The following is a 56977-nucleotide window of genomic DNA, read 5'->3' as shown; positions in this document are numbered from 1 at the left end:
ATGCATCTGATTTAAATAATTGACGTAAAGTTTCTATGCTATTGTTGAAAATAATATTAGAAAACTTATCTTGTTTTGATGCGTATCTATCTAAACCCATGAGTTTTTGAATAGTTTTAATATTACTGTTAAATAAAGTATTTATAATTTGCTTTCCATCACTAGCAAGTTTTCTACCATAGCCCGATGATTCAAAAGGTATAATATTACAAATAAATATCAAAAACTCTATATTAGCTAAATAATAAATAATTCCTATATTGTTCAAATAAGCTAAATTTCCATGTTTGATGGAAATATTCCAAATTGAGCTAAGTATGAAACATAAAAATAAATTAGCTAAAGGGCCGCCTAGATACATCACTATAAGCTTAGGCTTTATCCATGAATGAGCTAAATTAGATATATAAGTTATTCCACCTCCGGGAATAGGTCTGAACTCGATTGTTGTATTAAACAACTTATAACTTAATAATTTCTTTCCTACTCCTATTGTTACAAAGTATGGATTAAACCCTACTATCTTAGCTGCTATCAAATGACCAAATTCATGAGCAATTATTGAAAAATATAACCAAATACAAATAATAAAAATAATAAAAATTAAATTTAAAATCATATATAATCGCTAAATTGAATATTACTAAACTAAAGCCGAAATATCTTCCTTAAGTTAGTATTCCCATTTGAACGATTATTTATCTCAGTAATATTACTGTAAATAAAAATCAAATTATTACTGGAATTACGGTCTGAGAAACTGACTTTTTTTAATAGTAGAATCCTGCGTACTGTAAAATTAAGGCATTGTAACTTACATCGGCGCCTCAATTTCTGTAAAAGTCCACTCCCACATTGCCATTATGAAGCGCGCGCATGTATAACCACAGTCTTCCCATTCGATTACATCACCATTAGTTCCCTGCCATATGCTTGGATTGGGTGTATATAAGTCAGCTTTTGAAATTGCCCAATAGACAACCCATTGGTTCTCATTCATAAACACAAGCTTATCATCGAACCACTCAAGTTCTTCAAGGGGACGAAGCTGATTATGTTCTTTATTTATCCAATGTAATCCTGCGACTGCATAGTACATCGCAAGTGCTTCAGGAATTTTTAAGTCAAGTTGTTGCAATTTTACTTGAACTAGCTCATCACCAAGACCATCTGAGGTTTTGAGAGGTGAGCTAAAAATTTCCTTAAATCTACTTGCGTAGTATTCTTTAAACACTGGGGTAGTATTACTCCAAAAATATTTTTAAAACTACCATAAACTCGACAACAGCCGTATTAAAAAATTAACTTCGCTACTGCCAGTTATATGCTTCGTCTAGTTCTTTGCGAACCTTTAATAGATCAATAATAGTATCACCCGGAGGAGATACCCAATCTGGAGTCAACGAACCGATTGTCTCACTCATGGTAATCTAAACATGAAAATTATACAAACAGTTCTCAATAGTATGATAAAATAGTATGATATTATAATAATCTAACGAAATGGTTAAAAAAGTTACAATAACCCTTGATGACGATGTTCTTGCTTTTGTAGATAAGCAGGCCTCAGATAGGGAAAACCAAGGAAACCGTAGCGCTTTCATTAATAGTGTATTAAAGGAGTTGAAGAAGCAACGTTTACAAGAAGAACTAAAGGCAGCATATATACAAGATTCACAAGATGAAACTTATCGAAAAGAAGCTGCTGTCTGGGATGTAACTGTAGGTGATGGTATTGAGTGATGCCAAATGGTAATTTAACTTACCGACGTGGAGAAATACGTTGGGTTGATTTGGAACCAACAATAGGTAAAGAAGCAAAGAAAACTCGTGCTTCTTTGATAGTTCAGAATGATGTTGGAAATCGCTACAGTTTTTTAACCGTAGTAATACCATTGCTGCCAGGAATTAAAAATGTACCGTATGTTGTAAATGTAAAAGCTACACCTAGCAATGGTCTAGACCAAGACCGATATCTTGATGTTGGGCAAATACGTGGTCTTGATAATAGTAGAGTTCTTGATTTATTAGGAGTATTGGAAGAAGAGTATTGGGGATTGATACGCACTTGCTTGAATGTAGTGTTGGATTTTTAAATTTTTAACCATACACAATTTAAATCCCCCCTAATCCCCCCTAACCCCCCTTAATAAGGCAGGGCTGATTCATTCTTGAAAGGAAATTAGGTTCAGTTTAAATTTTCTACAAAATTACACGTAACTTTTTCTTTTCTTTGTGCCCTTTGTGCCCTTTGTGGTTTATTTCTTTAAAGAACCACATAATCCGGAGGATTTCCCGCAGGGTAGACACGAAGAACACAAAGGGCAATAGCGATTTTTATTTTTAGAATCAAACAGCCCTGCCCGCGTGGAAGGGGGGAACAAGAGAGGTTAAAGTCCCCCGATTCACGGGGGATTTAGGGGGATCAACTAACGTGTTCTTAGTTGTGCGTTTAGTGCTTGGGTGATACGCGCGCTTGTTTGTTCTAGATGTGCGAGGGTGTACATGTTAAGGTTTTGGTGTTTGAGACTAGCGTTTATTGCTGCTTGAAGTTTGTTTAGTTGGTGCCATGCAATTGTACTAGCGTCTTCGGGTACGTCTACTGTTCGCAGTACCATGTCTAATAAGATGTTGAGATGCTCACGTTGTAATGAGCGACGGATGCTAGATATTAGTTGGGGTTTGCTGTTAGTTAGTACTTCACTCCATATACCGCATTGTAGGGTGTCGAAGAGTTCGGGGATGGTTAGCGCGTTTTCTGGTACAGTTTTTAGTTCAATGTCTAGCAACCTATTTAGACGTTCTCCATCTAATAGTGAGCGCAGTACGTTACTTTGTAAGTTGAATATACGCGCGTGAATAGGATAATCTAGACGAGAGATGGGTATTGCGTGTCCCCAATGTTGCCAACGTGATGGCGCCAGTTGATTTAGTAATTCTGGTGAAAAGTTAAAGGCTTTTTCGGCGAATACATAATTTTGCAAGTTTGTCAATGCTTGCTGCTGTTTTTCTTTTGACATGGGAATAAATGCCCATTGCGTGTTATCACCTGCATGATGGCGCCCAAATGATTGTCCAGCTATATATTGCACAAGTAAATTAGCGTTGCGTCCGTAGTAGTTAAATACACGGTTGAATAGTACGCGCAGGTTGCTGTAACTATCTCCTTTTAAAGGATAACGTTCATCTAAACGTGTCCACATGATGCGAGCATTATCTAGCTGCAACTGCGAATATTGCAGTACATCTCTACTTAAGTCCCAAGCATTTGCCAGAGGGTTTACGTCCCATATGTCCTCATCGGTTGCATAGGATAGTTCTGGTTCGGGAGATGCAGAAGCTATTTGTTCTAAAAATGCTTTTTCGTTCAGTGGAGTTATTTGCTCAACATCATTGGCAAGCTGTTTATATCCATAAACTATTGCCCATTTGTCGTAAGGACCGATGATAGTGGGAAAATAATCGCCTTGCCCGACTCCAGCAGGTGCAATATTAACAGGTAGATAATCCATTACTGAACCTGTTAAACCTAGAGTATGAGTAATTTCTACATTGTTTAATTCAAGAGGCGCCAACATTGTACTGCCATGAAAGTTATGTCGCAATCCCAATGTATGTCCAACTTCGTGAGCAATCAGATAACGTAGATACTCATGCACATACTTATGCATTTGCTCGGAGCTAGGTATTCTATCTGTAAGCAACGACAGTGCTAATGTACCCATTTTAGCTTGAAACGAAGATTCTGCGCCGTAGCAAACATCATTATCAACAAGACAATAATTTTTATTACTAGTCTCTTGACGAGAATGCTTAGTTTTGGGTTCAAATTCTTCTGTTAATGCCGTTGAATTACCTTTTACTAACGCCCGATACTCCCGTTCTAGCGAACGCACCATACTCGCATCGACAATAATATCGGCATCTAAAATTTCACCTGTTAACGGATTCACTCGTGTTGGACCGCGCGCAAATCCTGCATCGAGGGAATTAAACCAGCGAACCGTATTGTAACGTACATCTGCGGGTTGCCAATCAGCATTATCCGGCATTTGTTGTACTTCGATGGCTGAATCAAACCCGGCAATTTTAAATGCTTCATTCCACATCAAAATGCCTTCTTTGATTGCATCGCGATATTCTAACGGTACGGCGTTTTCTATCCAGAATACAATCGGTTTTTTTGGTGCCGATAATGGTAAGTTAGGGTTCAATGGTTCTAAATGCCATCTATTTATATACCGTACAAATACATCATCACTACGATTACGGGAAAAATCCTGAAATGCAGTAATAAAATACCCTACTCGGTCATCAGCGAGTCTTGGTATATAACCATTATTTTCTGGCAACTGCGAAAAGCTATAGTGAACTGACAACGATAGCGCGCGACTATCTGGAACTGTCACCAAGTCGGCGCCTTCTTTTGAAGAAAATCCGTAAACTGAGTTAATTTCTATATTCTGAGGAAAACTATTAATGTCAGCAAAATATGACCTGTGTTCCTCTAAATAATAGTCTGCTTGGAGTGATGATTTTAATAGCGCAGTTAAACCTGGGAAATCTCGCATTAACAAATCGCCTAAATCAATCAGCAAACTTTTGGTATACGGGTCACTACCAGCAATTTCTGCGGCACCGAGTACCGAATCTGTAAACGAACGCTTCAGTGAACGCTCTTCTGGTGCATCAATTTCTGTACGAAACTTTACATTTCGCACAACAAATTGTAAACTATTGTTAACACGTTGAAAGTAAAACAAAAAGTCTTGGAGTGGAAGTCCGCTATAAATGCCACTTTCGCCAATCCCTGACTCAAGTGTTACGGTCGCTAGGTAGTTTTTATTTAGTTGTTCTGGCTTAACTTCGAGATAAGCTTCACCCGTGTCTTTATACTGATAAAGCGTAAATAGACCGTCTAATTTTCGGGCATCGCGAGTTATCTCTCGATAGCGTCGAATCGATTCTTTACGCTCAATTATTCTATTTTCCGAACTAGCAAAACCATCAGCAGTAGCCACTTCAAATTGCTGACCCTCAAAATTTGATATCTGACTGGCAAATGCACTGTTGGCGCCAAATATACAATTCCACAGCAGTAACCCGCAGATTACTACTTTTGCTATCCAATTATTCATTTCTAAAAGCCATTCACGCACGCTTTGTCAGTGTGCATACATACACACTGCTTAGATACTTTATAGAATAGCGTTGTTTGATTGAATAAATATGTAGCGATTTTAGCCAGTAGGCTATATTGTGGCGCCAATATTACATAATTTTAGTATTTGGTTAAAGATATGAATATTAGAGGCGGGCAAGGATGCCCGCTCCACAAGAACTGTGGTTAGAAAGTGAATGTTGTGCGTAATACGCCTACTGTGGTTGTGTCGTTTCTGCTGTTTCCTTCGGGGTTGAATAAGACGAAGGCGCCAGGGGTAATACTAATGTTGTCGCTGACTCTGAATTTGAAGTAACCCTCTAATTGGTAAGGTGTCGCGCGTCTTACACCTGGGTCAGCAAGATTTGCGGCGCCTGAAGCATCTGTACGATACAAGGGTTGACCGAAGAGGATACCGGCAGTGTTACCTTTACCAACTATATCCTTGAAGTGCAAACCAGCCATCCAACTTGTAAAAGTGGTAGATGCATCTACACGACCAGAAGAGGAATCAACAAATATAGCGGCGCCGTATCCTGCTAGTGATAACTTGTCACTAAAGCGGAAGTTGACGGTACCACCCACCGAATTTAGTTTGACTGGAATTCCCAAATTAACACCAGACAATGCACCAATATCACTGCTTGTCAACCCTGTGCCAAGAATATTTATTTCATGATAACTGTTGGCGTAGTTCAAACCAATATCTATAGATTTACTTGGTTTTAGGGTAAGTTGTGCTGCTACAACCGAACTACCACCAAATACCCCTGAACCTAGAGGAGTTCCTGACACACCCGGTAAGATATCTGAAGCATTTGCGGGAAGATTCGCATTGACGCTACCATAGAGCGCGCGTAAGTCGATGGCATCGGAAAGATTTAATATAAAACCTGCCGCTGACGCTAAACCGGCTCCAGAAGTACCACCAGAAACGCGCACTACTGGGTTTAAATTACCAAAGCGCGATATTGATTCTTGCCCTTCTCCATAGAACGGTAAGATGGCTGGGAATGCATCGGATACTTCTGCTGCCGTTCCAGCGAACAAAGTTAACTTACTGGCAACGGGGAATATATACAGTAGCTTGTACAGTTCCAAACTGTTGGCGCCTCGTGCCGATAGAGTTTTTACGTCAAGACCAGGAAATTGAGGTTCAAAGCTTGTCCGCGCACTCGAAGCACTTAGTAAAGGAGAAGCAAGTCCTAATGATTCTTGAAGACTACCACTACCACTTACACCACCTAAGAAATTATGCGCTTGTAGACCTGTAATAAGTAAATCTTTTCCTGTAAAGCTCGTATTCAGATTCAAACGAACTCGGTTCACTAAGATAATATTTGGGTCTTCACGACCAGGCGCCCCACCAGTGGCACCAATAGCAGCAAAAATTGCTTCACCCTGTAACTTGGTTGTTGTGGAAAATTGATTAGCTTCAAGTTGTGCTGTTTTAACTTCAAGAGCATCAACTCGACCTCTCAATGTCGCAAGTTCAGCAGAAAACTCTTCTTGGAGTCTACGAAGTTTTTCTAAATCTTGTTTACGTACTAAATCATTTGTTGCAGTGGCAATGAGTTCATTCACACGCTCCAAACAAGCATTCAAACCTGCCGCAAACTCATAACGAGTCATCGCGCGGTTGCCTCGATAAGTACCGTTAGGATAACCAGCAATACAACCATAGCGTTCAACTAATGACTGCAAAGCTTGAAATGCCCAATCTGTTGGCTGTACGTCAGAAAGCTGCGAGACTGAAGTAACTTGATCGATTTCTCCAGATTCTGCTGAACTGGTTTTGTTTATATCGGTTTGATTTGAGTTTGCCCCATTGAGATTTTCTGCTCTCTGTTTTTGAGCAAGCTTGTTGCTATTTTTTTGTTTGTCCGCAGTGAATGTAATTTGCTTATCGCTGTTTAACAGATTCTGTACGTTCTTCCAATCTGAATTCTCATTATTTATTTTTGTGTCAATGTCATTGACATTTTTTACAATATCTGTTCCACTTACTCCATCACTATCGTTAATACGAAAAGCAAAGTTATTATCAGATACCTGACGTTCTGATTTTTCTTGTAAGTCTTGCGCTATCGTGTTTACGGGCGCCGCTTGTACACAAATTGAACTAGCTATAAGACACAAAAAGCTAGCTCCACCAGCAGAAGCTAGTATAATTTTTTTCATTGTTTGTTACTCCTCACACTTTATTGAACGCGCATTTGCTCAATCGCAAAATTAACCTAAACCCACCCAATAACCAAAGAATATTTAATTAGAATTAATATCATTTTCGACAAATGAAACCTTGCATAAAAATGATACTTGTGATATGGAAACTACCTGAAGTATGTACAAGTTGTTACTTCAAGTGTATTTAATATAGTAAATCGTATTTTGATCAACAATTGGCAGAATCTTGATTTGCAATTCTTATGGTTATTATTAAGTTCCGAGTGCTGAGTGCTAAGTGCTGAGTAATTAGTAGTAACTCAGCACTCAGCACTTTCTACTCAGCACTCTTTGAAGATATTGTAAAATCATAGTCGTAACGACTACACTAGCAGCTAAACAAATCCAGTAAGTGTTTGCCATACCACTGTCTAATACCCAACCTCCCAAAAGGGGGCCAATAAAATATCCACAAGACCAGCAAAGTGAGTTAATTGATAGATATACCCCACACTCTCGAAGTGGTGCCAAATCGCTTACCAAGGCTACTGCATATGGAGTATATGAAACAATCGCAATCGCAAATACACCCAACGCAGCAATTGCTATTTCTTTTGATGCCAAGGCGCCTGTTTGCCAAACTAAACCAAAACCAATTGCCCATACTAATGCACTAACACTCAATGCTTGTGTATAAGAAAAACGATTCAAAATTCGAGCAACTGGTAATTGAGCAATAATGGCAACGACTAAGTGCCAAGCAAATAAACTGCTAATATCAGTTTCACTAAATCCGCCCTTGGCGCCTTGAATATTTACGTAATTCTTGAAATACAACGGTAAAGTACTGTGAAGTTGTGATATGTAAGTTGTAAAAATAATATTGACTACTACAAAAATACAAAGTTTTCGATTTTGTAGCGCTGTTATCCAAGCATGTAAGTGTTGTCTTTTTTCGGGTTTTTGCTCGGAAACTACCAAAGTTTCACTAATTGCAGCCCAGATAACAATGAAAAATGCCAAAAATGAGATAGCATCTGCAGTGAATAGTAAGCGGTAATTATTTGTTGTCGCTACAACAACCCCCGCTAAAACTATTCCGACTCCCAGACCGAGATTATCTGCTAACCGAGTTATCGCAAAAGATAGGTGCCTATTACTATTAACTGTCAAATCGGCAACTACTGCTTCTGTTGAAGGCCAATATAACCCTATCGCAAACCCATAAATTAAATTGCCTATCACCAAGGTAATAAAATCATGAGTCAACGACAGTACTATTGAACCAATTGCTGCGATTCCAGTAGATAATAGTAAAGTGCGTCGGCGCCCCCATTGAGGAGAGTCAGCAAACGTTCCACCCAAGACTCTGCCAAAAATCCCAGCTACAGAGCCACTACCCAAAGCTAGACCAACGGATGTAGCGCTCAAACCGACTTGGTTGACAAAAAATATTGGGGCATAAAATAAAGTAAATCCTGTTCCGACTTCGGATAAAAAGCGACCAATCGCCAAAATCCAGACGATTGGATGAATTGCGGATAACCAATTCGGAAAGTTCGGCTTGGGTAGTAATTTCATTTGCAGAGCGTTAATTAAAATTTAATTTTTTGTAATTCTTATCATTTACTCTCCTTAATCCTCATCAATTCCACAGTTTTTCCACAGTTTTTCCACAAGAAGTAAGAAGTTTTCCACAGCTATTTTACGATTAGATCAGCTCTTGGTTCATTACTGGGGATTTGTCATGCTAGCGACTCTTTTAACTACGATACTGAGTTATTGTAAATAAATGTAAAATTTTTTGGTGCCAAACACTGATTGTTGCGTAAATATTTATTCTTTATAAACTATTCTGTAATATTTCGCAGCATTGACAAACCCACCCCCTCTTAGCGCACAATTATTCGGCTTGCTTTTTTATCAAAGTAAACCGCCAGAGCAAAATTACTACTGCCTGACCCTAAAAATAGAGAATGGAAGTTTTTGCTTCAAGGTGCGACTGTGATATCAAAGTAAATAAAAGATTGCTGGACGAGACATGGAGATTCCGACTTATGAACGCAACAGTTAGCATATTTACGAATATTCCCGAAACCCTTCACGAATCCCTCAAAACCTACTTGGAAACTCATCCTGATTGGGATCAAAATCGGGTGCTGACAGCGGCTTTGTCGTTGTTCCTACTCCAAAATGGTGAAAGTGACCGTCGTGCTGCGCGCGTCTACCTTGAGACGTTATTCCACAACTAAAGAGCGGTATATAAGCGTGCAGGTGCTGCGTGTGTATTTCAGGTGCTGTGTTTCGTGTTCGTTGTGCTTGGTAACTGTAATTAAGTATTTTAGTCAACAGTTAAGAGTCAAACAAACGGCAGGTTCAGGTGTTCTATATAATGAAATACTACATTCTGAGAATTCCAGACTCTTGACTAATGACAGAATATATGTACTGAAAACTGAAGTGAAGATTAACAAAACTTAATATCTGACGTTGAATAACCAAAATAAAGCAATCGCGATTCGAGCGCGCGATTGCTTTATTTATGAAAGACAGCTATGTCCATATTTAAAGGACGTTTTGAGAATTATGTGTTAGTGAGGAAATAAATATTGACTTTATACCTCGATTATTGTATTAAGCAGCATCGAAGGCTGCTTAACATTTGAGATATCGATTTATTAATGTTCAAATCAAACTGTGCAGATTTCAAGCCTGTTAAAACTTGGTTTCTTCAAATCGCAGCTTTTTGCTCTTGTGGATGAGTCGGGCATTCAAATTTGTATCCAACACCACGAACAGTTTGAATTAAAGCGGGCTGACTAGCATCTGCCTCAATTTTCTTGCGAATTTGGCCAATATGAACGTCAACGACCCTTTGGTCGCCTACATATTCATAGTCCCATACCTCCTGAATTAGTTCAGCTCGGCGCCAAACACGACCAGGGTGGCTGGCAAGAAAATGCAATAAGTCAAATTCCAACGCAGTTAACAGCACAGGTTGGCTGTTTAATGTCACCTCGCGTCGCACGGGGTCAATCATCAGCTTTTCAAATACCAGGCGTTTTTGTTCGGCTGTGGTAACTACTCGCTGACGTTTTAAAATAGCAGCGACTCGTACTTCCAATTCTCCCAAACCAAATGGCTTGGTCAAATAGTCATCGGCGCCTTTGGAGAAACCGCGAATCTTATCGGCTTCGTCAGCGCGGCTAGTTAACATCAGTACAAAAACACCATTGCGGCTTTGCATCTCTTGGCAGAGGTTAAACCCGATGACATCTGGTAAATTCACATCTAGAATCACCAAATCGGGGTTAAACTGCTCAAACAATGCTAGGGCTGACTTGCCATCTTCGGCAGCCTCGACCTGGTAGCTTTGCTTGCTGAGAAAGCGCTGGATTAAGTTACGAACCGCAGGGTCGTCATCGACAACAAGAATCTTGGCAGGAGCCATGACCATCTCTTTTTACAAAAATTTATAGGATTAAATGTGTGTAATTGCCACATTTGAAGGGCAATGCAACTGCTTGCTCTTTCATGGGTAATAACAATCTACAAGTGCAAAACACTATTCCCTGATTTTTTCACTCAATATAGTGTAATCAGGATTGTGGAGAATTAAAACCTAGAGCGAGAAGTCGTAATACGACCTTGGAATAAAAATTCCGTGGGAAGGTGTGAAAAGGCTCCAAATTGTATTCGTGCCTGTAGATGCATCAAATCTTAACGCTATCTTCATAGTACTTCAGGATACTTTAGTTATCTTAGTTACTATGTAATTAAATTCGCTCGCCCATTTGAAATCGAACGTAAGCCAAACGTCAAGAATTATTATGACGCTTACTAATTAAAGCAAAATTTACGGCACAGTGAGTAACCAAATTGGAAAAAAAAGTAGTATTCTTTTCATATACGCTACTGTTTAAGTATTCTTAACTTAAATTCTAGAGTAGAGCTTTGTACCCAATAGCGACATGGGGGGATACACTGAGTTATTGCAGTATGTTAAAGTAACTATAGTTAAAATTACCAGCTTTTGACTATAAAACTCGTGCTACCATCCAATTAGAGTATATATATTAGAGATTAGAGCGAAACTGAGTCTTAACTTTCACAGAGCGCGAGACTAGTTTCAACCGATAAAAACCGCATTATTTCCGGTTCCGAAATTTTTAACATTAAGCACCGATGCGACTGAGGCTAAGATAATTTATTCCCATGAGCGACCAAAATCCCTACGAAAAACTTGGGGTATCAGAAGATGCAACCTTCGAGGATATACAAAACGCGCGTACTCGCCTTTTAGACCAATGTAAAGGCGACCAGATGCGTGTAGAGCTAGTCGAAGCTGCTTATGATGCTGTTTTAATGGACCGCTTGCGGATGCGTCAAGAAGGTAAAATTAAGGTTCCCGAACGTATCCGATTTCCAGAACGCCTACAGCAACCACCCCCACAAGAAAGCTTACCACGCCGCGAGCCGTCTCCTGCATGGTTAGATAGAATGCTCGACAAGCCATCTCCAGGTGACATTGTTTTACCCTTGGTTTGGTATTTAGGTTTAGGCGCCATCTCCATCTTTTACAAAACAGCAGGTGAACAAGTTCTACAACTTGCGTTGATATTAGGTGTTGGGATTAGCATTTACTTTCTAAACCGCAAGGAAAACAAACTTGGTAGAGCAGTGCTGTGGACTTTCACCGGACTGATGGTAGGTTTGGTTGGCGGAGGTTTAATTGCTGGCGCCTTAATACAACAAATAACTACACTCCAAATTAACGTAGATCAATTCTCAACAGTATTTACTTTTGTACTGCTGTGGCTAATTAGTAGTTTTCTCCGCTAAGAGTGCTGAGTGCTGAGTGCTGAGTGTTAAAACTATTAACTCCGTAGAGACGGGATTAATCGCGTCTTTACTCAGCACTCAGCACTTTCTACTCAGCACTATTTAAAATGATATCGACAGCAGCGCTCAAGTCTTTGACAATTAAATCTGGTTGAAAACTTTCTAGCTGGTTGCGACTACGAATACCACATTCGACGGCAATTACTTTGATACCATGTTTTTTTGCGGCAGCGATATCAGCTTCTGTATCTCCTACCATCCATGTATCGGTCGCTTCTGGTAACTCTTTTAGCGCACGCTGCATTAATAACGGTTTGTCGTCAACATCACGGGTTTTAACGTAGTCGTTACTGAGACAATAGCAACGATTTTCTGGGAAAAACCTCCTCAAGTCGTGTTGTCCAAACGCGAAGTCGAGTTCTGACACACGTCGCATTGTCATTACCGCTAAATCTATATCAAGCCGATTAATTTTTGATTGTTTGATTTTTGTTAGTGCCTCAACTGAGGAAGGCACCAACGTGTCATGTTCAAAGTATGGCTGGGTATGAACCGTTTTTTTACGTAGAGAAGCAAAGGCAGTAGCTTGTTCTTCACTTAACCCTGAAATAATCCCAATTTGTTTCTCAGGAACCCGGTCACGCTTCAGAAGCCAAAATTCTTGCTTCGGCAGTAACTGCACCTCTTGAGAGGGATATCGAATTTTTTCTAAACAAAGCTCGTATACCCTATAGTAACGCTCTGACACATCGATAATGGGGCCATCAAAGTCTGTAAATATTCTTAACATTTTTTAGTTATTTTTTAATAAATTTATCAATAAACTTAATATTTCGTTATCACAGTACCCCAGTTGAGAACAACTTTTTACAAAAAATAGTTTTAAATAACTTATATAAGATATTGTTAACACTAATATAAATTAATATAAAATCTTGAAATTCCCGATTTTAAGAAAAAGCGGGAATCCAAGATTTAAGTGGTTATTTCGGGAGCGCGTTTGAGTTGTTCGCGTTCGATAGCTTCAAACAACGCGCGGAAATTGCCCTCCCCGAAACCTTTGGCGAGGTTGCGACGTTCGATGAATTCAAAGAAAAATGTTGGTTGTCCGAAAATTGGTTGAGTAAAGATTTGTAACAATAAGGCGCCTGGGTTATCTTCTCGCCAGTCAACTAAAATTTCTTGTTGAGAAATACAGTCAATCTCGGATGGAGAAAGGGGAAAACCAGGTCGAGTTACAAGTTTGGAATAATAGGTCGGGGGAACTACTAAAAAAGGCAGGTTGCGAGAACGAAACAGGGAAATTGTTTCCAGCAGGTTAGACGACCCCAAGGCAATATGCTGAATTCCTGCACCTTGGTTAAAGTCTAGAAACTCTTGAATTTGGGAGTTACCTGTTGCAGGTTGGTTAATTGGTAGCTGTACACCACCACAGCGGGATATCATCACCCGACTGTGTAACCCGGAATTCTCGGTTTGGATGTTAAAGCTTTGCTGTGGCTGAAAATCAAGGATTTTTTCGTACCAAGCTACAGCATTTTCTAATTCCCCTGTTGGTACGTTTAATACAATGTGGTCTATGTTGATTAGTTTCTGAGACTCCTTTGTCGGCGCCTCCAGATGTGTTTCGATTAAGGTATGCGATAGGGAACCCCAAGCTTTGATTTTGCTAAATTGAGTATGAATACCATTGCAACAATATTTGCTGATTGGTTGCAAAATTTTGGCGCCGTAACCATAAGCGCGCTCCTGTATGTCTTGAATATTCTCTACAGCAAATGCCACATCAGCCACACCAGGTGGGTGGTAACGTAGAAACTCAGCTACTGGACTGCTAGGTAATAACGGTGAAGATAGTACAAAGTAGATAGAACCGCTTTTGACTACTTGAGTACAAGTATGATTTTCATTCTCATAGTCAAGTAGATAAGGAGGAAGCATGTAGTAATCTACTGCCTCAAAACCTAAAGCACTTACAAACCAGTCACGCCAAGCTTTGGCATCTTCCACGTAAAAGTGAACGTGTTCAATTCTCATAATTGCTGAAAATCCAGCCTCACAGCTTATCTGTTTGTAAATTTTGCCTTATAAGCGCGAATTTTCTGCTCTTTCTTAGGTAGTAGTTAGCAATAAATCTTTAATAATTTAAAGTTCAGAAGCTTTACATGAGATACATTTAGATTCCCGACTTTTTAAAAAAGTCGGGAATCTGATTGACTCATTGCTCATCTAACATACCACTGTTAGCTACTAATTTTGGGTATACCAACAAGAAAAACCACATCCATGTCAATATAGGTATAGCAACAAGAATAGTTAACCAAATGAGTTTTAATACAATCCAACTGGCGCCGATTATTGTTGTACCAGTTAGTAAAATCGACCAAGGTTGACACCACCAAGGCTTATAATCCCATACATTCACAGATTGTTGTTCTGTCATAATGTGCGCTAATTCTTAATAAGTTATTATATCTAAGTCTACAACATAACATTTTATAATAACTTTAATTATCAGACGTTGTAATTATCGGTTAAAAGTTTATAGACTCTGAAATCCAGTTATCATCTTCCCAATGTTTCGTATTACTTACTATAAACAAATATTATTTTTGTATGTATATACTTGACTATAAATATCACTAATATATCACAAGTAAAGTTATGGGGACAGTTCGCGCCAAAATTAACCTGACAAATGCAATAGATGATGAATTAGTGAATCGAGGTTTGCTTGCTCCTAGACTGCTACGAGTGATTGAAGCAGAAGGATTAGTTGATACAGGCGCCGTTTCTCTAGTAATACCTGAAGGAATGGCTTCCCAACTGGGTTTACGAATAATTGGTCAGCGTATGGCTCAGTGTGCCAACGGTAGTGAAGAATTTATTGGTTTTACTGGTCCTGTAATTGTTGAGTGTTTGGGACGTAAGACTGTTGATGAAGCGTTGGTTGTAGGTAATGATGTGTTGATTGGTCAAGTTATTTTAGAGAAACTGGATTTGCTTGTGGATTGTAGAAAACAGCAATTGATTGCTAATCCACAATCTCCTGATTATCCTTTCGCGATGATTAAGTGATGTGGTTAGGGACGGCTGGGGACAGCCGTTCCACAAGATATTACATTCTACAATATATTAATTAAGTTATTTTTCTACTACTTCGCGTACTAGCTGTGCTAATTTCTCTGCGCTATCTGGTAAGACTACAACTTTGGAGTTTTCTCCCATTTGTCGTAGTTCATCTGGGGATTGTAACAAGCGTAATACTTCTTTTTGCAAAGTTTCTGCTGTTAAATCTGATTGTTTGAATAATAATGCTGCATTTACGGATGTAAACACGTTGGCATTATATGTTTGGTGGTCTTCTGCTGCAAAGGGGTAAGGTATTAATATTGACGGGGTGCCACAGACTGCTAATTCGGTCAAACTTCCGGCGCCTGAGCGGCTTATTGCTAAGTTAGCTCTCCGTAATAATGCTGCCATATGACTATAAAATGGCAAACATATATACTGTGGATGCTGTAAGCTGTTAGCGTCGGGATCACTTTCTCCTGTAAGGTGAACAATGTAGGCGCCTGCTTCAAACCAAGCTGGAGCGCATTGTCGAACTAGTTTATTTACAGCTACGGCGCCTTGACTACCACCGAAGACCACTATTAAAGGTGCCTCAGAAGGAATTGGTAAATCTAAAGTCGCGGCAATTGCTTTATCTAGAAATTCAGAGCGTACAGGAGTACTCGTATAAATGGTTTTAGCCTTGGGTAAATATTTTGCTGCCACCTCAAAACCGACAGCAACAGCATCGCACCAGGGACCAAAAAAGCGGGTAACTTTACCAGGTAAAGCATTTGCTTCATGGAGAATAACGGGTAAACCAAGCGAACGCGCGGCAATAACCGATGGTCCAGCAATATAACCACCTGTGGTAAAAACTCCTTGGAAGTTACCTGAAGAGAGGATTTTGCGAACCTTCAAAATGGAACCGATAAGTTTCCCAAGCGTCAAGAGCGAAGAAATTCCAAAACCTTTTTGAAATCCTTCGACAGATATAGTATTCAGCTTATACTGTTTGGGAACTAGCTGAGTTTCCAGACGATTGGGAACACCCAGCCATTCAATTTGATACTCCGGCAATTTCTCGGCTAGTGCAATTGCGGGGAATAAGTGTCCCCCAGTACCACTAGCAGCAATCAATAATCGTGTTGATGTGTCTACCATCTAAACTTGTACCCGTATCAGCCCTAGCTTAATTAAGATAAAACAAATTCGCAGTTTTCTGTAGTAAATATCTTACGTATCAGCAATGCCTAACTTTATTAAGTTATTACCTTTACGCTCGTATCGTACCAAAGTCAACCACAAGTTAACTTTTTTTCTGCTTGTAATGAGTTTATTCACTGGTTGGCAGTCTGTCCAAGCTAGTACGGCACAAAATGCTCCTACCGAACTTAAAAATTTGTTAACACAAATTGATAGTGCCGCAAGCCAAGGTAATACCAAAGCAGTAATGCAATATTACAGCCCCAACTTCACTCACAGCGATGGTTTAAACCGCCAAAGCATGGAACGCGCTTTAGTATCGCTGTGGCAGCGTTATCCAAGATTACGCTACACAACGCAGTTACAATCGTGGAGAAGACAAGGTAACACAGTTATTGCCGAAACAGTTACACAAATTTCTGGATTACCAAGTGCTAACAGTCAGAATATGGCACTTAATGCCACAATTCGTTCGGAACAGCGTATTAATGGGCAGCAAATAATACAGCAGAATATAATATCCGAACGTACACAGCTCACATCAGGAGCAAAACCGCCACAAATTGATTTTAGGTTGCCTCAACAAGTCAAAGTTGGTCAGCAGTTTAGCTTTGATGCTATTGTTTCTGAACCGCTTGGTGAAGATTATCTCCTCGGCGCCGCCTTAGAAGAGCCAGTCAAAGGTGACACGCTTCTTAAAGCCACTCCTGTAAATCTCGAATTACTTACTTCTGGTGGGTTATTTAAAATTGGTCAGGCGCCTGCAACACCCGGTAGTCGCTGGGTATCAGCAGTAATAATGCGCGGTGAAGGTACAACAATGGTGACACAACGGCTGCAAATTGTGAAATAGTTAATAATTATCCCGTAGGATAGGTGTCCCGCCTGTCCTACACACATATAAACGGACAGGCAAGATGCCTATCCTACACAATTATGAATCAAATAGTTTTCATAACTGGTGCAAGTAGTGGTATCGGTGCCGCTTGCACAAGAATCTTTGCTGAAAATGGCGCCAAATTAATTCTCGCAGCACGTCGAAAAGAGAAATTACAGCAATTAGTCGAGTCACTAAGTATAAACTCGTCGCATGTGCATTTAATAGAACTTGATGTACGTAACCGCGAGGCTGTGGAGTCTGCTATTTCTTCGCTTCCTACTGAATGGTCAAATATAGATATATTAATTAACAACGCTGGTTTAAGTCGCGGTTTAGACAAACTCCACGAAGGCGCCTTTCAAGACTGGGAAGAAATGATTGATACTAATATCAAAGGCTTACTTTACATGACACGCTATATAGTACCAGGAATGGTACAGCGCGCACGGGGTCATGTAATTAATATTGGTTCGATTGCCGGACACCAAACATATCCCAGTGGTAATGTATACTGCGGTACAAAAGCCGCCGTTAAATCTATTTCTGAAGGATTAAAACAAGATTTACTTGGTACTCCTATTCGTGTAACTTCGGTTGACCCAGGTATGGTAGAAACAGAATTTAGCGAAGTGCGCTTTCACGGTGATACTGAACGCGCGGCAAAAGTCTATCAAGGAGTTACACCCCTAACACCTGATGATGTCGCCGATGTCATTTACTTTTGTGCAACCCGACCAGCCCACGTTAACATAAACGAAGTTATTTTAATGCCCGTAGACCAAGCAAGCGCAACTTTAGTGAATCGTAAATAATGTTATTACAATATTAATATTTATTACGATTTGTAAAAATAGTACATTATGCAGGATACAGTCAACACCCCAATAAATAAGGTAACAGCGCCCTTCGGCGATTAATGTTGCAAAAGTTCTTGTGGAGCAGGCATCCCTGCCTGCCGAAAAACCATACCACGCTCCACCCAACCTACTATTTTATGATTTAATTACATTTTAATTTTGCAAATTGCCATGATGTGTGATTGGTATTTGTTTGTACTGTAGTGAACAAGTTGTAGTCCTGCTTGTTCTAGTTCTTGAATGAGTTCAGGAAGTTGGTGTTTGTGATGGCGCCAAATTGTTATTTCTTCATTGTTGTAAATTTCTACCTTTTTATTTATTCCTGCGCTACTAAAATCAATCGTGTAATCAGAAGTAAATTTTAAATTAGCTATAACACTATCTGTTTTTTTATCGTATTTTCTAATTAACTGACAATCTTGGTGTTGGATACCTATATTTTTATTGATGCGTTGATATATTTGTTCGGCATGATAGTAACAACCACCTCTTGGTATTCCATCCCATTGAGAGTTATTACCAATTTCGTTAGTTAAGACTAGTAAGTCATTTTTGCCCATGCTTTGTCTAAAGTTTTTAAGTGCTTTAACTCGATGTTGAAGATTGCCAATAGTGACACCCAAGTGTAAAAATATGTTTATATTATCTTGATGTAACAAGTATTCAGGGATAGAACTATTCTCAATATCAATATAGCTGTTTGTGTATTTGATAAATGGAAACCATTTGGTAAAGTTTCTTTTCGAGACTGCGAGTAATTCTTCACTAATATCTAACGCTGTATATCTATCTACCCTGCCTAATTTATCAAGCTTACGAATATACTCTTTAACAGGATATGAATTTCCGGCGCCTACATCTATTACATTGACTTTTTGACAATTTTGTGTTTTGCTGTTGAGATATTTAAAGTTATCCCTGAGTAGATTTATCTCTACATTTGAGCGATACCAGTTAGGAATAATCAGCTTTCTGTAGAAATTATCCCAAATATTGGCGCCTGCACCTTTGTAAGAATATTTTAAAGGTATTTCGCGTCGAGTTTTCAGTGCTTCAATTAGATGTAAAATTTCCTGTTGGGAAAAAACTTTATAGAACTCAGAACTTGGCTGTGCGATACGGTTGTTTGTTATGCTAAAATTCTGATTTTGTAAATTGCTACTAATTTTTTCAGCCACTATTCTTGTTCTTTTTTAACGGTATAATAACTATACCAGCTTTCAAATATAAACTCTCACAAACTCCAGTTAGGTGGAGCGAAGCTTTTTAAATTCTTCAAGTAAGTAGCGGAGTTCCTCACCCAACATTACAATAGGGTTGGCTTCATAGCACAAGCCTACTGCACAAATAACCCAAACTTCATTATTAATGACATCTATTTCCGAAGAGTACATATATTCAGGAAGGTCTTCTTTTTGCCTAGCTCTAGCTACTAATATTCCTTTGAATAAACCGCAAACAACGCACTTGTAAGAAGTCGCGTGCTACAAAATTAATCGCAATATGTCATCAACCATTCCATAAGGATGGTCAAACATTGAAGCGTTACAAAAAATAGCTAATGTTAAATTACGACCTTTAAAATTTGGTAGATGCATTGCCCAAGTACTGTAACCAGGCCCACCACCACCGTGACCGTACAAGATACCATATTTAGATTCAGGGTCAATCATTACTCCTAAACCATAACAAGGGTTTTTGTACCAAGGGTGACGAGTCGGTGTTGGTACTGGGGTTAGCATTTCTTGTAGAAATTGAGAATTAAGTAGTTTTCCAGTAAAGAGATTTTCAAAGAATTTCACAACGTCTTCTGGTGTTGAAACAATTAACCCAGTTGCACACCAGTCTGGATGATAACGAGGAATTACGTTTTCGATGCGGTTTTCTTCATTTAATTCTCTACTATAACCCGGTGCCAATTCTCCTTTAATATCAACTTCATGTGCTACATATGTATTATTCAAATTTAATACATCGAAAATATTGCTTTTTAACGCTTCGGCAAAAGTTTCACCCGTCACTGCTTCAATAACTTCATACAGCAACATATATCCAGTATTCGAGTAACGAAATTTTTCCCCTGGTTCAAAATCAAGTTTTCCTTGACACGTTAACTCCATAACTTGCTGATGTGTCCAAGGTACTGAAGGATTTGCTCTTACCGCAGGTAAATAATTATCTAAGCTTGTATAATTAGGCACCCCACTTCTATGATTAAGCAGGCGCCGTAAAGTTACTGTTTCTGGAAATGGTAGTTTAGGAAGCCATTTGGTAACAGGTTCATCCAAGTCTATCAACCCTTCTTGCATTAATAGCAACAAGCAAGCGGCGACAAAAGTCTTAGTAATACTATATATATAGAAGCGACGGGCGCCATTTTTTCGCGCGCGTCTAAATCTGAGTACCCAGCGCTTGCCGTCGAAATATCCTTCTCGTCACTTATTGCTACATTCACACCAATGCACGCTTCAAAGCGAAGCGACTGGTTTAGGGCAACGGATACAACGGATGTAACGGATGGTTTATTCATCAAACGGCGCCTCTGTTTATCTCTTAATAACTCTTTCTTTGTGCCCTTTGTGTCTACCCTGCGGGAAATCCTCCGGATTATGTGGTTTATTTTTCTTTTCTCTGTGAACTCTCGTGGTCTCCGTGGTTAAAAAATGTACTGCACAGGCGGGATGCCTATGCTACAATCGTGGAGGTCTATGCTACAATCATTAGACTATCCGTTACATCAGTTTTATCCGTTGCCAAACATTTTTCTAATAACGTCTTGATAACGTTCTGTTACAACATTTCTACGAATTTTTAGAGTTTGGGTTAATAAACCATTTTCAATTGTAAAAGGCTCTGGAATTAAATCAAATACGAGAATTTCATCATCACGACGATAACCGGGACGGTCGCGCGTTTCACGGTTAATTTCTTCTCTAAATAAGTCTCGTACTACTTTACTGTTTAAATCAATTGGACTACCCAACTTTGCTTCTAAAGCTTCCATGTTGGGTACAATTAAGGCGCCTAGATATTTTTCATCTTGACCTACAAGCATTATTTGGTCGATATAGTCACTTCGTAAACAAGCGTCTTCAATTGGTTGAGGTTCGATATTTTCCCCATTAGTTAGTACTATTGTATCTTTAGCTCGACCAGTTAAAACGATTTGATTATCTGGAGTTAACCAACCAATATCACCAGTGTCAAACCATCCTTCGCTATCAATAGCTTTGCGTGTTGCTTCGGGGTTTAGATAATATCCTTTCATGACTTGCGGACCTTTTGCCATTACCAAACCTTTTTTCTGTGGTGGTAAAGTTTGACGGGTTTCTAGGTCTACAATTTTGAATTCTGTACCAGCAATGGGTATACCGGAAGACCCACGCAGGTTTTTGTAGTAACGACGCGCGGAGAGTACAGGAGATGTTTCGGTCAGTCCGTAACCAACTAGTATATTAATGCCAATGATTTCAAAGAAGTCTTCTAAGTGTTGTGCTAACGAACCACCACCGCAAATTAGCTGTTTAACGTTACCACCTGTTGCTTGCTGAATTTTCTTGTAAACTATCATCTCACCTAGGAAGTGTAGTGGCGCCAGTAAGATGGTAGTTTTCCAAGCGTTGATAATCTGTGCGCGCGTTGGATTTAAGTTTTGTAAGTCTAAACCTTTCCAAGTTCTGACTGCTTTAATAAATCTACCACTGACAGCAAGGAAATTATTGATGAGCTTTTGCATACGTGGAGACTTTTCGCGGAAGGATTTTTGAATTCCTTCGTATATAGATTCCCATAAACGCGGTACACCAACAACGTACTGCGGTTTATACTCTTGGAAGTCTTGCTTTAAATAACGACGGTTTGTATAAACTTGAGTACAACCCTGAGAAAGTGTGAAATATTCTCCAACACGTCCAAAGCTATGCCAAGTCGGCAATATACTCAATGTTTTATCACCAACGACAGGTTGAATAACTGCTGTGAGAGTATTTAGTTGATGAATTAGATTTCCGTGCGTTAACATTACACCTTTGGGTTTGCCAGTTGTCCCGGAAGTGTAAATTAAAGTTGCTAGGTCTTGACGATTTAGCTTTACTTCTTTAAGAGTGTTACTCGATGCCAACTCCATGAGTTGGTTAAAGTTAATTATTTTGATGTTTTGATTTATTGGTGCTTCTTCGTCAGACAGTAAAACTATCCACTGTATATTTGCACTATAAACTTCTGGTTCAAGCTTTTTGAGAGTTTTGATATTTTCGACGACTAAACCTGTGCTACCGCTATGTTCCAATATATATAGTAACTCTTCTTTCTCTGCTGCTGAAGACCTGACTGCATTCGCGGCGCCTGCCATCATAATACCTTGGTCGGCAATCATCCAGCGTGCGCTATTATCGGCAAATAATGCAATACGTGGTAATACTGAATCTTCTGTCTCTTGAGTAAAGCCTAGTACTTGAATTGCAGTGGCAAACTGTTGAATTTTATAGTATAGCTGTTCGTAAGTGAGAGTAACTTGGGGTTTGACATGAGGGTCTATTAACGCAGTGACATCTTTAAACTGTGTAGCAGCTATTTTCCACATGTCAGGTAGAGACTGTAACTCAGCATAGCTGACTAGACCAGTCATTTGATATTGCTCGGTTTGAGAAAAAGAATATTTATCTGTAATTTGAGTAGTCATATATAAATATTGCCTCTTATTATCCAGTTACTATATGGTCATCTTTAACTACTATTTATGCAAGTAAAGTTCAAAAAATGATGGAGATATAGACAGTTTAGCAACAATCACGATGGCAAATACTATGGTAACTATAAACTAATGGCAATATGAATATTCTCTCCCTCCATGATTAAATAGGTATTTCACCACAGAGATGTACAGACGCGATATATCGCGTCTGTAGGTCGAGTTTTGGCTCAAACGCGCGAAAGCTTCATAATAAACAAACCTTGTAGCATAGGCGTCTCGCCTGTGCAAAGACCACCTTGGCAAATAACCGACGAATCCCATTTGCCTGTAGGATAATATATATGTATAGTAATGTTTTAAGGAGCAATGATGACACCAACTGAACTTCTGAAAAGCTCAAAACGAACAACTTGAGTATATTGTTCATTCCCAAAATCTGGATGAATCAATTAATACAATACTTGGTAAAATTGAAGTTTTAATAAAAAATACTATTGAATCAAGTAACTTTACTCAGAAGAATGATAGTTTTTTTAGATTCAGGAGTGCTAGGCTTATTGTCATCTCCTAGGGAGACCGGAGAAGCTGCTGATTGTAAAGAATGGCAGTTTCGTTTACTTTCTATAAGTGTATATTTTGTAACTATTTACAACGTTTTACTGACGCTGAGACGTGGAGAAATATTAAGTAGTACAGAGAAAAAGGTGTTTTAGTTGAAACGCGCGCAAGCTTGATACAAACCGGGTTTTTTGCTCAAATTAGTTTTTGGCGTTGAGTTTTGGGAATTATAAATTTAGTACTTCTACCGCACGTAAAACCAAGACAGCCCAAAAATCTATGACTGAGCATCGTCAATTGAATTCCGTTTCTGACTCTAATGCTAAAACTGACACCGAAAGTAATACACCTATTCATGATGAAGTTGTAATACTTCGGCAACGAGTGGTGCAGCTAGAGCAGGAATTAAAAGAATTACGGCAGATAAACGCCAATTTACAAGCTGGTTCACAGGCAGTTTGCTCTAATTTTAGTCAAAATACGTAGGATGTTATGCTGGACAATTAAATCAGGCCTTTATGAATATATTAGTTAATGCTATTGATGCTATAGAACAAAATTATAATGGCAGAAGCACGCATCAAAAAGAATCAAGTAAAATTCATATTTATACAGAATTTATTGAATCAAAACAAATTGTACTTATCAAAATTAAAAACAACGGCAGTAGTATACCAGATGAGATTAAACACCGTATTTTCGACCCCTTTTTTACAACAAAACCAGTCGGTAAAGGAACAGGTTTAGGAATGTCAGTTAGCTATCAAATTATTACCGAAAAGCACAAAGGTACTTTAGAATTTACTTCTAACTTGCAAGATGGTACTTTCTTTATAATTGGTATTCCTATTAAACAAGAGGTCAATTAGGAAATTTTAATTATCCTTGTCTTATACAGACGTTACATATACCCCATGTAGAGACGTGACATGTCACGTCTCTACAAAAATTTACAGTTCAGCCAGTAAATACCTAAATACTTTGCGACAATATATATATACAGTATATTTGAAGGAATAACTATGACTGTAAATAGTATCCTGACTAGCTCAAATATATTAGGTAACAAAATTAACCATGACCTACTTGCTCTTAAGGAAAAACTACAGCATACTCTTCATTCCCAAAAATTTAATGTATCAGTTACTACAGCTGATGCTGAAATTAAAATTTTACTGAAAAATACTATAGATAGCGAAATCGTAGAAAAATCTCGAAAATTAGAACAAGTCAGCAATTTGTGTTCTCGAAAAGTAAAACTTATTAAAACACAATATGAAAATGAGTTTGTAGAATTTGTCGAACAAATAGATTATTTAAGGAAACTAGCAGCATTTTATGCGAAGATTTATGAAGCAACAAACTTTATTCTTGCCGCAGAAAATGAGAGTTATTTAATTGACAAATTTCATCGGTACACTTTAGGGTATGAAATTTTTGCTATAATTGCAGAAAAAGGAAAATATCTATCTCCTGATATATGTAGGGGAATTGAAACAGCAGTTAACGCAACATTGCAAATCGAATTAGAAGAAAGAAACAAAGAGGAAAATATTCAGATTCCAGATTTTTCAAGAACTGCTCTTATATTGCGGTCTACTTTAATGTCTATATTATGGTCATTAGAAAAGCTAAAAGAAGAGGGAAAAAATGACGGTTCTGAAGCTAGAGGAAATTCTTCGGCGCCATCTTCAAAGCCCATAAAACGCACATCAGAAGACCGATTACGAAAAAATCTAGCTGAAATGAGAAGATTGAGAAATTTTATAGATGACGATATTATAACAGAGAACGCAATAGAAAGAGAAACTCATTTTGAAATTCTTAAGCGATTAGAGGATAAAGAAAGACAGTCATGGTATAAAATTTACTCAGAAGAATAATAGTTTTTAGATGTAGGAGTTAAAACCCATGTCTCCGAAGCGTGCTTATTGTAGAGAAGTTGCAGATTTTAAAGACTGACTATGAATCGTTTATTTCTCAGAAGTGTTGATAGCATTTTTCAACCAAGTAAGGTACAAATTAAGTTAGTAAAACAATGAGTGGAACGGGCAGGGATGCCCGTTATTGCGTACTTTATTTGAATAGGAACCGCCATATTTTGCAACATATGACGTTAATTAACTTGAAAGATAAAATTGAGATAACAGTTGAGTTTTCGTCAAGTATTAGGAAAAGCTGAATGGCTAGTGCAACAAGGCAAAAGGCAAAAGTCAAAAGTCAAAAGAAAAAAACCTTATTTTACAGGCTTTCCGCGCTTTTCGCTCCTGGTAAGTTATTTTAGCCACGCTGTACTAGAGATAAATTTCATGGTGCAGTTAGAGCAGCTTTAGAGAAAGAAGGATGGACAATTACTGCCGACCCTTACGAGGTAAGCGTTGGAGATGTTGACTTTGAAATTGATTTAGCGGCAGAAATGATAGCTGCACAACGTGCGGGAGAAAAAATTGCGGTTGAAATCAAAAGTTTTCTTGGTAGTTCAAAAGTATTAAATTTCCACACCGCGCTTGGCGTTTCGTTTAAAGTCGGTGAGAGTTTGAATATTTTCGAGATTGATTCTAATTACCATAGCATTTAGTAAAGCATTTTATTAGATGCTATGGCTCATATCTATCGTTGTAAAGCAGGGAATTTTTGTGGAATCCTTTCTAAGATTCCAGAACCAAAGACTTTATCTAGTTCTAAATACTCTAAATGAACGTAGCCAATATGACAATGGCAAGTGTGATTTGTACAGGTTCTATCAACTAAATAATCTTCCCAATTAGCATCATATATATTACCAATCGGCGCCTTAATAAAATGGCAGCGTCGCATAGTACCATGACCATCAACAGTTAGGGCTGACTTACCCGCGCGGCAAGAACGTCCAAAACTTGGATAATGTTGCGTGTTCAATTCATACAAAGGGTCGATAGACTTAAAAAACTCCCTGTCTTCAGACGATAAACTTGGCAACTCTGCCTTTACTGCATTAATCCATAAATACACATGTTCTGGCAACTCTTGACGCAAAGCAGCAATTTCATGTTTAAACTGCGGGAAACCTACCACACCAGCACTAAAACGGGCGCCTCGTTTATCCAGTTCCAGACACTTAGCAACATAACTTTCTCTTTCTACCCATTCTGGGTGAAAAGTAGCCCAAAGCGCAAGCTTATCCTTATTACAATCCTCCACCCAATCTAAATTACAAGAAAGATTAGTTTGAATAGCAGCCTTACGCACATGAGACATCTGAGTCAACCTTACCAAAGCTTGCTGATAACAGCGATGAATTAACGCTTCACCCCAAGGAGTAAAAAGAATCGAAAACTTATGCTGCGGATGTTGAGAAACCCAATTAACAAACCGTTCCAAATCTTGTTTATCAACAGCTAACTCAGCAGCAGTTTGCTGACGTTTAGCAAAAGGACAATATTCACAACCATAATTACAACTAACCAAAGAACCCCGATAAAGAATATTCAAATGCATATAAACTCCCATTATTATCAAACTATAATATATCAGTATTATAAACATACCTCTTGTGGAGCGGGCATCCCTGCCCGCCCCTACATGTCCAACTTTATTATTCACATGCAGACCAATACCTATATGGGTCTTGTTTCTCAGCAATAACTTCAATATTCAATTTATTCATTTCTTTAACCATTTCATCAGTTAAACAATTATAAGAAAGATTAAGAGTATCTAGTTGATGAACTTCTGAACAATTAAGTAAAGCTTTAGCACCATCATCTTGTATTTGTCCCATTGAAAGGTCTAGCTCAATTAAATTTTCAATTTTCAGAGAATCTTTGATTGTAAAAGCAATGTTACCTGGGTCGATGTGGTAATATTTCCTTAGCCCTAAATACTTAAGTTTGGGAAACACTATATGAAGTTTATGCATGTATTCATAAATCTCACAACGGTCTGTATCAAACCAAACCTCTAAATATTCTAAGTTCGGTAATTCTAGTTTAAAAATTTCTTCAACGATATCACTTGAAATATTACAGCCTTCAATAGTAAGAGCTTTTAATTTTGTATGCATAATAGGACTAAATTCTAGTCCAAATGCTTGATTATTCTTTTTGTAAAAATAAGATGTGCGAATTTTTAATATTTCTAATTGTGGATAAGCTAATAAAATATAACTAAGATTGGTATAAGCTAAGTGAATATTTATCCATTCAGCATTATTTATGTATCCAAAAAATAAAGCTTTAAGATTAGTAAGTTTTTCATAAGCTTGAAGTAGTGTATCTATAACAGGACAGAAATTATGGTATTCAAAATAAGTTGTATCCCAAAAACCGAAGACCAAAGCTTCAACCTGATTAGCAAAAGGGTTTTGCAATAATAATTGCAGTTTATCTACACTACTTATAACTGAATTTATATAATAGTCCTCTCCTGGGATGACTCTTAAAGCATACGCAGTATCAACTGTATCCCTAATGCCGATAGTAGGGTCAAACTCAATAACTTTTCGGTTAGCGAATGTAGTTGCATGACTGCTAGGAATATCATAATATTTTTCAAAGGTAGTCCAAAATTTATAGGCACGGAGGCGCCACAGCTATGACACAAGCAGTTCCCAAACTCCTGACATTTGATGATTTTATAACTCGGTATGGGGATGATGAGCGTTACGAATTAATTGACGGGGAACTCATTGATATGGAACCAACTGGACTTCACGAAGAAGTGGTTGCTTTTCTGCTGCGGAAAGTTAATGTCTTGATAGACCAAATGGGTGTCCGTTGGTTTACACCTGCCCGTTGTTTAATTAAACCTCTAGTAGTTTCAACAGGTTTTCGTCCTGACGTAGTTGTACTAGATAAAACCAACCTGGTTAATGAACCTTTATGGCAAAGTGAGCCTATTATCACGTTGGGGACTTCCGTCAAGCTTGTTATAGAAGTAGTTAGCACAAACTGGCAAAATGATTACGCGCGAAAAGTAGAAGACTACAGCGCATTAGGTATACCAGAATACTGGGTTGTGGATTACTTAGGCTTAGGTGGTCGTGATTATATTGGTAATCCTAAGCAACCGACAATATCCATTTACTTATTATCAACGAGTGGTAATCAATACCAAAAGCCTGTTCAATTTCGTGGTAATGACCGCATTGTTTCCTCTACATTCCACTCATTGCAGCTAACGGCTGAAGAAGTATTTGCAGCAGTTCTACCTTAAAACTAGCTGTTGTGGAATTTTTTATAAAATCCCATCACTAAAGACTCCTTCATCGGGAAGTAATGCCTTCCCACATTTGAGACAATAGTAAACGTTGCCCAGATGAAGCTTGTTGTAAGGTAAGTAGTTTCTCGAATCAGCTCATCTAAAACTAAATTTCCTTGAGCATCAATTTTACCAGTTACTTCAATCGCTTTCATTTGTTGTCCACCTTGTTGTGTTAAAAATTTTAACATCGGGTAGTAAAGTGTTATCGGGTTGTGCTACTCAGAAATAGAGCAGTAGCGGTATTGGTCTTTAAAATATTTTTGTCCGTCTGCAATAACTTGAATGCCTAGTTGAGTTAATTTTGTAATTATTTCATCTGATAGGTAGTTCTCATATACATTAAGAATATCAAGTTGCTTCACTGCTGGACAGTTTAGTAATGCTTCTCCTCCTTCGTCTCCAAGTGTTCCCATTGATAGGTCTAGGACTTGAAGATAATTAATAATAGGGGCATTAACTACAGTTTTAGCAATTTCATCTGATATCTCACTATTACGAAGACCCAGATAAGTTAAATTTGGAAATAAATTGCCTTCGAGAATAGGCGCCAAATCATCAATTCGAGAGTCTGCGCCATAAAGCCCACTTCCTAACCAAAGCTCTAAATGCTCAAGCAAAGGCAAATTTAAAGCACATACCTGAGCTATTGTTCTACGATATAATACCCCAGCTTCAATAATTAGTGCCTTTAAATTATTATGTTGTATTTTAGTAAACTCTAAACCTCTTCCACCTCGAACTTGTAAAACTTCTAGTTTTGGGTAAGCTACCAAAATAGGACTTAAATCGCACTGTTCAATATAAGAAATCATCCATTCCCTTTCTTCTATATCACCAATCAAAACTGCTTTGAGATTTTCTAATTTTTCTTTAGCAGCTACTAAAAGGTCAACAACAACACGACTAGATTCATCTTCAGTTAGCCAATTTGTCCATAAACCAAACACTAAAGCTTCAACTTCTTTAGCTTTTGGGTGTTGAATTAACGTTTCAAACCACTGTTTTAGTTCTTCTCCGCTTTCTCCATGTGGTATACATCTCAAAGCATAAGCAACTCCTACAGTTTCTGTTAAACCTTTTTCTGGGTCAAACTCCTCTACTTTTCGATTAGCAAATTGGCTTAAGCTTCCTCTGGTGTTCCGATATAAATGCTCCCAGCATAAACGCTCAGATAAGTTCCAAGTTTTATACTCTCTTAATGCCTGTTTTACTCTTGCCTCTGCTTTATCTCGCAATAATAAGTAAGCTGAACGTCTAACCTGCATGTTCACATCTTGTAAAGCATTAATTACCAAATCTAAACCAGCGTCTCCATAATTTAGTGCCTCACTTAATGCTGCAACGCGCGTTTCAACAAGAGAACTAGCTAAACGCAGTTGTACACCCTCAAGTCCACCTAATACGGCGCTTTGCAATGGTAGTGGTTTTTCTCCTCCTAGTACAATATTAAATTCGCTGGGTTCATTTTGATTGTTTGTCATATTCAATTATTATCACTCACCTACAGTACAGTAACGATTATGTACACCTTTTTGATTTCCTATTATAATTTCCATATCTAATTCCATAAGTTGAGAAGTTATATTACGAGTTAAACAATTATCTGAAAGATTAAGAGTATCTAGCTGATGCACTGATGGACAGTTAAGTAAAGCTTCGGCAGCTTCATCTCCCAAATTTCCCATCGAGAGGTCTAACTCTACAATTTTCTCAATTATTGGTGACTTAACTATTGCAAAAGCAATATCATCGGTATATTCACTGTTGCGTAATCCTAAATATTTAAGTTTTGGAAATATGCCAGAAAGGATAGGCATTAAATTATCGATAGACGAAGTTCCACCATATTCATGTCTACCTAACCATAATTCCAAATATTCTAAAGCAGGAAGTTCAAGTTTACAAATTTGCTTAACTACCTCACGTCTAAGTCCACCAGATTCAATAATAAGTGCTTTTAGTTTATCATGTCTTTGATGCTCAAAAATTAATCCTTCTCCAACCGAATAAATAATTATTTTGCCACCATCACCACGAACCTTTAAAACTTCTAAGTTCGGGTAAGCCACTAAAATCAGGCTTAAATTACTCTGGACAATTGAAGATATCATACATTCTGGGTCTTCAATATCTCCAATAAATAAAGCTTTAATATTAGTAAGAAATTCATGGGCATCAATTAATGCATTTACAGTATTAGGTAAACCATTATAATAAGGTGGAGCATCTGAATACCAAAATCCGATAACCAATGCTTCTAACTGACTAGCGAGAGGATGTTGTATCAAAATTTGAAGTTTTTCTGGAATACTTGTATAATATTCATACCTATAACCCTCAACCCATTTACGTTTAACTCTTAAAGCATACGCGGTATCATCTGTAACACTAATGCCGATTTCAGTATCAAATTCTATAACTTTACGGTTAGCAAATGTTTTTGCGTATCCATATGGATTACCATTTAGTCTTTCAAAGTTGCTCCAAAACTTGTAATTTACCAGCGCTAATTTAACTCGCTTTTCTGTTCTGTTTTCTAATAATTTAGCCGCCGTTTGTCGTACTTTTCCATATTTATCTTCTAATGCCTGAATTATTAAATCTAAACCTGTGTCACCATAATTTAGTGCTTCCCTCAATGCAGCAACGCGCGCTTCAACAGCAGAACTAGCTAAACGCTGCTTTACTCCCTCAAGTCCACCTAATACGGCGCCTTGTAATGGTGGTTTTTCTCCTCCCAGTATAATGTCAAACTCTCTAGGATTATTTTGATTGTTTGTCATACTTGATTATAATTACTCTGCTTTAAAATAATAACGACAATGTACACCTTTACAACACTAGGTAAGCCATTAACTAAACTTTGATTGCTTTAAAGTAATAAAAATTGCAAAAATTCCTACGAGCGTAAGTCCAAGTAATATTAAATCTTGTGTCAACTGGTAAATAATAATTGTTGCAATTGTCCAAAGAAAAGCAATAATCAAAGTTGATGTGCCAGTAACTAATCTACCTAGGTCGCCAAAGAAAGGAATAAAATCTAAGAACACATTGATTGGTTCACTCAAAAATCTTAAACCAGCCCACATAGCTATAAAACCGAGGAATCTAAAACCCCAAGTTGCACGGTCTTCTTGTTTAACTCTAGCTTTTGCTTCTGTACCTGGAAAAATACGATAAAGACGGCGATTGTTTTTATGAATATAGGGAACAATATGGTTTCCACTTTCCAATTTACCAATAACTGTTACATTTGTATTGGCATTTAATGTTGCGTATCTAAAACGTAAATCACCAATGTTTAGATTACTAGAAGAACTTTTGTATATATAATTACCTACATTGGTAAATCTTGTTCCCTTAACTGTATTTGCCTGAGAAGCTTGAAAAGGAGTAGGTGTTGGTAATTCAACAGCAAAAGTGTTTGCTTCATTAAAAGCTTCCTTAACACTTACACTAGATGGAAGTTGAAAGCTTTGCATATCTAAATCGTAAATACCTATTTTTGCCGTGCTAACTTTATAAGTTGCATTGTTTACAGAAGCAGATGGATTTTGATGATTTTGTGGCTGAAGAAAAGAACTAGATTTTGTACTACTTATAACTGAAGTATCGTTTCCGAGTAATGAGCGCCACTCACCATTTAAATCTTCTACTGGAATCCACTGCTTTTTATAAGTAGCAGTTATTTTTTGCTGTTGAGAACCACCCAATTTTGTCTTAGCTTCTTTGTCTCGTGTTTCTACCCAAGCATACATTTCTACACTTCTTGCAAGCGCAATATAATTCCCAGGCGCCACAAATAAGTTATCACCCAATACATTATTACTTGTAATGAGTCCAGAAGTAGAAACTAATTTTCCTATATATTTTGTACTATTAACTGTTGATGTAATAGGTACTGCTTCTTGGGCAACTTGGTTAACTATTGTTTGCCCTTCATTCCAAATCAGTATGACAAACGAGAAAACAACTACAAGTAATCCTATACCCATTCCTTGGATTGATTCAGATATTCGTGTGAACCAATCAACTTCCCTGTCTTCTATATATTGGTCGTAATCATCATCTCTATATTCAGTCATTTGTATTATTCCAATTCTCTAGTCTTATATTTCCCAGAGACAGGTTTTTAATAACTATAAGTTCATGGAGAGAAACGCAAGATTTGATTAATATTTATTATACAGTTCAAATATATTATAAAAATAACCTCAAAGTTCAATCCCCAATACGACATAGGTTTTAGGGAAAAGGGGAAGCGGGAAGGGGTTAAAAGGCTTTATGTATCGTTCCCTTTACATTCACATCTTGCAAAGCATTAATTACCGAATCTAAACCAGCATCTCTATAATTTAATGTCTCACTTAATGCCGAAACGCGCGCTTCAACAACAGAACTAACCAAACGCTGTTTAACTCCTTCAACTCCACCTAATACGGCGCCTTGTAATGGTAGTGGTTTTTCTCCTCCCAGTACAATATCAAGTTCTCTAGGTTTATTATGATTGTTTGCCATACTCAATTTTTATTACTCAGCTACAGAACAGTAACGTCCGTCAGAATTTTGTTCACCGATAATAACTTCAATATCTAATTTGTTTAACCTTTCTATCATCCAATCAGTTAAGCCATTATCCGATACGTTAAGTGTATCTAAGTAGTTGATCGCTGGACAGTTCAATAAAGCTTCGGCGCCATCATCTCCTAAAGTCCCCATAGAAAAATCTAGCTCTACTAAATTCTCAATGATAGGAGAATTGACAATTGCAAAAGCTATATCATCAGAATATTCGCTATTACGCAGTCCAAGATATTTAAGTTTAGGAAATACACCAGAAATGATTGGCATTAAATCATTGATAGATGAATCGCCACCATAGTTATCACTTCCTAGCCACAACTCAAGATATTCTAATGCAGGTAGTTCAAGTTCACAAATCTGGTTTATCGATAAACAGCTAAGTCCTCCAGACTCAACAATGAGAGCTTTTAGATTTTCGTGTCTTAGCGCAGGGCTAAATTGTAGCCCAGTATACCCTAACCATCGTGGATTACTACCACGAACTTGCAAAACCTCAAGATTAGGGTAAGCTTCTAAAATAGGAGAAAGATTACTTTGTACAATTGAGGAAATCATAGCTTCAGAATCCTCAATGTCTCCTATAAAAACAGCTTTAAGATTTGTAAGCTTTTCGCTAGCTGCAACTAAAGCATTAACAATAGAGGCAGAAGTGCTATCATCAGTCCACAAACCAAACACTAAAGCTTCAACCTTACTGGCACGAGAATCTTGTAGAAGTTTGTTAAGCTTTTCTTGTGTCTTCATCTGAGGTTCTTGCATGGTATATGTAGAATTCCATCTGTAGGCTGTTCTTAATGCATATGCAGCATTAACCGTGTCAGTAAGGCTAGTAGTAGTTTGAGTATCAAATTCGATAACTGTTCTATTTGCAAATTTCTTTGCATATCCGTTTGGAAGTCCGTTTAATCTTTCAAATTCAGTCCAGAACTTAAAATTATGCAGAGCTATTTTAGCCTGATTTTCTTCTCTTCTCTTTAATAAAGTTGTTGCAGTCTTCTGCACTTTTCTAGATTTATCTTCTAAAGCTTTAATCACTAAATCTAAACCTATCTCACTATAATTTAGCGCTTCACTCAATGCAGCAACGCGCGTTTCAAAAACAGAACTAGCCAAACGCTGTTTAACTCCTTCAACTCCACCTAATACGGCGCCTTGTACAGGTGGGGGTGCTTCTCCTCCACGAACAGTGTCAAATTCTCTAGGATGGTTTTGATTATGTATCATATTTTATTAAAAAAGTAAATAAATCCTTTATAAACTAATTATTTCAATCACTACATCCGTTTTAATACTGACTAAGATACAATCCAAGCGAATATTGCGACATCGCTTTGAAAGGTTACGTAGATATCGACAAGTCTTTAACCATTGTAAATCAATTAAAATTTTTGTTAAACCTTCACCAACGTGAACAGAAATGTCAAATTATTTACCGTAATTTTGTACATCTTCTACGTAGATATCAAAATTAAACGTGAGTTGTTGATAAATACTTCAAAATAGCGTTTAACAAAAATTTCATTGTTTATATTTTTTTATGAATCTAGAAAAATAAAGCATGACATAATGTACTATAGAAGTAGTGATTATGTAAAATTTACATGGAGTGAAGCTATGGGAATTGAAGAATTATTGTTACCGTTACGAGAAGAAATACTGCAAGTCGCAGCCAAACATGGTGCGTATAATGTGCGAGTATTCGGTTCTGTATCTAGAGGTGAAGCTTCTGCAAATAGTGATGTAGATTTTTTAGTAGAAATGGAACCCAAACGAAGTTTCTTTGACTATATCGCTTTAATACAAGATTTCACAAAGTTACTAGGACGTAAGGTTGATGTAGCTGAACCAAAAACTCTACATGATTTAATTAAAGAGAAAGTTTTGAAAGAAGCTGTAATATTATGAGAGATGAACTAGCGTGCTAAATTTTAATTACTCAGCGACAGCGCAATAACGTTCTTCTGGATGTTTTTGAACCTCAGCTATAACTTCAACATTCAACTGCTTCAAGCGTTCAACCATTTCTTCTGTTAAACAGTTATTGGAGAGGTTAAGCAAAGTCAACTTGTCTACAGCAGGACAGTTTAGTAAGGCTTCGGCGCCTTCATCTCCTAAAGTTCCCATTGAAAGGTCTAAAACTTGAAGCTGATTTATAATTGGAGAGTTAATAATAGCATTTGCGATATTATCAGAGTACTCGCTATTACGAAGTCCTAAGTATTTTAAGTTTTGAAAAAGTTGACCTGAGAAAATTTGCATTAAATCATTTATTGAAGAATCACCACCATACTCTTCAGAGCCTAACCATAGTTCTAAATGTTCTAATGCAGGTAATTCTAAAGATAAAATTTGCTTAATCTTTTCACGACGTAATCCTCCTGTTTCTACAATTAATACCTTTAACGATTTATGACGTAAAGAGATAAAATCATCCCAGTAACGATTAGCTTCATAGGAGCGACTACGTTTTACTTGATATATGTAGTAACCATCACCACCCCGAACTTGTAAAAATTCTAGCTTAGGGTAAGCTTTTAAAATCAGGCTAACGTTTGTGACACAAGTCCAAGATATATGATAATCAACATCATATGGTCCAAAAAAAATAGCTTTTAAGCTTTTAAAAACACTTTGTGACGAAATTCTCGGCTCATCATCATAACCTCTAATAATTAAGGCTTCTATTTTGCTATTTAAATCTTCATGAAAAAGGTCTGTGAAAGATTCATCGTCAATTACATAAGCTTTTCCATCAGGATTTTTAATGCCTATCTTCGGGTCATAACTTTCTACTTCATAATTATAAAATTGCTGGAATGGATAATAGATGTAAGCTTCGTCTATTGTTTCATTGATACGTTCCAGCCAAAAGCAGTAAGTATATAAAGCTTCATGAAACTGAGTTTTATTTTTATCGAGTAAGAATTTACAGACAGACCGTCTCACAGTTAATGAATCATCTCGCAAAGCTTTAATCACTAAATCTAAACCTATCTCACCATAATTTAGCGCTTCACTCAATGCAGCAACGCGCGTTTCAAAAACAGAACTAGCTAAACGCTGTTTCACTCCCTCAAGTCCACCTAAAACGGCGCCACCTGCAGGTGGGGGTGTTTCTCCTCCATGAACAGCATCGAATTCTCTTGGTTGATTTTGGTTATTTGCCATATTTGGTTTGCTAAAAGTGTTTTGTAAATTGGAAATATCTAAGTTTAGTTGCTGGATGTAGTTTTCTACATCTTGTACACTTATTATTCCCCTACTTTCTTCTAAAATAAACTTTGCATAGGAAACCGTCCACACTACAGCATGGTTGAATCAATGAGCAATAATTTTGATGGTAAAGATTTTTACCACAAAGACGCAGAGGCACAGAGAAGAGAGTAAGAGGAGGTTAAAATTGGCGCCAACTTCCTAGAATTAATTACACGCGCTGACCGTTCATGAAAAGCCTTTATTCCAACCCAGCAAACGGCTGAGATGAAGTGTTACATCCGTTGCCAATTTACTTCACCTCATAACCATCCATCAAACCTTGTACCTTCTCAGAAAACAACCAGGCGCCAATAACATCAGAAAGTTCAACACCAGCTTCATTCAACCGCAATATTTCTCCATCTTCCATTCCCAAATTTAACTCTTTCACTTCCCTAAGTTTAGGAAAATCTACATAAACACTGCTACCAAACCTCTGTTCATAGCTATAAAAATTCAAACCCTCATCAGAAAGTAGAGACAGCAAAATAAAACGGCGCCGTTGTTCATTTGCATCTAACTTAAAACCATAGCTAGCAAAATCAAACACTTCATCACTATTTTGTATATACGCTTGTAAGATATCCTTAATTTCTTTAACACCAACTGCGTAATCATTAGAATAGTGTAAAGTATCAGTGTAAGAACGGGCGCCGCATCCTAAACCAACCATACCATCAGCTTGACAGCAGTAAACAGGTAACGCAGGATTATTTTCGCGTCGTTGAAACATCCGCATTGAAACCTGAGAATATCCTTTACTATGCAACAACTGGCGCCCTGCACGGTAACAAGCGAGACGAATATCATCCCATTCTTTATCAGTACGTCCTAAACCTGTGAGTGGTCGCACGTACAAAGGATATAGATATATTTCCTCTGGTTGAAACCGCAATGCTGCGCGTATTGAATGTAAAAAGGTTTCTACTGTTTGTTCGGGAAGTCCGTAAATTAAGTCAATATTTAACGTGGGAAAACCTGCTTCTTTTATTCTTCCTAAAGCTGCTTCGACTTGAGGAGTAGTTTGGCGCCGTTGGGTTGCGAGAACTTCTGACTCAATAAAACTTTGGACACCTATACTAATTCTATCGGCGCCTCTTTCTCGTAATAGCTTTAATTTATCTTGGGTTGCTGTCTCTGGGGAAACTTCTACAGAAATGGGGATGGACTGTAAATTGGCGCCCATCGAAAGTTCAGCAATATTAAGGATTGTTTCAAGGTGCTGGATGGGTAGCTGTGTGGGTGTACCTCCACCGATAGCAAAGCGCGCGAATGATGATTTTCCTAAAGCTGATTTTACTCTTTGTGCTTGTCGTTGTAGCGCGCGGACGTATTGAGTTACAAAATCTTCGTTGTGGGTGACGGTAGTAAATAAGTTGCAGAACCCGCAACGCATTTCGCAGAAGGGGATGTGAATGTAGAGGAATAATGCGCTTTTATTTTGGTTTGACCATAAGTTGGCAAGGTTTACGGGTGGAGTTAGGGGACGGTATGCTGTTTTGTGGGGGTAGGAGTAGACGTATGTTTGGTAAGGAGATTGAGAGATTTTAGATTTTAGGTTTGAAATTTGGGTTGTAATCATTTGGTTGTAAATATATTAATTTATATGGTTTTTCTGATTTATTCGCTTCGTTTTTAACCGCCTCGGATTGAAAATCCAAGGCTAATAGCTGAAGTGTGTTGAAACACACTGGGACAAGGAATACAGTAATTTTCCTTTTTCTACGATTTTTCTTGTCAGCGAAGCTAAAACTGTTTTAAAAGTTTCAACATCAGAGCGAGTTTTGACTAAAACATCAACATCAACTGCAAGGTCATTTAAAGCGTTTATAGCCTTCACACCATACTCTATACGGTTGAATTCAGGAATTCCATCTGGCATAATTACGCATAAGTCTATGTCGCTATATTTATTTGGAGTTCCCCAGGCATAAGAACCGAAGAGTATAATTTCTTCAGGGTTTAACTCAGCTACTAAACGTCGAGTTATTTCGTCAATTACTTCCTTTGTAATTAGTGCCATACGTTTATTGCTACTGGTTGTTGGGTTTCGTTCTCTACATTTTTTAAATCTATGCCCTCACTACCTTCTAAGATAAACTCAGCATAAGGAACCGTCCACACTACAGGATGGCTCAATCTATGTCCAGTGTATCCGTCATCACCATAAGTTGTCCCGTGGTCGGAGCAAAGAATGCAAAATGTTGAAGCTCTTTGCCGGAATATATCCCAGAGTTTACCTAACTGACTATCAACATATTCCAAAGCGGCGCCGTGAGATTCGATAGTGTCGGTTTTAGCACCTGGTAGGTAAAAGTAATTCGGTTGATGTAGTGCGGAGATGTTAATAAATAAGAATACGCGCTGACTTTTTGGTGTTCTTTCCAAAATTTCTTGCGCTAGTGCTATTTGCTTTTCTGTCGAGTCAGGGTTAGTAACTCCTAACTCTCGACTCCAGTGGCTTTCAGCAAACATTGATGGAAAGACGTTTCCTAAAGGATTGAGTTTATTAAAAAATCCAACACCACCTATACAAACGGTATGATAGCCCCTAACGGCTAAACCTTCGACAATATTGGCGCCTTCTAACACGCATGTATTTTCTGTAGTCGTAGCGCTACCTTCAAAACCTAAAGCAAAAGCGCGCGGGTGAACACCTGGAGTTACAGGAGTAGGAAAAAAGCCTGCAAAAAACGCATGATGGGCAGCGTAGGTAAAATTTCCAGGGGAGTGACGTTGTTCCCAGCCTAAGTTTGGAAGTACTGCCGCTAAGTTAGGAAGGCGCCTTTGGGTAAGTAAGTCTTTCGCTACGTCATAGCGCAAAGTGTCCAGGGTAATAAATAATATGTCGTGAGTCCCAACAATTTGATTCATGTTAAACATAATGAATTAATATAAAGGAGTAAAAAATGGCTAAGCTGGTTGCTGGAGTGAAATTCCAGGTGAGGCATTTGCTGATTTCAACGAAGAAATAATTACATGGCGCCAGCAGTCATTTTTGAAGAGGAGAGGTAATGAAACCAGTATTAATTGATACAAATATATTGTCGCTGTTTTTCCGTAATCAACCTCTTGTTGTTGAGTGACAAGCAATCGATAGGTAAAACTGCTGCATTGACTATGTAGCTGCTTTAACAGTTCAATTGGGCGAAGCCGAGTTTAAGGGGGTACTTGTAATGCAAAGTTTCCATCCTGACCAATTTTTTGGTGTCGAACAGCAAAAACGCTTATCTGAATTAATGGAATTATGGCGTAAAGCGCGCGACGAGGAAAAGTTGTTGCCAAAAGAACTACAAGCAGAATTAGATAGCTTGGTAGAGGCTGAACTAAACGCAACTGCAAAAAGAGCAAAGTTTTTAATACAACAACAAAGTGAGTGAATCCAAATTATACATTGCAATAATTAACCATTTGAATTAGCCTAATAAACGTTGAAGTTGCTTGTATACTTCGTCATCGTTACGCTTTCCTACTAAAATTACCTCAACTAAATCCTCATCAACATTAAAGCGGTAAACAATTCGGTATTCTCCACAATCCACACGATAATATCCTGCATAACCAGCTAATTCTTTATAATCAGCAGGCAAAGGGTCAACATTTAACGACATTACCTTTTTAGCAATTTGAGCAGCAATTTTAGGTTGTAAGCCTTTAAGAAAATCAAGAACTGTCTCAAGACCATCAAGTTTTGCCATATTATAAGGTAGTATCATCAAGCGCAGCCAGACGCTTGAGTTCTGCTGTAAAAGTTTCCGTACCAACCATTTGCGAATTAGAGAGCGCTGTTTGAGCTTGCTGACCTATAATCAAGTCTTCTAACAAGGCAAGTCGGTTTATTAACTGCTCGTAGTTCTCAACGGACATAATTACATAGCTAGGTTGCGATTCGTCTGTTAGTAAAACAGGTTCAACAGCAGCCTGATTTAAAACCTCATTATGAGTATTTTGCATTTCTTTGACTGAAAAACGCTGCATTTTTCAAATTTATAATGATTGTTAACTATATTTTACCCCACGTTTGGGCTGATATTTGCTATCTTATACCCAAAGAAGAAAGATAATCAAACCTAACTTGTTTTAATGGCATATGGTTGAATCAGCACATCGGCAGAAATTCCCAATCGTTGATTTAAACGTCTAATCATGTCCAAAGTCAAAGGCTGTTTGCGCTCTAAAATGTCAATAACTTCTTCTTTACTACCAATTATTGGTTCTAAGTCACCCTGTGAGAGTCCACGAGATTCTAAATAATATAAAATTGCTTCAATTGGTTCTGGTGGCTCAATTGGGTAATGCTGCTGTTCATATGCTTCTACCAGCGTCGTTAAAATGTCTAAACGGTCAAACTCCGGAGTATCTGGTTCTGCATCAAATAACTTTTCAATCTCTTTCAGTGCCGCACGATAATCAATTTCATTTTTGATTGGGCGAAGTTCAATCATCATAATAAATCCTCAAATTGTTGTTGCATCTTATAATAGAGTTAAAGTTTTTGCTCTTTTATTATTTAGCTTGTACTGTAAGTGCCGTCATGTTCTATGTATGAGGTTTGAGATGAATACCAAACTTGTTGACTCGCTTGTACAAATTATCGAATCTCTTAGCTCTGAAGAAATTGCTCTTCTTCAAGAAAAACTAAGTGCTATCCAAAAAACTCCTGGTGTTTGTGGGGGTCATGCGCGCGTTCGTAATACTCGAATACCCGTCTGGACATTAGTATCGTATCATCAACAAGGAGCAGATAATACAGAGTTACTGCGTAATTTTCCTGGTTTGACACTTCAAGATTTAAACAGTGCTTGGGCTTATTATAATCGTCACCAAGATGAGATTAACAATATTTTAGCTTCCTACCAAGAAGATGATGTCTAATGGCTGACCTTTACTCGAACGAAAACTTCCCCTCGGATATTGTCATAATCCTTCGTCAAAAAGGGCACAATGTTTTAACTTCTTATGAAGCGGGACAAGCAAATCAGGGTATTCCTGATGATGAAGTATTAATTTTTGCAACCCAACAAAATCGTATTGTCATAACGCTTAACCGAGATGACTTTATTAACTTACACCGCAGTAATGTTAACCACGCTGGTATTATTATTTGTAAGGATGATAGAGACTACCTTGGACAAGCAAATACTGTTGATATTTGTCTTAAAGAGGAAACCAATCTCTCGAACCGCCTTATTAGAATTAAAAAACAGAATCAGCCTAAATCTAGCCAGCAAATTTATGTTATTCAAGAATATCGGAGATAAACTTATAACTACAAATTGTAACTCATAAGGTTTTACTGAAACATAAGCATTTCTATTATTTTAATTGTTTTGCTAAAAATCTAATTAAGAGTTAGCACTAATCTTGTGGGATGGGCATCCTGCCCGTCTCTTCCAATATTGCCTTAACCTCGCTTGTATAAGTATCCATACCATTCCATAAAATACCTGGTAACAAATCACCGAAAGCGTTTATTTCTAAAATCGCGTGTTGTTTCCAATCGGGTAAAATTAATAAGTCCACTCCGCAATATAAGCTGTTTGGAAATAAACCTGCTGCTTGCTCACAAGTGTACTTCATTGCTTCCCAATTTTCGGCGCCTACTTGGGTTAATAATTCCTCACTATCACCTCTCTCATTACCCAAGTGTAAATTCGTCATCGGACTTTTGCCCAACCTGACAACTATATGTTGCGCTTCACCGTTGATAACTACTATGCGCGCGTCAAAACCACATCCTTGTAAACGCGCTTTAGGTAGCCATTCTTCAACCTGCACACCTTCTGCTGTTAAAATATTAATAATATCGGCGATTTCTTCTTTACGTGTGTAGTTACGAATTTTACGCGAGTTATAAAGTAATGTTTCCCCGTCTTCTCGCACTCGTTCGACAGTAGTTATAGCTGACTCATATCGTGCGTTTGCTTGATATGCCACAACTCCAGATGCAGCAGAACCGTGAGAAAGTTTGACAAATACTCTGTCTATTTCCTGTTGTTGCATTTGTTCGCGTAAGTGGTCGTAGCTATGAATTTTACCAAGCGAACGAGGAACGGGAATGTTATGGCGCCGGAATAGTTCGTGACAAGCTGGTTTATCAAACATTGTTGCGATATCTTCGGGATGGTTCATGAAACCTACACACCCGGAGAGGTTCCATTGTTGTAATAGATGGCGCCAGCCTAAATACCATTGCCGAGGGTATAATATGCGTCCTTTGTCAAATTCTAATAAAGCAACTTCAGCAGGACTTATACGCTGGTGTTGTCCGTCATCAGCTACGGCAAAACCTGCGGCAATAATGGCTTTATCCACATCAAAGTTCCTTTCTGGAGAGTCAAAGCGGATAATAGTGTTTAGTGTGTTAAATTGTTCGAGGGTTTGTTTGCCTGCTATTAAGTCTTCGTAAGGAATGATTGTGGCAGGTGGTAAATTGAAATGAGAGAGCGCTTGTTGTAGGAAACCTGGGCGCCTGTTTTCGAGGTTAGCGATGACAATAAAGTTTAGCATTTTGTTATTTCCATTTTTATTCATATAGTGCCCAGTAAGGAAAAGCGATTGTCCCTTCAGCCATCTCTTCTTGAGAATCTGCTACAACTCGACATTTAAGTTGAGACATCTTCTCAATCATTTCTGATGATATACAATTATTATAAATATTTAAGGTATGAAGGTTATTGACACCCGGACAATTGAGTAGAAGGGATGCTCCTTCATCTGTTAAGCTGCCCATTGATAAATCAAGAACCTGAAGTTTTTCAAAAATTTGAGACTTTGTAATATAATAAGCAATTTCATTTGCATAATCGCACCTACGTAACCCTAGATAAATTAAACTTGGAGTGAAATTACTGTTCAACACTGTAAGCAAACTTTCAAGAACTGTATCTACACAACTTTTTGAACTTCTGCCAAACCATAATTTAATGCGTCAGATAGCGCTGCAATCCTTGCCTCTACGTTTGAACTTTTAAGCCGATTATTTAATCCTTAACCTTACTCATGTAAAGCGTAGTAACGTGAATATCCTCCTCTTCTTGGGTCACTCATTTTTTCTTGAGAATGTGTTATTAGCAAGTAATCGAGTTGTGACATTTGTTTGATCTGCATAATGAATTCTTCCGATATGCAGCTACTAGAAATATTTAGAGTGTGTAAATTACTTAATTCTTGACACTCAATTAAAGTTTCTAATCCTTCATCTGTTAAACTACCCATTGATAAATCAAGTACTTCAAGTTCTTCAATAATAGGAAATTCAGCCATGAAAGATGATTGAGCAATAGCTGAAGCTATTGCATCAGCATATTCGCTACTACGTAAACCTAAATATTTTAAGTTTGGAAATGATTCGCTGAAAAGAATTGGTTTAAGGCTATCAATAGTTTGCTCAGAATTATGCTCGCTACCTTTACCCATCCATAGCTCAAAATACTCTAAAGCTGGTAATTTAAGTGAACAAAGACGATATATTGCAACATCACTGATGTTTGCTGTCTCTACAATCAAAGTTTTTAAATTGTCATGCTGTAGTTTTTCACAATCCAATTCGTTACAGTAACCGCGAATGTGGAATACCTCTAAATTAGAATAAGCTTTTAAAATTAGACTAATATCACCAAGCTTAAGGTAAGACTTTTTATATTTGTTTTCTTTACTGTCACCAATAAACAATGCTTTAAGATTTTTTAATTTACTACGAGCTTCAAACAGTATATCTACTAAACTATCAAATTCTTCATTTATACCATCACCATATGGGTCATAGTCATTCGAGAAATAATATATTAAAGCTTCAACTTTAGTAGCTTCTTTACCTTGTAAAAGTAACTGTAATTGTTCATTATTAACAATATAGGCTGTGTTATCTAGATGACTAGTTTCAATTTGATGATTAAATTTATTTACATTCCAATCTTTTAGAGTCTTAAAAAACAACCAAGGCTCGCAACCTAATAAAGCTCCTATTCCTTCCTCATCTTTCTTTTCTAACAGTAGTTCTGAAGCAGCTTTATAAATTTCTAACGAAGAATCTTGTAATGCTTCAATAATTAAATCGAAACCCGCATCTCCATAATTTAGCGCATCAGATAGAGCTGTTAGTTTTACTTTTATATCTGAACTTTTCCAGCGTTTTTTTACCCCTTCCAGTCCTCCTAATACTGCTCCTGTAGTTGAAAGCACTGCCTCTCCACCTAGTACTACATCAAAATCTCTTGGTTGCTTATCTGCCATTGCTACCTACCACTGCACAACTGTATGCTTAGGATGCCCAAAAACTGGAAGATTATATAAGACGACAAAACAGACAATACTGCTATGGAATGTTTCTGTCAGGCGCCACTTATCCCCATAAATGTATATTACCTCATTAGTTATTATGTATTGTAAAAATTAGTCAAAGTTTTGTGACTAAATGATGTAGCTTATACAGTAGGTGCCCTAATATTATCGACTCAGCGGCATTATCATTTCACCCAGATGATGTTTAATGGATGACCTTGTTACTCATGTACATCATCATAGTAGTCAGCTTCCAAAGCCAATACTGCTCGGTTAAGGAAATAAAGCAGGCTGTAACCCTTGATTTATCATTGTTTTTCATGCGAAAAAAGGCTTAACCGAGGAGTATTGCTTCCAAAGCTTCTTCTCGATAAGACTTTTCAAACTGTGGTTCTGCGATAACTCGACAATTTAGTTTAGATAAACTTTGAATCATCTTTGTGGATAGAACATTCCCAGAAATATCTAAGGTATGCAGTTTATCTACCGAAGGACTATTTAATAAAAGTTTTGCACCTTCGTCAGTTAAAGTACCCATAGATAGATTAAGTACTCTCAATTGTTTAGGATTCTGGAACTATTTAAGCAATTTTTAACTCCTTCTAGTCTTCCTAATACAACATCAAAATTTGTAGGTTGATTATCTGCCATCGTTATTTACCGTTAACTTCATTGGTACTCAAGTTTTATATTGAAGATTTATAGTTGGGTTCCGCAAAGCCTTCACCTAACCTACATTACTGCACAGGCGCTTTGGCCTATGCTACGAACTTATGTTTATTTTACGCAGGTAATGTAGGTAATGTATGTAATGTTTTAATTGTTGTAGTTCAGGTTCTGTTAGTTCTGTAAGCGAGGATGTTAATTCTTGGCGTAATTGCTCGATATTTATGTTAGAGGCGCCTTCGTTAGATGTTGGGGTTAACTTTGAAGTAGATAATGGTAGTGTTGGTATATCGAGTGATATTTCTTGCAGATTGATATTCCAGTTTGTTGCAGAATTATTGCGATTTTGCCTTTGACGTTTTGCATCTTCGTTTCTACCTGTATTTTCTGAAAAATCAGCTTGTTTTCCTTTGATAACTAGCCACCTTTCTCTAGCAAATTTTTGTATATTAGCTGGAGTTTGTTGAGTCTCTGTAAATTTCTCAAGTATTTTGAGGGCTGGAACAAATTCACCAATTTTTTCAATGGCAACACAAACTTCTAAAATTCTTGCTGCTGTAGGTGCCCATGTAGGTAAGGAAATAGTTTGAGCTACAAATTCACTTAGTATACTACGCTGTCCGCTTTCCATTCTTTTAACAATTTCAGGCGTTAATTTGGCATCATGAGCCATATGAGCTACTATCTTGATGTGTTCGTTATCCCCTAATTGTTGTTGGCGATACAATGCTATTGCTTCCGACCATCGACTAGTTTTTATTTCAATGTCTAAAAGATTTGAGAAGTCTTGTGTTTGTTTTAGCGCTTCACGTATTAAAGGTAAGAATGATTCCCATCCTGTAATTGGAGAATTGTTGTTTTTCCACACTTTTACAACGCACGTAAACATTTTGGCTTGACTAAACCAGTGTAAATTCTCAGGAGGTTCTACTGTTTGGGCTTTCGCTACTGCATATTCAATATGGTCAATACGTTGCTGTTGCTCCCACAGGTTGATAGCTTGCTGAAATTCCTTAGCACGATAGAGGCATTGTCCTGCAAGATATATTGTATCTTCTGGAGTGGCGCCATAAGTAGGGGCAATTTTTTTAAGTGCTTCGCTCCATAGTTTCCAATCTTGGATTTCTATCTTTTGTTGGTTGCTGATAAAGTAGTTAAGAGTCTTGAAATAGCGCTCTATTACAGATTGCCAAGTAAAATCACTACGTTGCTGGCGCCAATAAGCTTCTTGGTTACATAAAAAAGTAGAAAATTGACTAATTGAAGTTGGTGAGAACGTTTTGCCCTCAGTATCTAGCATGAATCTAACTATCGGCAGCCAAGCGGTTTCTAAGGAATTGGGGTTTTTGGTAGTCCAGTCAAAAACTTCTTGCCAGCATTTACCTTCCCAAAAACATTGCCATGCTTCTTGTTGAGGATTTAACTCTAAATCTACAAGCGCGCTTAATTCCATAAATACGCAACCTGCTTCCTTAAGTTTACCTTTAATACGCAAAATCCAAGCTTCGCAGTAGCGAACTTCGGCAGACATTTTGTCTTTATTATAGTAATAGATAGCCGTCTTCAAGTTGCGGATGCTTTGATTTTCAATTCCACTCAATAACCATTGTTTAGCGTTGGTCTGATGATTATCTTGATTTGTACCTGGCATTGTAAAGTACGTTTCAAGAGAATTTATTTTGTGTTTCCATCTTTCCAGGTAGAGCTTACCCTGTTGATTTTGAGAGCTTGTTAGACGTATTCTCTGTAACCAAGATGCTAACTGTGTTTTTGTTGCTGCTTGCCATAAAAGGTTATCGCCATTTTCGGTATCAATAATTGCTAAGTAGTCTGTTGAGCGGCTGACAGCTACATAAAGCTTGTTAAGAAAATATTCTAACTGAAGATTTTCTTTAGTGTTTCCAAGGGATTGTAAGGAATGACCAAAGTGCTTGCTGTAGTATTCACCAAAAAAGCAAACGACGATAGATGAGAGTTCCAAACCTTTAAGACTTATAGATGTATATACTGTAGGAGGAATTTGTCCGTTATCTTCAAATGTAAAGACCTGTTTTAATATTTCCGAACTTTGTAAAAATTCTAGTTCCCCTCCTTCATCACATGGTAAGAGGAAAATAGCTCCACTCTCAACAAGTTTTCTAAGTTCCTGAACTAAAAGGTTAGTACCCATAACACCTTTTTGAGGAGGTCTACCATGCTGTGTCCACCAAGGTTCTTGTGGTTCAAGGTTACTAATATCAAATAAAACGCGGCGCCATAAGTGTATGAAATTTGTAAACTTGACAATAGAGCTAGGAGAACGGTAATTTTGCCGTAGTTCATGCAGTGCTAATTTATCAGGAAACCGCAAAGAACGCGAGTTGTCAGGGTCGAGAGGAGTCAAAATTTTCTCGTAAAAGTTCGCGCGAAAACTTGACCAGCTAAAACCTGTTGGGTTAAGTGTTTGTAGTGGGTCTCCTGCAAAGGCAAAAGGTAAACTGTTAACAACACCACACGGCAGAAGGTATTTAGACCAAATAGATAGTCTTAAAATTAGTTGAAGTTCAACGCGCGTAAAGTCTTGAGCTTCATCACAAAAAATAGCCGCATAGCGCGCGGATAATATCTGTCCATCAGCAATTCCTTTTAGTACAGTTCTCGCCAAATCTTGGTCATCCCATAACTGCTCGTCTTTACATAAATTGCAATACCATTTCCAAATATGGTTATATATTTCTTTAAAATCATCATCAGAAACTTTCTTGTGTTCTGTTGGAATTTCTTCTATATATTCCTCAATACTTAGGTAATTATGAGACTCATCGACAAAATAATAGCCTTTTATATAAGTACGAATAACGTGCCAGCAAACTTCTGCACTATAGCGTTGTGAAGTAAAAGCTTTGTTATATCGCTTCTTAAATTCATGAAACGAAATATATTTACTACGGCTGAATTGAGTATTTATTATTCCTAGAGGTAAACACAAGAGCAAAAAAGATTGAAAAGGTTGAAAACATTCTTTCAATGAATCAATTTTTCCTGTAAGGTGATATGATTTTCCGATGTAGCGCGCGTAGCTTTTGAGAATTCGCTCTACTGTGTCACAAGCTCTTTCTGTCAAGCGCTCACTGTAAGTCAAAAATAAAGGTTTTGGCTGAATAAAACCCTCTGTTAGCGTACTATCAGTCATTTCCGCTAAATAAAGGTCGCAATAGTAAGCAAAGGCATAATGCAACATGGTAGACTTTCCGCTTCCAGCCCTACCATTAATAAACGCAGGAAAATTTATATTATGTAATAATTCTTCTTCTTCTCCTGACAAAGCTAGATTTGTATTCGGTTCTAACTCCATAACCTGCCAGTATTCTTGGTCGTAAACAATAAAGTCAGGGTAAGAACGACGAGCATAACGTGCAATATCACTTGCACTTAAATTACTATTACTTAACTGCTCACAGGCTGCTTGGCTTCCAAACAAGTTCAATTTATTACCAATATTAGCAATTTCTACATTTGTTGGTATCTTATCAAAGGCGCCGAGTAAAAAGAGAATTTCTCGACTTTGAGCATCTTGAGGACAAATGCGACTAAACAGCACAGAGTATCCAGTTTGCGCGTCGCTATATAGCTGAACTTTTGTATAGGGTGTATTTTGAATTTTATACTTTAGCGGCTCTGCTCCAACTAGTTGAGCAACAATATCATGAAAAATTGGTAATTGCTCAAAGCTAGAGGAGTTACGCTTCTGAAAATACTCAACCCAAACACTGCTCTCGTAAATTACCTTATCTTCCTGTTGCATCAAGGTCGGACGTTCTAGCCAACGACATAAATAATCTGGAATAAGAACTTCTTTAGAAGTAGCTTTGTCATGTGAGTCAAGCCATTCTTGTATATGACTCCGGTTTATATGTTGCTCACCCCATAACCTAGGATTATTCAAAAAATCGCGATATTCATTACCACCTCGCGATAAAATATGAGAGAAGTATAAAACTCGATTTTCCCCGAATAACTCCAAGCTCGCAATCAGACGTAAATTACCGATTCGCCTTATCCAATAAGGAAAGCGACTACTAAAAAGTAGACTGAATAATGAAGGGTCTGACTCAATTCGCTGTTTTAATGTTTCAATTAATGTTATTTGATGCGTTTGTGCATCCTTTGCTACTTGTGCTGATATGTAAATATACATAGACTTGATTCTCTCAAACAATCTACCTGAGCTTCTTTATCACTAAAGTTAGGTAGCATTGCCAAGCCTATAGAACTGACGCACCCAAACTTAAGCTGTATCCACCTAGACACAGTATTCCCTGTTCTAACTGAGAATTAACTCTGAGAGGAATATAAAAATTGTTGCATCGTATTGTGATTTTTGATAGTGCTTTAAGGGCGGGCAAGGATGCCCGCTCCACAAGAGTTAAGATGAATTTAATAGTATTTATGTTTTAATTGTTTTTTGCTACTGATTTTGCGGCACATTCAACTAAGGATATGTCATGTTGGCGATTTGCAGGCGCCTCTATATTATTTTCTGGTTGAACTGTTTTGAGTACTTCAGATGCACGTTGATACTGTCCGGCTTCTGCGTACCCTTGGGCAAGTGCTTGAATTGCTTTGTTTTTGGCAGGTTGAGATGTGAGGGTGTTAATTATGGCTTGTGCTTTATCGTACTGTTTGTTACGTGCGTATTCTAAAATAATGCTTGCGCGCGCTGTATCTTGCCAAGAGTTACCTGGCATTTGATTAACGAGTTTAATTGCGTCGTCAAATCTTTGTTTACTGGCATAGGCGCCTGGTAATTCATAATATGCAGAGCCACCTGGGTCAATTGCGACGATTGTTTTTTCAAGGTTTTTGGCTGGCTCTATTTGTCTATCGTTAATATATCTTTTTGCAATGGCAGCTAAAGCAGGCGCCTTGTAAACGTCATCTTTTATTGTAAGGACAAGTTTTTGGAGTTGAGGAAGTTGGCTTGTAGTTGCCTGTGATGCGATAGACTCTAGTGCTTTGCTTTGTTCGTACTCTTTTTTAATAGTTTGCGCTAACTGAATACCTTTATTAAAGTTACCTAGCCTTACATATTCAACAGCAATCCCCGATAATGCTGTTGCTTTGCTATCCTCATCTTTAATGCGATTTGCTATTTGCAACGCTTCTGTGAAACGATTTGCCGCTGCATACTCAATCGCAATATCTGCTAGTAGATAACCTTGCAGTTCTTGTGAACGCGAACGTGCATACTTCAAAGCTTGCGAGAATAAGCGGTCTGCCTGTTGTTTGTTTCCAGCTTTGGCATACTGGCGCCCAATTATTGCTAATCCCCGTGCTTTCTCAGTACTTCCTGCTTCGTTATTTATACTTTGGACAAGTTGGATAGCTCGGTTATATTGCTTTTTCTCTGCTAAGAGAGTTGCAATTGCTACTTTGGTTTGCTGTGGTATTAAATCATGATCCATCCGTTTGACTAATTGAATAGCTTGGTCAAATTGTCCTGCGTCTGCATATTTTAGTGATACATCCGCCCAATATTGTGATGTAAACTCCGCAGCTAAAATAAGTGGTCCTTCCCCTGCGCTAGGTTCACCAACACTTATATAGCAAGCAAGTGGAATACCTTTTAACTTAAGCTGTGTGTTTTGAGATTGATTATTATTTGCATATGTAATCTTTGTCTCAATTGGGATGGCGCCTACTCCAAGACACACTATGGTCAATGTAAATAAGATTGATTTGAATTTCACTGGTTTTAATTGATACCCTTGATTACTTACTGTTATAACATACTGGGCAAATTGCTTAAACAAGAATAATTAACCGTTTAGTAGAGAAGAACCCTCTTTTATCAACTTACAGTAAACACAATGTTATTAAACCAAAATTTTCAAAACAGCTTGAAAAGCTTAACTCTTGCAGGTTTACTGCTTTCCAGTTCTGCCTGCACTAACCTAATGACGCGCGCGGAATCATCTCAAAAAACTCTTATTAAAGAGGAATTATACTTTGGCTTATCCAGAGCAGGAGGAAAAACAGTCTCCGAGGTTGAATGGCAGCAGTTTCTTAACCGCGTTATTACACCACGGTTTAAAGATGGGTTAACTGTTGTGGATGCTAATGGTCAGTATCTTAACAGTTCCGGGGTACTAGTAAAAGAAAAGAGTAAGCTAATTATTTTGATTTACGAGGAAAATTCGACCAAAAATAAAATGGTTAAAGATACGATATCTAACTATAAACAAACATTCCGGCAAGAAGCTGTGTTGAGAGTGACCAGTGATGTGAAGGTGTCTTTTTGATTTGGACTAGGGGCAGGCAGGGATGCCTGCTCCACAAAAATATTTCAATCAACTATCCGTTACATCCGTTATATCCGTTGCTAATTACTATCAACAATGGGTTTATTTATTTCCTTACACTTATCTTCGGCAGCTTTGTAAGCATCAAGGTAAGGCTTATCACCCAGCATTACATCACCATAATACTCATATGGTGCATTCCCATATATAGGTAAAGGGTCATCTTCAGGATAATCTTCTTGCGACTCTTCAATAATCTCCTTTAAGTTCTCTATCGTAATTCGCTGTGCTGCAAAATACAATAACTTCTCAGCAGATTTATTGAGATGCTGTAAATTTGGGTCAATAATAGTATCTCCCACTTCAATCCACGCATGTTCAATGGGGCGATATGGTTGTCCCGGAAAAACCAAAAATCCTTGTACGTAAATCGCTCCCTCCGTCTCTAATGCTGCCTTATAAGCATTATCGAACGGCTTCTTCGACTTACTCTTTATACTTTTAGCGACCTCTAAAGACAGCGCCTTATCCAATTGTTTACTCATCCACAGCTTGAAAAACGAGCAGCAACAACATCCTAACACTCACCATCCGGCGCCGGACATTGGACATTGGACATAAATCTAAAATTATTCGTTATTTTTTCTCCACACAACTTTAATAGTACTAAAGTATTTTTATCTTACCTCTGTGTTCTCCGTGCCTCTGTGGTGAAATAATTTTTTTACCACAGAGTCGCAGAGAGCGCAGAGAGGTAGGTTGGGTGGAGGAACGGAACCCAACATATAAGGAAGGAGATAGAAAAGCATAGGGGGTAAAACTACAATGACCAATAACTCTGAAGAACCGAGAAAATTTGATGCAGTCAAAGGTGGACAAGTACCATCACCAGTTAACGGCGCCGTTTTAGGTGGTATAAAAAGACTACATCAACGCTTTACTTCCCTTGACGAACAAGTACGTCTTGAAGCTATTGCAAATGCTTCAATGTACGGTAATGAAGGAATAAATATTTTAGTTAAAGCGCTTAAAGACTCATCGCTGCAAGTCAGAGTCAACGCTTATCTAACTTTAAAACAATTAAATCAAGCAGAATTAGAAATTCGACGAGGAGTACATTTAAATATAGGTGACAAAATTTACTGTGTATACCGTACTGCACTTAGCTACGGTGATGACTGGTATTACTTTATTGACTCAATAGATGACGACGAGGATGAAGAAGAATATGATGAAGAGGATAAGTATGAAGAAAAGTTCCAGTTTTATAAACCGCTTTTAGATGAAGATGAGGACGGCTACTTACACTATATTACCGATGCAAGAGAGAAGTGTGAAATGGACGGGATTTTATATCATCTAGTACATAGCTACGATAAACCAGATTTAAACTCTCTTCACATTTCCATAGATAGAGCGGAGACCACAGCAAAGTGTTTACATCGTCAGCAACTTTTGCAACTAGATGAAGAATTAGGACATATTTACATTCAATATGACCATGAAAATGAGGTATTAAGCCAGTGGTGTCAAGAAAACAATGTATCTATAAAATGTAATGAAAATGAATATGCATGGGACTTTCAAGCTAGAATATTCAAAAAATTACAAAAATTTTCAGATATTGACCTTCTAAATAGATACTGGGAATTTATTCTACCCAAGTCCAGGCGCCTTGCATTTGTCCACGAATGCATTATTGACAGAAAATGCTACTTACAAGGTAGCTTATTAAATATACAACAACCCTAAATTATCTATCCCTCTTCTTCTCTTCCTTTGTGTACGAGCGTGTACTTTGTGGTTCGTCATAAAAATATTGTTTTCACAAATCAATACAAATAAACTTAGCATGGCTGAATACTTTTGCTTATTATGTGGGAACCATATATATAAATATCATTATATATTATGCAAAAAAACTCTCAAGAACCAGGAAAATTCGATGCAGTCAAAGGCAGACAAGTACCACCACCAGTTAGTGGCGCCGTTTTAGGTGGAATAGAAGGATTGCGTCAACGCTTTGCAACAGGGAATGAACAAATACGTCTCGACGCTGTGGCAAATGCCTCTATATATGGCGATGAAGCATTAGATATTTTAGTAAAAGCCCTTAAAGACACATCATTACAAGTTAGAGTCAAAGCTTACAAAATATTGAAAGAGTCAAATCAAGCAGAATCAGAAACTGCTAAAGGGATACTTTTAAGAGTTGGTGATATTAGTTATAAAGTTTATATCTCAGCAATTGATTACGATGATGATTACTATACAATTCTCGATTCAATGCAAGCAATTCAAGAACATCGTTTCGAGTATGATGAATCACCATCATTCATCAAAACCTTTTTTCTGAAAGAAGATGCAGAAATTTTTGCAAACGAAATCCATATGAAAATTTTAGAAGGTGAAAATTTAACTGATGCTAATTGGAAAAACTTCTTAAAATCTAAAGCTGCTTTTTTATTAAGTCATAGCGATTTATCTGGTTTTTATCGGAACTTTGAACTACAAATAACTGATTGGTGTAAAATGCACAAAATTAATTTATTGAGTGAGATAGATGAAGATGACTTTGAATTTCAAGAGAAAGTTATACAATATCTTGGACAAAGCGGACAGTATCAATTACTTGATGAGCTTAGGGAATTACTTGGAATAAGAAAATTCGCTTTTGTCCACGAAGAAACAATTTTAGAGGACAGCTACTTGAAAATAAAGGATAACATCTAATGCTTGGACTCAGTATTACAGCTATCGGACTTCGCACAACTAATCAGTGCATGGAAATTTTTCAAACACTCCAACAACCAATGCAGCTTGATTTTATTGAACTTGCTATCGGTAGTCCTTGTGATATTAACTTTGATTACCCCGATGTCCCAATTATTCTACACGATTCCTGTCTTTACAAAGACGGCATTCGCAAACGGCTTAGTTTACAACATCCTCAAACCTGGCCCCCATATGCCGAGTTTATCAAAAACCATGATGTACGCGCACTCTCACTTCATGCACCTTTACAACGTGATATTACAAAGCATGAATTAGAAGTTGCTTTATCTAAGCTGGAAGATACTCTTGGTGTTCCAGTATATGTTGAGGTTATGCCGACAGAAGAATACTGGTGTTCTAGCTTCGATACTTTAGTAAATCATCCTTTATTGCTTGATGTATCTCATATTCTGATTTGGCGCCAGGGTAACTTAGATTTAACCAAAGAAACTTGCCTAAGACTTTTAGACTCTGTACAGGTTGGAGAAATACACCTTAGCCATAACAAAGGTAAAGCTGATACCCATGATTTGATACCAGCTGATGTTTGGTTTGCTGGATGCATTCAAGAATGGGGCGCCAGCTATTTTGTCACTTTCGAGAGTTTGCCAAAACAGTATGCAGAATATGAAAGATTAGACAAACGCAAATTTTAGAAAAACAATTAACCTACCCAGACAAGTAATCTGTTTGGTACAAATCTACTATAAATAAATGCTTCTGCTTGTTGTGTGGGAACTATATATAAAACAGTATCGTTAAGTGCTATGGTAAAAGACTCTGAGGAACCAAGAGAATTTGATGCAGTTATTGGTGGACAAGCTTCTCCACCAATTAGCAGCGCCGTTTTGGGTGGTATAAAAGGTTTACGCCAACGCTTTGCTTCCCTGAACGAACAAGTACGTCTTGATGCTATGTCAAATGCCCCACATTACGGTAATGAAGGAATAAATATTTTAGTTAAAGCACTAAATGACACATCGCTACAAGTCAGAGTCCATGCTTATAAAATTTTAAAAGAGTTAAATCAAGCAGAGTCAGAAATACGATTAGGCATTCGCTTAAACGTAGGTGACAAAATTTACTGCGTTTATTATTCGTCATTTTACTACAATGATGAATTTTACAGCCTAAAAGATTTAATTGATAAAAATGATAAAGATGAAGATCGACTGTTCTATCAACAACAATCAGGAAAAAGAATTAGAATCTTTTCATGTTAATGAAAGTCAAGCAAGGGAAGCTGCTAAGTATTTACATAGTCAGCGGCTTCTAGAACTCGATGAAGAAATAGGAAATATCGATTGTCAATTATCCTATGATACAAAGCAACTAAACCAGTGGTGCCAAAATAAAAATTTATTTCTAAAGTGTAAGAAATCAGAATCGTTTTTGGAGTTTCAAAATCGAATATTTAGAACTTTGCAAAAGCATTTAGACATTGAGCTTCTCAACAGATTTTGGGGATATACCGTAGGTGTGAAACGCCTTGCATTTATCCACCAACTTATTATTGATAGAAAATCTTACTTGCAGAGCCGTTTTCTAAACACACAGCAGCCATAATAAGAATTGTCAACTCTTCTTCTCTCACTTTGCGTTCTTAGCCCAACCTTTTTATAACAAAGACCAACTGAGCCAGTGGTGTAAGTTTTCAACCATTGGGGGTATGAGCGTAATAAATAAACCGACACAGTTCGTTGCATCGGTTTTTATAATTTAATATTAGGTTCAGGCGCCTTTATGCAAAAGCAGATGCTTGAGGTTTGGCGAAAATCATTCTTCCTGCGGATGTTTGTAGTGCGCTGGTAACGGTGACGCGAACTTCGCCACCTACATAAGGACTACCTTCTTCAACGACGACCATTGTGCCATCGTCGAGATAACCTATACCTTGACTTGGTTCTTTTCCTTCTTTGAGAATCTTAATATCGATGTTGTCTCCGGGCAAGTAACTCGGACGAACTGCGTTAACTAAGTCGTTGACGTTGAGTACTGGTACTTTCTGAACGCTGGCAACTTTAGATAGATTGTAGTCGTTCGTTAACAATGTTCCGTTGATTTCTTGCGCGAACTTGACTAACTTGGCATCGACGGTTGCTATATCGTCATAGTCTGAGGAATTTATAATTATACGTTCGGGATAAGTTTCTCGAATACGGTTGAGAATTTCTAGTCCGCGTCTTCCTCGTACTCGCTTTTGGTCTTTGCTTGCGTCGGCGACTTGCTGTAATTCCTGTAGTACGAATTGTGGTACTATTATAGAACCCTCTAAAAACCCTGTTTCTAAGAGTGCTTCAATACGACCATCAATAATACAGCTTGTGTCTAAAACTTTTGTACCAGCGGGTTTTAGTGTCCCTTCCACTACCAACGCTCCGACGTTGCTAGGATTAATAAACCTCATTAATCCTCGTCCGTGGGTGTCGGCTAAGTTCATACCACTATAAGCTAGTACAATACTACCGACTACTG

The 56977-nt window shown here is 37.7% G+C and carries 60 protein-coding genes and 1 pseudogene (1 of these 61 cut by a window edge); 23 read left to right on the top strand and 38 right to left on the bottom strand.

Translation table 11 applies throughout. The features are described from left to right. Both AC2JBO_RS07990 and AC2JBO_RS07985 read right to left on the bottom strand, forming a co-directional pair. On the bottom strand, window positions 1-619 hold the 5' portion of the coding sequence (locus tag AC2JBO_RS07990; protein ID WP_496953096.1) for a site-2 protease family protein. It extends 470 nt beyond the left edge of the window; the window shows 619 of its 1089 coding nt (coding positions 1-619); its start codon is at window positions 617-619; its stop codon lies beyond the left edge, outside the window. A gap of 195 nt (window positions 620-814) precedes the next feature. Then, window positions 815-1234 carry a hypothetical protein gene (locus AC2JBO_RS07985; RefSeq protein ID WP_496953095.1) on the bottom strand — a complete coding sequence of 140 codons (420 nt, stop codon included), beginning with the start codon at window positions 1232-1234 and terminating at the stop codon, window positions 815-817. 269 nt (window positions 1235-1503) lie between these two features. On the opposite strand from AC2JBO_RS07985, the gene mazE reads away from it, so the two are divergent. Then, complete coding sequence (mazE, locus tag AC2JBO_RS07980) at window positions 1504-1743, top strand: type II toxin-antitoxin system MazE family antitoxin (protein WP_496953094.1); 240 nt, start codon at window positions 1504-1506, stop codon at window positions 1741-1743. Then, entirely contained in the window at window positions 1743-2096 is a 354-nt protein-coding gene (locus AC2JBO_RS07975; RefSeq protein ID WP_496953105.1) for a type II toxin-antitoxin system PemK/MazF family toxin, read from the top strand. Before mazE ends, AC2JBO_RS07975 begins: the two co-directional genes overlap by 1 nt. Window positions 2097-2429: 333 nt before the next feature. On the opposite strand, the gene AC2JBO_RS07970 is transcribed toward AC2JBO_RS07975, so the two are convergent. The 3 genes from AC2JBO_RS07970 to AC2JBO_RS07960 form a co-directional block, all read right to left on the bottom strand. After that, window positions 2430-5138 carry a zinc-dependent metalloprotease gene (locus tag AC2JBO_RS07970; RefSeq protein ID WP_496953093.1) on the bottom strand — a complete coding sequence of 903 codons (2709 nt, stop codon included), beginning with the start codon at window positions 5136-5138 and terminating at the stop codon, window positions 2430-2432. 209 nt (window positions 5139-5347) lie between these two features. Beyond that, the gene (locus tag AC2JBO_RS07965; RefSeq protein WP_496953092.1) at window positions 5348-7342 is read right to left on the bottom strand and encodes an iron uptake porin; all 1995 of its coding nucleotides are present in this window, start codon (window positions 7340-7342) and stop codon (window positions 5348-5350) included. Window positions 7343-7654: 312 nt separating this feature from the next. Further along, window positions 7655-8908 carry an MDR family MFS transporter gene (locus AC2JBO_RS07960; protein WP_496953091.1) on the bottom strand — a complete coding sequence of 418 codons (1254 nt, stop codon included), beginning with the start codon at window positions 8906-8908 and terminating at the stop codon, window positions 7655-7657. A 476-nt stretch (window positions 8909-9384) separates the two neighbouring features. On the opposite strand from AC2JBO_RS07960, the gene AC2JBO_RS07955 reads away from it, so the two are divergent. Beyond that, the gene (locus AC2JBO_RS07955) at window positions 9385-9579 is read left to right on the top strand and encodes a DUF2811 domain-containing protein (protein ID WP_496953090.1); all 195 of its coding nucleotides are present in this window, start codon (window positions 9385-9387) and stop codon (window positions 9577-9579) included. A gap of 479 nt (window positions 9580-10058) precedes the next feature. Here AC2JBO_RS07955 and AC2JBO_RS07950 read toward each other — a convergent pair whose 3' ends face one another. Continuing rightward, complete coding sequence (locus AC2JBO_RS07950) at window positions 10059-10778, bottom strand: response regulator transcription factor (RefSeq protein WP_019495168.1); 720 nt, start codon at window positions 10776-10778, stop codon at window positions 10059-10061. A gap of 764 nt (window positions 10779-11542) precedes the next feature. Between AC2JBO_RS07950 and AC2JBO_RS07945 the strand changes: the two genes are divergently transcribed. Then, window positions 11543-12169 (top strand): CPP1-like family protein, encoded by a 627-nt coding sequence (locus AC2JBO_RS07945; RefSeq protein WP_496953089.1) that lies wholly within the window; start codon window positions 11543-11545, stop codon window positions 12167-12169. Between the two features lie 88 nt (window positions 12170-12257). On the opposite strand, the gene AC2JBO_RS07940 is transcribed toward AC2JBO_RS07945, so the two are convergent. The 3 genes from AC2JBO_RS07940 to AC2JBO_RS07930 form a co-directional block, all read right to left on the bottom strand. After that, entirely contained in the window at window positions 12258-12959 is a 702-nt protein-coding gene (locus AC2JBO_RS07940; protein ID WP_496953088.1) for an HAD family hydrolase, read from the bottom strand. Between the two features lie 185 nt (window positions 12960-13144). Beyond that, a complete protein-coding gene (gene hppD, locus AC2JBO_RS07935; protein WP_496953087.1) occupies window positions 13145-14206 on the bottom strand; it encodes a 4-hydroxyphenylpyruvate dioxygenase in 1062 nt (353 codons plus the stop codon). Between the two features lie 181 nt (window positions 14207-14387). Then, complete coding sequence (locus AC2JBO_RS07930; protein ID WP_496953086.1) at window positions 14388-14612, bottom strand: DUF6737 family protein; 225 nt, start codon at window positions 14610-14612, stop codon at window positions 14388-14390. A gap of 221 nt (window positions 14613-14833) precedes the next feature. Between AC2JBO_RS07930 and AC2JBO_RS07925 the strand changes: the two genes are divergently transcribed. Continuing rightward, the gene (locus AC2JBO_RS07925) at window positions 14834-15247 is read left to right on the top strand and encodes an aspartyl protease family protein (RefSeq protein WP_496953085.1); all 414 of its coding nucleotides are present in this window, start codon (window positions 14834-14836) and stop codon (window positions 15245-15247) included. Window positions 15248-15313: 66 nt separating this feature from the next. Here the strand turns inward: AC2JBO_RS07925 and murG are convergent, their stop codons facing one another. Next, window positions 15314-16387 carry an undecaprenyldiphospho-muramoylpentapeptide beta-N-acetylglucosaminyltransferase gene (gene murG / locus AC2JBO_RS07920; RefSeq protein WP_496953084.1) on the bottom strand — a complete coding sequence of 358 codons (1074 nt, stop codon included), beginning with the start codon at window positions 16385-16387 and terminating at the stop codon, window positions 15314-15316. A gap of 85 nt (window positions 16388-16472) precedes the next feature. On the opposite strand from murG, the gene AC2JBO_RS07915 reads away from it, so the two are divergent. Both AC2JBO_RS07915 and AC2JBO_RS07910 read left to right on the top strand, forming a co-directional pair. Beyond that, window positions 16473-17282 (top strand): DUF8623 domain-containing protein, encoded by an 810-nt coding sequence (locus tag AC2JBO_RS07915; protein ID WP_496953083.1) that lies wholly within the window; start codon window positions 16473-16475, stop codon window positions 17280-17282. Window positions 17283-17365: 83 nt separating this feature from the next. Next, window positions 17366-18121 carry an SDR family oxidoreductase gene (locus tag AC2JBO_RS07910; RefSeq protein WP_496953082.1) on the top strand — a complete coding sequence of 252 codons (756 nt, stop codon included), beginning with the start codon at window positions 17366-17368 and terminating at the stop codon, window positions 18119-18121. 191 nt (window positions 18122-18312) lie between these two features. Here the strand turns inward: AC2JBO_RS07910 and AC2JBO_RS07905 are convergent, their stop codons facing one another. The 5 genes from AC2JBO_RS07905 to AC2JBO_RS07885 all read right to left on the bottom strand — a co-directional run bounded on the left by AC2JBO_RS07905 (window position 18313) and on the right by AC2JBO_RS07885 (window position 22847). Then, entirely contained in the window at window positions 18313-19344 is a 1032-nt protein-coding gene (locus AC2JBO_RS07905; protein ID WP_496953081.1) for an L-histidine N(alpha)-methyltransferase, read from the bottom strand. A 69-nt stretch (window positions 19345-19413) separates the two neighbouring features. Further along, window positions 19414-19560 (bottom strand): hypothetical protein, encoded by a 147-nt coding sequence (locus tag AC2JBO_RS07900; RefSeq protein WP_496953080.1) that lies wholly within the window; start codon window positions 19558-19560, stop codon window positions 19414-19416. 90 nt (window positions 19561-19650) lie between these two features. Beyond that, entirely contained in the window at window positions 19651-20475 is an 825-nt protein-coding gene (locus tag AC2JBO_RS07895; protein ID WP_496953079.1) for a serine hydrolase domain-containing protein, read from the bottom strand. Beyond that, window positions 20475-20696 carry a hypothetical protein gene (locus tag AC2JBO_RS07890; protein WP_496953078.1) on the bottom strand — a complete coding sequence of 74 codons (222 nt, stop codon included), beginning with the start codon at window positions 20694-20696 and terminating at the stop codon, window positions 20475-20477. Before AC2JBO_RS07890 ends, AC2JBO_RS07895 begins: the two co-directional genes overlap by 1 nt. 213 nt (window positions 20697-20909) lie before the next feature. After that, window positions 20910-22847, bottom strand: coding sequence for an AMP-binding protein (locus tag AC2JBO_RS07885; RefSeq protein ID WP_496953077.1), 1938 nt, complete (start codon window positions 22845-22847; stop codon window positions 20910-20912). A 533-nt stretch (window positions 22848-23380) separates the two neighbouring features. Between AC2JBO_RS07885 and AC2JBO_RS07880 the strand changes: the two genes are divergently transcribed. The 5 genes and pseudogenes from AC2JBO_RS07880 (at window position 23381) to AC2JBO_RS07860 (ending at window position 25995) form a co-directional block, all read left to right on the top strand. Continuing rightward, window positions 23381-23572 (top strand): hypothetical protein, encoded by a 192-nt coding sequence (locus AC2JBO_RS07880; RefSeq protein WP_496953076.1) that lies wholly within the window; start codon window positions 23381-23383, stop codon window positions 23570-23572. Between the two features lie 124 nt (window positions 23573-23696). Then, window positions 23697-23903 carry a hypothetical protein gene (locus AC2JBO_RS07875; RefSeq protein WP_496953075.1) on the top strand — a complete coding sequence of 69 codons (207 nt, stop codon included), beginning with the start codon at window positions 23697-23699 and terminating at the stop codon, window positions 23901-23903. A 26-nt stretch (window positions 23904-23929) separates the two neighbouring features. Further along, window positions 23930-24286: pseudogene (locus tag AC2JBO_RS07870) on the top strand (sensor histidine kinase); the annotation flags it as partial. A 153-nt stretch (window positions 24287-24439) separates the two neighbouring features. Further along, window positions 24440-25300: a hypothetical protein gene (locus tag AC2JBO_RS07865; RefSeq protein WP_496953074.1), complete on the top strand. Its 861-nt coding sequence runs from the start codon at window positions 24440-24442 to the stop codon at window positions 25298-25300. Between the two features lie 467 nt (window positions 25301-25767). After that, window positions 25768-25995: an element excision factor XisH family protein gene (locus tag AC2JBO_RS07860; RefSeq protein ID WP_496953104.1), complete on the top strand. Its 228-nt coding sequence runs from the start codon at window positions 25768-25770 to the stop codon at window positions 25993-25995. Between the two features lie 32 nt (window positions 25996-26027). Here AC2JBO_RS07860 and AC2JBO_RS07855 read toward each other — a convergent pair whose 3' ends face one another. Both AC2JBO_RS07855 and AC2JBO_RS07850 read right to left on the bottom strand, forming a co-directional pair. Then, window positions 26028-26894 carry an STM4011 family radical SAM protein gene (locus AC2JBO_RS07855; protein WP_496953073.1) on the bottom strand — a complete coding sequence of 289 codons (867 nt, stop codon included), beginning with the start codon at window positions 26892-26894 and terminating at the stop codon, window positions 26028-26030. Between the two features lie 97 nt (window positions 26895-26991). Next, a complete protein-coding gene (locus AC2JBO_RS07850; protein ID WP_496953072.1) occupies window positions 26992-27765 on the bottom strand; it encodes a hypothetical protein in 774 nt (257 codons plus the stop codon). 224 nt (window positions 27766-27989) lie between these two features. Between AC2JBO_RS07850 and AC2JBO_RS07845 the strand changes: the two genes are divergently transcribed. Beyond that, a complete protein-coding gene (locus AC2JBO_RS07845) occupies window positions 27990-28610 on the top strand; it encodes a Uma2 family endonuclease (RefSeq protein WP_496953071.1) in 621 nt (206 codons plus the stop codon). 2 nt (window positions 28611-28612) lie between these two features. On the opposite strand, the gene AC2JBO_RS07840 is transcribed toward AC2JBO_RS07845, so the two are convergent. From AC2JBO_RS07840 to AC2JBO_RS07815, 6 genes are all read right to left on the bottom strand, one after another. Further along, entirely contained in the window at window positions 28613-28810 is a 198-nt protein-coding gene (locus AC2JBO_RS07840; RefSeq protein WP_496953070.1) for a hypothetical protein, read from the bottom strand. 63 nt (window positions 28811-28873) lie between these two features. Continuing rightward, the gene (locus AC2JBO_RS07835) at window positions 28874-30139 is read right to left on the bottom strand and encodes an STM4015 family protein (protein ID WP_496953069.1); all 1266 of its coding nucleotides are present in this window, start codon (window positions 30137-30139) and stop codon (window positions 28874-28876) included. 12 nt (window positions 30140-30151) lie between these two features. After that, a complete protein-coding gene (locus AC2JBO_RS07830) occupies window positions 30152-31441 on the bottom strand; it encodes an STM4015 family protein (RefSeq protein ID WP_496953068.1) in 1290 nt (429 codons plus the stop codon). A gap of 69 nt (window positions 31442-31510) precedes the next feature. Next, entirely contained in the window at window positions 31511-32743 is a 1233-nt protein-coding gene (locus AC2JBO_RS07825; protein WP_496953067.1) for a TMEM43 family protein, read from the bottom strand. A gap of 187 nt (window positions 32744-32930) precedes the next feature. Next, the gene (locus AC2JBO_RS07820; protein WP_496953066.1) at window positions 32931-33176 is read right to left on the bottom strand and encodes a hypothetical protein; all 246 of its coding nucleotides are present in this window, start codon (window positions 33174-33176) and stop codon (window positions 32931-32933) included. Window positions 33177-33188: 12 nt separating this feature from the next. Further along, window positions 33189-34466, bottom strand: coding sequence for an STM4015 family protein (locus AC2JBO_RS07815; RefSeq protein ID WP_496953065.1), 1278 nt, complete (start codon window positions 34464-34466; stop codon window positions 33189-33191). 390 nt (window positions 34467-34856) lie between these two features. Between AC2JBO_RS07815 and AC2JBO_RS07810 the strand changes: the two genes are divergently transcribed. Then, the gene (locus AC2JBO_RS07810) at window positions 34857-35147 is read left to right on the top strand and encodes a nucleotidyltransferase family protein (RefSeq protein WP_496953103.1); all 291 of its coding nucleotides are present in this window, start codon (window positions 34857-34859) and stop codon (window positions 35145-35147) included. Between the two features lie 27 nt (window positions 35148-35174). On the opposite strand, the gene AC2JBO_RS07805 is transcribed toward AC2JBO_RS07810, so the two are convergent. The 4 genes from AC2JBO_RS07805 to AC2JBO_RS07790 form a co-directional block, all read right to left on the bottom strand. Beyond that, window positions 35175-36410: an STM4015 family protein gene (locus AC2JBO_RS07805; RefSeq protein WP_496953064.1), complete on the bottom strand. Its 1236-nt coding sequence runs from the start codon at window positions 36408-36410 to the stop codon at window positions 35175-35177. A gap of 337 nt (window positions 36411-36747) precedes the next feature. Next, the gene (locus AC2JBO_RS07800) at window positions 36748-38079 is read right to left on the bottom strand and encodes an STM4012 family radical SAM protein (RefSeq protein ID WP_496953063.1); all 1332 of its coding nucleotides are present in this window, start codon (window positions 38077-38079) and stop codon (window positions 36748-36750) included. An 81-nt stretch (window positions 38080-38160) separates the two neighbouring features. Then, window positions 38161-38520: a nucleotidyltransferase domain-containing protein gene (locus AC2JBO_RS07795; protein ID WP_496953062.1), complete on the bottom strand. Its 360-nt coding sequence runs from the start codon at window positions 38518-38520 to the stop codon at window positions 38161-38163. Further along, window positions 38511-39371 (bottom strand): STM4013/SEN3800 family hydrolase, encoded by an 861-nt coding sequence (locus AC2JBO_RS07790; protein ID WP_496953061.1) that lies wholly within the window; start codon window positions 39369-39371, stop codon window positions 38511-38513. Before AC2JBO_RS07790 ends, AC2JBO_RS07795 begins: the two co-directional genes overlap by 10 nt. Before the next feature lie 302 nt (window positions 39372-39673). Between AC2JBO_RS07790 and AC2JBO_RS07785 the strand changes: the two genes are divergently transcribed. Continuing rightward, window positions 39674-39877 carry a hypothetical protein gene (locus tag AC2JBO_RS07785; protein WP_496953060.1) on the top strand — a complete coding sequence of 68 codons (204 nt, stop codon included), beginning with the start codon at window positions 39674-39676 and terminating at the stop codon, window positions 39875-39877. Between the two features lie 36 nt (window positions 39878-39913). Here the strand turns inward: AC2JBO_RS07785 and AC2JBO_RS07780 are convergent, their stop codons facing one another. The 3 genes from AC2JBO_RS07780 to AC2JBO_RS07770 all read right to left on the bottom strand — a co-directional run bounded on the left by AC2JBO_RS07780 (window position 39914) and on the right by AC2JBO_RS07770 (window position 40942). Then, on the bottom strand, window positions 39914-40195 hold the full coding sequence (locus AC2JBO_RS07780; RefSeq protein ID WP_496953102.1) for a type II toxin-antitoxin system RelE family toxin: 282 nt from the start codon (window positions 40193-40195) through the stop codon (window positions 39914-39916). 1 nt (window position 40196) lies between these two features. Next, the gene (locus tag AC2JBO_RS07775; RefSeq protein ID WP_496953059.1) at window positions 40197-40475 is read right to left on the bottom strand and encodes a type II toxin-antitoxin system prevent-host-death family antitoxin; all 279 of its coding nucleotides are present in this window, start codon (window positions 40473-40475) and stop codon (window positions 40197-40199) included. Window positions 40476-40567: 92 nt separating this feature from the next. Then, window positions 40568-40942: a helix-turn-helix domain-containing protein gene (locus AC2JBO_RS07770; protein WP_496953101.1), complete on the bottom strand. Its 375-nt coding sequence runs from the start codon at window positions 40940-40942 to the stop codon at window positions 40568-40570. A 112-nt stretch (window positions 40943-41054) separates the two neighbouring features. Between AC2JBO_RS07770 and AC2JBO_RS07765 the strand changes: the two genes are divergently transcribed. Further along, window positions 41055-41372 carry a DUF433 domain-containing protein gene (locus tag AC2JBO_RS07765; protein ID WP_496953058.1) on the top strand — a complete coding sequence of 106 codons (318 nt, stop codon included), beginning with the start codon at window positions 41055-41057 and terminating at the stop codon, window positions 41370-41372. Then, window positions 41372-41758: a DUF5615 family PIN-like protein gene (locus AC2JBO_RS07760; RefSeq protein ID WP_496953057.1), complete on the top strand. Its 387-nt coding sequence runs from the start codon at window positions 41372-41374 to the stop codon at window positions 41756-41758. The genes AC2JBO_RS07765 and AC2JBO_RS07760 overlap by 1 nt, the downstream gene beginning before the upstream one ends. A 97-nt stretch (window positions 41759-41855) precedes the next feature. Here AC2JBO_RS07760 and AC2JBO_RS07755 read toward each other — a convergent pair whose 3' ends face one another. From AC2JBO_RS07755 to AC2JBO_RS07730, 6 genes are all read right to left on the bottom strand, one after another. Then, entirely contained in the window at window positions 41856-43007 is a 1152-nt protein-coding gene (locus tag AC2JBO_RS07755; protein ID WP_496953056.1) for an STM4014 family protein, read from the bottom strand. Window positions 43008-43023: 16 nt separating this feature from the next. Beyond that, window positions 43024-43359, bottom strand: a complete 336-nt coding sequence (locus AC2JBO_RS07750; protein ID WP_496953055.1) for a hypothetical protein — start codon at window positions 43357-43359, stop codon at window positions 43024-43026. A 134-nt stretch (window positions 43360-43493) separates the two neighbouring features. Beyond that, window positions 43494-44732 (bottom strand): hypothetical protein, encoded by a 1239-nt coding sequence (locus AC2JBO_RS07745; protein ID WP_496953054.1) that lies wholly within the window; start codon window positions 44730-44732, stop codon window positions 43494-43496. A gap of 382 nt (window positions 44733-45114) precedes the next feature. Continuing rightward, entirely contained in the window at window positions 45115-45339 is a 225-nt protein-coding gene (locus tag AC2JBO_RS07740) for a hypothetical protein (protein ID WP_496953053.1), read from the bottom strand. 204 nt (window positions 45340-45543) lie between these two features. Further along, the gene (locus AC2JBO_RS07735) at window positions 45544-49623 is read right to left on the bottom strand and encodes a hypothetical protein (protein ID WP_496953052.1); all 4080 of its coding nucleotides are present in this window, start codon (window positions 49621-49623) and stop codon (window positions 45544-45546) included. 256 nt (window positions 49624-49879) lie between these two features. Then, the gene (locus tag AC2JBO_RS07730) at window positions 49880-51175 is read right to left on the bottom strand and encodes a tetratricopeptide repeat protein (RefSeq protein WP_496953051.1); all 1296 of its coding nucleotides are present in this window, start codon (window positions 51173-51175) and stop codon (window positions 49880-49882) included. A 120-nt stretch (window positions 51176-51295) separates the two neighbouring features. Between AC2JBO_RS07730 and AC2JBO_RS07725 the strand changes: the two genes are divergently transcribed. Beyond that, the gene (locus AC2JBO_RS07725) at window positions 51296-51727 is read left to right on the top strand and encodes a DUF3574 domain-containing protein (protein ID WP_496953050.1); all 432 of its coding nucleotides are present in this window, start codon (window positions 51296-51298) and stop codon (window positions 51725-51727) included. A gap of 80 nt (window positions 51728-51807) precedes the next feature. Here the strand turns inward: AC2JBO_RS07725 and AC2JBO_RS07720 are convergent, their stop codons facing one another. Continuing rightward, window positions 51808-52272, bottom strand: a complete 465-nt coding sequence (locus AC2JBO_RS07720) for a hypothetical protein (protein ID WP_496953049.1) — start codon at window positions 52270-52272, stop codon at window positions 51808-51810. 280 nt (window positions 52273-52552) lie between these two features. On the opposite strand from AC2JBO_RS07720, the gene AC2JBO_RS07715 reads away from it, so the two are divergent. The 5 genes from AC2JBO_RS07715 to AC2JBO_RS07695 all read left to right on the top strand — a co-directional run bounded on the left by AC2JBO_RS07715 (window position 52553) and on the right by AC2JBO_RS07695 (window position 56068). After that, window positions 52553-53479, top strand: coding sequence for a HEAT repeat domain-containing protein (locus AC2JBO_RS07715; RefSeq protein ID WP_496953048.1), 927 nt, complete (start codon window positions 52553-52555; stop codon window positions 53477-53479). Between the two features lie 159 nt (window positions 53480-53638). After that, window positions 53639-54460 carry a HEAT repeat domain-containing protein gene (locus AC2JBO_RS07710; protein ID WP_496953047.1) on the top strand — a complete coding sequence of 274 codons (822 nt, stop codon included), beginning with the start codon at window positions 53639-53641 and terminating at the stop codon, window positions 54458-54460. Then, complete coding sequence (locus AC2JBO_RS07705) at window positions 54460-55158, top strand: hypothetical protein (RefSeq protein ID WP_496953046.1); 699 nt, start codon at window positions 54460-54462, stop codon at window positions 55156-55158. Before AC2JBO_RS07710 ends, AC2JBO_RS07705 begins: the two co-directional genes overlap by 1 nt. A 111-nt stretch (window positions 55159-55269) precedes the next feature. Then, window positions 55270-55725, top strand: a complete 456-nt coding sequence (locus AC2JBO_RS07700) for a hypothetical protein (RefSeq protein WP_496953045.1) — start codon at window positions 55270-55272, stop codon at window positions 55723-55725. Next, window positions 55664-56068 carry a hypothetical protein gene (locus tag AC2JBO_RS07695; RefSeq protein ID WP_496953044.1) on the top strand — a complete coding sequence of 135 codons (405 nt, stop codon included), beginning with the start codon at window positions 55664-55666 and terminating at the stop codon, window positions 56066-56068. Before AC2JBO_RS07700 ends, AC2JBO_RS07695 begins: the two co-directional genes overlap by 62 nt. 175 nt (window positions 56069-56243) lie before the next feature. Here AC2JBO_RS07695 and AC2JBO_RS07690 read toward each other — a convergent pair. After that, the coding region (locus AC2JBO_RS07690; protein WP_496953043.1) for a PIN/TRAM domain-containing protein at window positions 56244-56977 on the bottom strand (734 nt) is incomplete at its 5' end.

Source organism: Calothrix sp. CBUCES-K 9914 (assembly GCF_059640475.1).
The sequence above is the reverse complement of the archived record's forward strand: the minus strand, read 5'-3'. Positions and strand labels throughout refer to the sequence as shown.

Bases quoted from the DNA above. Each gene is read 5' to 3' on its own strand.
- mazE (WP_496953094.1), top strand. From the start codon at position 1,504: ATGGTTAAAAAAGTTACAATAACCCTTGATGACGATGTTCTTGCTTTT.
- AC2JBO_RS07975 (WP_496953105.1), top strand. From the start codon at position 1,743: ATGCCAAATGGTAATTTAACTTACCGACGTGGAGAAATACGTTGGGTT.
- AC2JBO_RS07970 (WP_496953093.1), bottom strand. From the start codon at position 5,138: ATGAATAATTGGATAGCAAAAGTAGTAATCTGCGGGTTACTGCTGTGG.
- AC2JBO_RS07965 (WP_496953092.1), bottom strand. From the start codon at position 7,342: ATGAAAAAAATTATACTAGCTTCTGCTGGTGGAGCTAGCTTTTTGTGT.
- AC2JBO_RS07960 (WP_496953091.1), bottom strand. From the start codon at position 8,908: ATGAAATTACTACCCAAGCCGAACTTTCCGAATTGGTTATCCGCAATT.
- AC2JBO_RS07955 (WP_496953090.1), top strand. From the start codon at position 9,385: ATGAACGCAACAGTTAGCATATTTACGAATATTCCCGAAACCCTTCAC.
- AC2JBO_RS07950 (WP_019495168.1), bottom strand. From the start codon at position 10,778: ATGGCTCCTGCCAAGATTCTTGTTGTCGATGACGACCCTGCGGTTCGT.
- AC2JBO_RS07945 (WP_496953089.1), top strand. From the start codon at position 11,543: ATGAGCGACCAAAATCCCTACGAAAAACTTGGGGTATCAGAAGATGCA.
- AC2JBO_RS07940 (WP_496953088.1), bottom strand. From the start codon at position 12,959: ATGTTAAGAATATTTACAGACTTTGATGGCCCCATTATCGATGTGTCA.
- hppD (WP_496953087.1), bottom strand. From the start codon at position 14,206: ATGAGAATTGAACACGTTCACTTTTACGTGGAAGATGCCAAAGCTTGG.
- AC2JBO_RS07930 (WP_496953086.1), bottom strand. From the start codon at position 14,612: ATGACAGAACAACAATCTGTGAATGTATGGGATTATAAGCCTTGGTGG.
- AC2JBO_RS07925 (WP_496953085.1), top strand. From the start codon at position 14,834: ATGGGGACAGTTCGCGCCAAAATTAACCTGACAAATGCAATAGATGAT.
- murG (WP_496953084.1), bottom strand. From the start codon at position 16,387: ATGGTAGACACATCAACACGATTATTGATTGCTGCTAGTGGTACTGGG.
- AC2JBO_RS07915 (WP_496953083.1), top strand. From the start codon at position 16,473: ATGCCTAACTTTATTAAGTTATTACCTTTACGCTCGTATCGTACCAAA.
- AC2JBO_RS07910 (WP_496953082.1), top strand. From the start codon at position 17,366: ATGAATCAAATAGTTTTCATAACTGGTGCAAGTAGTGGTATCGGTGCC.
- AC2JBO_RS07900 (WP_496953080.1), bottom strand. From the start codon at position 19,560: ATGTACTCTTCGGAAATAGATGTCATTAATAATGAAGTTTGGGTTATT.
- AC2JBO_RS07895 (WP_496953079.1), bottom strand. From the start codon at position 20,475: ATGCAAGAAGGGTTGATAGACTTGGATGAACCTGTTACCAAATGGCTT.
- AC2JBO_RS07890 (WP_496953078.1), bottom strand. From the start codon at position 20,696: ATGAATAAACCATCCGTTACATCCGTTGTATCCGTTGCCCTAAACCAG.
- AC2JBO_RS07885 (WP_496953077.1), bottom strand. From the start codon at position 22,847: ATGACTACTCAAATTACAGATAAATATTCTTTTTCTCAAACCGAGCAA.
- AC2JBO_RS07880 (WP_496953076.1), top strand. From the start codon at position 23,381: ATGATAGTTTTTTTAGATTCAGGAGTGCTAGGCTTATTGTCATCTCCT.
- AC2JBO_RS07875 (WP_496953075.1), top strand. From the start codon at position 23,697: ATGACTGAGCATCGTCAATTGAATTCCGTTTCTGACTCTAATGCTAAA.
- AC2JBO_RS07865 (WP_496953074.1), top strand. From the start codon at position 24,440: ATGACTGTAAATAGTATCCTGACTAGCTCAAATATATTAGGTAACAAA.
- AC2JBO_RS07855 (WP_496953073.1), bottom strand. From the start codon at position 26,894: ATGCATTTGAATATTCTTTATCGGGGTTCTTTGGTTAGTTGTAATTAT.
- AC2JBO_RS07845 (WP_496953071.1), top strand. From the start codon at position 27,990: ATGACACAAGCAGTTCCCAAACTCCTGACATTTGATGATTTTATAACT.
- AC2JBO_RS07840 (WP_496953070.1), bottom strand. From the start codon at position 28,810: ATGAAAGCGATTGAAGTAACTGGTAAAATTGATGCTCAAGGAAATTTA.
- AC2JBO_RS07835 (WP_496953069.1), bottom strand. From the start codon at position 30,139: ATGACAAACAATCAAAATGAACCCAGCGAATTTAATATTGTACTAGGA.
- AC2JBO_RS07830 (WP_496953068.1), bottom strand. From the start codon at position 31,441: ATGACAAACAATCAAAATAATCCTAGAGAGTTTGACATTATACTGGGA.
- AC2JBO_RS07825 (WP_496953067.1), bottom strand. From the start codon at position 32,743: ATGACTGAATATAGAGATGATGATTACGACCAATATATAGAAGACAGG.
- AC2JBO_RS07820 (WP_496953066.1), bottom strand. From the start codon at position 33,176: ATGGCAAACAATCATAATAAACCTAGAGAACTTGATATTGTACTGGGA.
- AC2JBO_RS07815 (WP_496953065.1), bottom strand. From the start codon at position 34,466: ATGATACATAATCAAAACCATCCTAGAGAATTTGACACTGTTCGTGGA.
- AC2JBO_RS07810 (WP_496953103.1), top strand. From the start codon at position 34,857: ATGGGAATTGAAGAATTATTGTTACCGTTACGAGAAGAAATACTGCAA.
- AC2JBO_RS07805 (WP_496953064.1), bottom strand. From the start codon at position 36,410: ATGGCAAATAACCAAAATCAACCAAGAGAATTCGATGCTGTTCATGGA.
- AC2JBO_RS07800 (WP_496953063.1), bottom strand. From the start codon at position 38,079: ATGATTACAACCCAAATTTCAAACCTAAAATCTAAAATCTCTCAATCT.
- AC2JBO_RS07795 (WP_496953062.1), bottom strand. From the start codon at position 38,520: ATGGCACTAATTACAAAGGAAGTAATTGACGAAATAACTCGACGTTTA.
- AC2JBO_RS07790 (WP_496953061.1), bottom strand. From the start codon at position 39,371: ATGAATCAAATTGTTGGGACTCACGACATATTATTTATTACCCTGGAC.
- AC2JBO_RS07785 (WP_496953060.1), top strand. From the start codon at position 39,674: ATGCAAAGTTTCCATCCTGACCAATTTTTTGGTGTCGAACAGCAAAAA.
- AC2JBO_RS07780 (WP_496953102.1), bottom strand. From the start codon at position 40,195: ATGGCAAAACTTGATGGTCTTGAGACAGTTCTTGATTTTCTTAAAGGC.
- AC2JBO_RS07775 (WP_496953059.1), bottom strand. From the start codon at position 40,475: ATGCAGCGTTTTTCAGTCAAAGAAATGCAAAATACTCATAATGAGGTT.
- AC2JBO_RS07770 (WP_496953101.1), bottom strand. From the start codon at position 40,942: ATGATTGAACTTCGCCCAATCAAAAATGAAATTGATTATCGTGCGGCA.
- AC2JBO_RS07765 (WP_496953058.1), top strand. From the start codon at position 41,055: ATGAATACCAAACTTGTTGACTCGCTTGTACAAATTATCGAATCTCTT.
- AC2JBO_RS07760 (WP_496953057.1), top strand. From the start codon at position 41,372: ATGGCTGACCTTTACTCGAACGAAAACTTCCCCTCGGATATTGTCATA.
- AC2JBO_RS07755 (WP_496953056.1), bottom strand. From the start codon at position 43,007: ATGCTAAACTTTATTGTCATCGCTAACCTCGAAAACAGGCGCCCAGGT.
- AC2JBO_RS07745 (WP_496953054.1), bottom strand. From the start codon at position 44,732: ATGGCAGATAAGCAACCAAGAGATTTTGATGTAGTACTAGGTGGAGAG.
- AC2JBO_RS07735 (WP_496953052.1), bottom strand. From the start codon at position 49,623: ATGTATATTTACATATCAGCACAAGTAGCAAAGGATGCACAAACGCAT.
- AC2JBO_RS07725 (WP_496953050.1), top strand. From the start codon at position 51,296: ATGTTATTAAACCAAAATTTTCAAAACAGCTTGAAAAGCTTAACTCTT.
- AC2JBO_RS07720 (WP_496953049.1), bottom strand. From the start codon at position 52,272: ATGAGTAAACAATTGGATAAGGCGCTGTCTTTAGAGGTCGCTAAAAGT.
- AC2JBO_RS07715 (WP_496953048.1), top strand. From the start codon at position 52,553: ATGACCAATAACTCTGAAGAACCGAGAAAATTTGATGCAGTCAAAGGT.
- AC2JBO_RS07710 (WP_496953047.1), top strand. From the start codon at position 53,639: ATGCAAAAAAACTCTCAAGAACCAGGAAAATTCGATGCAGTCAAAGGC.
- AC2JBO_RS07705 (WP_496953046.1), top strand. From the start codon at position 54,460: ATGCTTGGACTCAGTATTACAGCTATCGGACTTCGCACAACTAATCAG.
- AC2JBO_RS07700 (WP_496953045.1), top strand. From the start codon at position 55,270: ATGGTAAAAGACTCTGAGGAACCAAGAGAATTTGATGCAGTTATTGGT.
- AC2JBO_RS07695 (WP_496953044.1), top strand. From the start codon at position 55,664: ATGAAGATCGACTGTTCTATCAACAACAATCAGGAAAAAGAATTAGAA.